This window comes from Sedimentitalea nanhaiensis DSM 24252, assembly GCF_000473225.1.
GTDB lineage: Bacteria > Pseudomonadota > Alphaproteobacteria > Rhodobacterales > Rhodobacteraceae > Sedimentitalea > Sedimentitalea nanhaiensis.
Genome location: NZ_KI421509.1, coordinates 728,458 through 785,813, shown reverse-complemented (window position 1 = coordinate 785,813; position 57,356 = coordinate 728,458). Strand labels below are relative to the sequence as shown.

Annotated in this window: 52 protein-coding genes, 1 tRNA gene and 5 pseudogenes (1 of these 58 running past the window's edge); 27 read left to right on the top strand and 31 right to left on the bottom strand. The window is 59.3% G+C overall.

From position 1 onward, the window contains the following. Positions 1–603: the 5' portion of a Crp/Fnr family transcriptional regulator gene (locus NANH_RS0105470; RefSeq protein ID WP_027261118.1), read on the bottom strand. 72 nt of this gene lie to the left of the window's left edge; 603 of the gene's 675 nt are visible here — the first part of the coding sequence; it begins with the start codon at positions 601–603; its stop codon lies beyond the left edge, outside the window. A gap of 1,138 nt (positions 604–1,741) precedes the next feature. On the opposite strand from NANH_RS0105470, the gene NANH_RS0105460 reads away from it, so the two are divergent. Then, positions 1,742–2,065, top strand: a complete 324-nt coding sequence (locus NANH_RS0105460; protein ID WP_027261117.1) for a 2Fe-2S iron-sulfur cluster-binding protein — start codon at positions 1,742–1,744, stop codon at positions 2,063–2,065. Positions 2,066–2,090: 25 nt separating this feature from the next. On the opposite strand, the gene NANH_RS0105455 is transcribed toward NANH_RS0105460, so the two are convergent. Beyond that, entirely contained in the window at positions 2,091–2,987 is an 897-nt protein-coding gene (locus NANH_RS0105455) for a bestrophin family protein (RefSeq protein ID WP_027261116.1), read from the bottom strand. A 1-nt stretch (position 2,988) separates the two neighbouring features. Further along, a complete protein-coding gene (purD, locus tag NANH_RS0105450) occupies positions 2,989–4,251 on the bottom strand; it encodes a phosphoribosylamine--glycine ligase (RefSeq protein WP_027261115.1) in 1,263 nt (420 codons plus the stop codon). A 109-nt stretch (positions 4,252–4,360) separates the two neighbouring features. Here purD and xseA point away from each other — a divergent pair, with 109 nt between their 5' ends. Then, positions 4,361–5,908 (top strand): exodeoxyribonuclease VII large subunit, encoded by a 1,548-nt coding sequence (gene xseA, locus NANH_RS0105445; protein ID WP_027261114.1) that lies wholly within the window; start codon positions 4,361–4,363, stop codon positions 5,906–5,908. A 27-nt stretch (positions 5,909–5,935) separates the two neighbouring features. Here the strand turns inward: xseA and NANH_RS0105440 are convergent, their stop codons facing one another. Together NANH_RS0105440 and NANH_RS0105435 are read right to left on the bottom strand one after the other, a co-directional pair. After that, a complete protein-coding gene (locus tag NANH_RS0105440) occupies positions 5,936–6,331 on the bottom strand; it encodes a hypothetical protein (RefSeq protein WP_027261113.1) in 396 nt (131 codons plus the stop codon). Between the two features lie 5 nt (positions 6,332–6,336). After that, positions 6,337–7,512, bottom strand: coding sequence for an alkane 1-monooxygenase (locus tag NANH_RS0105435; protein ID WP_322786782.1), 1,176 nt, complete (start codon positions 7,510–7,512; stop codon positions 6,337–6,339). A 178-nt stretch (positions 7,513–7,690) separates the two neighbouring features. Between NANH_RS0105435 and ftsY the strand changes: the two genes are divergently transcribed. The 3 genes from ftsY to NANH_RS0105420 all read left to right on the top strand — a co-directional run bounded on the left by ftsY (position 7,691) and on the right by NANH_RS0105420 (position 10,508). After that, positions 7,691–8,896: a signal recognition particle-docking protein FtsY gene (gene ftsY, locus NANH_RS0105430; protein ID WP_027261111.1), complete on the top strand. Its 1,206-nt coding sequence runs from the start codon at positions 7,691–7,693 to the stop codon at positions 8,894–8,896. Between the two features lie 74 nt (positions 8,897–8,970). Next, positions 8,971–9,873: an EamA family transporter gene (locus NANH_RS0105425; protein WP_027261110.1), complete on the top strand. Its 903-nt coding sequence runs from the start codon at positions 8,971–8,973 to the stop codon at positions 9,871–9,873. An 8-nt stretch (positions 9,874–9,881) separates the two neighbouring features. After that, positions 9,882–10,508: an inner membrane-spanning protein YciB gene (locus tag NANH_RS0105420; RefSeq protein ID WP_027261109.1), complete on the top strand. Its 627-nt coding sequence runs from the start codon at positions 9,882–9,884 to the stop codon at positions 10,506–10,508. 20 nt (positions 10,509–10,528) lie between these two features. Here NANH_RS0105420 and NANH_RS25565 read toward each other — a convergent pair whose 3' ends face one another. After that, positions 10,529–11,350, bottom strand: coding sequence for an alpha/beta hydrolase (locus NANH_RS25565; RefSeq protein WP_245601405.1), 822 nt, complete (start codon positions 11,348–11,350; stop codon positions 10,529–10,531). A gap of 448 nt (positions 11,351–11,798) precedes the next feature. Here NANH_RS25565 and NANH_RS28390 point away from each other — a divergent pair. The 3 genes and pseudogenes from NANH_RS28390 to NANH_RS0105400 form a co-directional block, all read left to right on the top strand. Further along, positions 11,799–11,951 (top strand): annotated as a pseudogene (locus NANH_RS28390) (IS3 family transposase); the annotation flags it as partial. A gap of 420 nt (positions 11,952–12,371) precedes the next feature. Beyond that, entirely contained in the window at positions 12,372–13,538 is a 1,167-nt protein-coding gene (locus tag NANH_RS0105405; RefSeq protein ID WP_027261108.1) for an RsmB/NOP family class I SAM-dependent RNA methyltransferase, read from the top strand. Positions 13,539–13,657: 119 nt separating this feature from the next. Beyond that, positions 13,658–15,949: an ATP-binding protein gene (locus NANH_RS0105400; protein ID WP_051372251.1), complete on the top strand. Its 2,292-nt coding sequence runs from the start codon at positions 13,658–13,660 to the stop codon at positions 15,947–15,949. Between the two features lie 96 nt (positions 15,950–16,045). On the opposite strand, the pseudogene NANH_RS27805 reads toward NANH_RS0105400, so the two are convergent. Both NANH_RS27805 and NANH_RS0105385 read right to left on the bottom strand, forming a co-directional pair. Further along, positions 16,046–16,812, bottom strand: a pseudogene (locus tag NANH_RS27805) (IS5 family transposase). Positions 16,813–16,900: 88 nt separating this feature from the next. Continuing rightward, a complete protein-coding gene (locus NANH_RS0105385; protein WP_027261104.1) occupies positions 16,901–17,494 on the bottom strand; it encodes a hypothetical protein in 594 nt (197 codons plus the stop codon). A 193-nt stretch (positions 17,495–17,687) separates the two neighbouring features. Between NANH_RS0105385 and recA the strand changes: the two genes are divergently transcribed. The 3 genes from recA to NANH_RS0105370 all read left to right on the top strand — a co-directional run bounded on the left by recA (position 17,688) and on the right by NANH_RS0105370 (position 21,887). Continuing rightward, a complete protein-coding gene (recA, locus tag NANH_RS0105380) occupies positions 17,688–18,761 on the top strand; it encodes a recombinase RecA (protein WP_027261103.1) in 1,074 nt (357 codons plus the stop codon). 177 nt (positions 18,762–18,938) lie between these two features. Continuing rightward, the gene (gene alaS, locus NANH_RS0105375) at positions 18,939–21,596 is read left to right on the top strand and encodes an alanine--tRNA ligase (protein WP_027261102.1); all 2,658 of its coding nucleotides are present in this window, start codon (positions 18,939–18,941) and stop codon (positions 21,594–21,596) included. A gap of 3 nt (positions 21,597–21,599) precedes the next feature. After that, a complete protein-coding gene (locus tag NANH_RS0105370; protein ID WP_027261101.1) occupies positions 21,600–21,887 on the top strand; it encodes a DUF1330 domain-containing protein in 288 nt (95 codons plus the stop codon). Positions 21,888–21,925: 38 nt separating this feature from the next. Here the strand turns inward: NANH_RS0105370 and typA are convergent, their stop codons facing one another. From typA to NANH_RS0105320, 9 genes and pseudogenes are all read right to left on the bottom strand, one after another. Next, complete coding sequence (typA, locus tag NANH_RS0105365) at positions 21,926–23,746, bottom strand: translational GTPase TypA (protein WP_027261100.1); 1,821 nt, start codon at positions 23,744–23,746, stop codon at positions 21,926–21,928. Positions 23,747–23,831: 85 nt separating this feature from the next. After that, complete coding sequence (locus NANH_RS0105360; protein WP_027261099.1) at positions 23,832–24,167, bottom strand: SMR family transporter; 336 nt, start codon at positions 24,165–24,167, stop codon at positions 23,832–23,834. A 187-nt stretch (positions 24,168–24,354) separates the two neighbouring features. Then, the gene (locus NANH_RS0105355) at positions 24,355–25,569 is read right to left on the bottom strand and encodes an NADP-dependent isocitrate dehydrogenase (protein WP_027261098.1); all 1,215 of its coding nucleotides are present in this window, start codon (positions 25,567–25,569) and stop codon (positions 24,355–24,357) included. A 152-nt stretch (positions 25,570–25,721) separates the two neighbouring features. After that, on the bottom strand, positions 25,722–27,932 hold the full coding sequence (locus NANH_RS0105350; RefSeq protein ID WP_027261097.1) for an NADP-dependent isocitrate dehydrogenase: 2,211 nt from the start codon (positions 27,930–27,932) through the stop codon (positions 25,722–25,724). A 368-nt stretch (positions 27,933–28,300) separates the two neighbouring features. Continuing rightward, positions 28,301–28,762, bottom strand: a complete 462-nt coding sequence (locus NANH_RS0105345) for a hypothetical protein (protein ID WP_027261096.1) — start codon at positions 28,760–28,762, stop codon at positions 28,301–28,303. A 92-nt stretch (positions 28,763–28,854) separates the two neighbouring features. Continuing rightward, a pseudogene (locus NANH_RS25555) lies at positions 28,855–30,246 on the bottom strand (IS3 family transposase). A gap of 138 nt (positions 30,247–30,384) precedes the next feature. Continuing rightward, positions 30,385–30,963: an HD domain-containing protein gene (locus NANH_RS0105330; protein WP_027261095.1), complete on the bottom strand. Its 579-nt coding sequence runs from the start codon at positions 30,961–30,963 to the stop codon at positions 30,385–30,387. Further along, the gene (locus NANH_RS0105325) at positions 30,960–31,199 is read right to left on the bottom strand and encodes a hypothetical protein (RefSeq protein WP_027261094.1); all 240 of its coding nucleotides are present in this window, start codon (positions 31,197–31,199) and stop codon (positions 30,960–30,962) included. The genes NANH_RS0105330 and NANH_RS0105325 overlap by 4 nt, the downstream gene beginning before the upstream one ends. Before the next feature lies 1 nt (position 31,200). Further along, positions 31,201–31,854 carry an alpha/beta hydrolase gene (locus NANH_RS0105320; protein ID WP_027261093.1) on the bottom strand — a complete coding sequence of 218 codons (654 nt, stop codon included), beginning with the start codon at positions 31,852–31,854 and terminating at the stop codon, positions 31,201–31,203. Positions 31,855–32,039: 185 nt separating this feature from the next. On the opposite strand from NANH_RS0105320, the gene iscR reads away from it, so the two are divergent. From iscR to NANH_RS25540, 13 genes and pseudogenes are all read left to right on the top strand, one after another. Then, a complete protein-coding gene (gene iscR / locus NANH_RS0105315) occupies positions 32,040–32,501 on the top strand; it encodes a Fe-S cluster assembly transcriptional regulator IscR (RefSeq protein ID WP_027261092.1) in 462 nt (153 codons plus the stop codon). After that, positions 32,498–33,541: a cysteine desulfurase family protein gene (locus NANH_RS0105310; protein ID WP_027261091.1), complete on the top strand. Its 1,044-nt coding sequence runs from the start codon at positions 32,498–32,500 to the stop codon at positions 33,539–33,541. Before iscR ends, NANH_RS0105310 begins: the two co-directional genes overlap by 4 nt. Positions 33,542–33,557: 16 nt before the next feature. Beyond that, a complete protein-coding gene (gene sufB / locus NANH_RS0105305) occupies positions 33,558–35,081 on the top strand; it encodes a Fe-S cluster assembly protein SufB (RefSeq protein ID WP_027261090.1) in 1,524 nt (507 codons plus the stop codon). After that, positions 35,074–35,280 (top strand): hypothetical protein, encoded by a 207-nt coding sequence (locus NANH_RS0105300; RefSeq protein ID WP_245601402.1) that lies wholly within the window; start codon positions 35,074–35,076, stop codon positions 35,278–35,280. The genes sufB and NANH_RS0105300 overlap by 8 nt, the downstream gene beginning before the upstream one ends. 4 nt (positions 35,281–35,284) lie before the next feature. Then, a complete protein-coding gene (locus NANH_RS0105295) occupies positions 35,285–35,599 on the top strand; it encodes a heavy metal-binding domain-containing protein (protein ID WP_027261088.1) in 315 nt (104 codons plus the stop codon). A 1-nt stretch (position 35,600) separates the two neighbouring features. Continuing rightward, positions 35,601–36,206 carry an O-methyltransferase gene (locus NANH_RS0105290; protein WP_027261087.1) on the top strand — a complete coding sequence of 202 codons (606 nt, stop codon included), beginning with the start codon at positions 35,601–35,603 and terminating at the stop codon, positions 36,204–36,206. Between the two features lie 27 nt (positions 36,207–36,233). Beyond that, a complete protein-coding gene (sufC, locus tag NANH_RS0105285) occupies positions 36,234–36,989 on the top strand; it encodes a Fe-S cluster assembly ATPase SufC (RefSeq protein ID WP_027261086.1) in 756 nt (251 codons plus the stop codon). Beyond that, the gene (sufD, locus tag NANH_RS0105280; protein ID WP_027261085.1) at positions 36,989–38,269 is read left to right on the top strand and encodes a Fe-S cluster assembly protein SufD; all 1,281 of its coding nucleotides are present in this window, start codon (positions 36,989–36,991) and stop codon (positions 38,267–38,269) included. The genes sufC and sufD overlap by 1 nt, the downstream gene beginning before the upstream one ends. Further along, positions 38,269–38,766: a YIP1 family protein gene (locus tag NANH_RS0105275; RefSeq protein ID WP_027261084.1), complete on the top strand. Its 498-nt coding sequence runs from the start codon at positions 38,269–38,271 to the stop codon at positions 38,764–38,766. Before sufD ends, NANH_RS0105275 begins: the two co-directional genes overlap by 1 nt. Next, the gene (locus NANH_RS0105270; RefSeq protein ID WP_027261083.1) at positions 38,763–39,353 is read left to right on the top strand and encodes a Yip1 family protein; all 591 of its coding nucleotides are present in this window, start codon (positions 38,763–38,765) and stop codon (positions 39,351–39,353) included. Before NANH_RS0105275 ends, NANH_RS0105270 begins: the two co-directional genes overlap by 4 nt. Next, entirely contained in the window at positions 39,346–40,566 is a 1,221-nt protein-coding gene (locus NANH_RS0105265) for a cysteine desulfurase (protein ID WP_027261082.1), read from the top strand. The genes NANH_RS0105270 and NANH_RS0105265 overlap by 8 nt, the downstream gene beginning before the upstream one ends. Positions 40,567–40,801: 235 nt before the next feature. Next, a tRNA-Arg gene (locus NANH_RS0105260) sits at positions 40,802–40,878 on the top strand. 376 nt (positions 40,879–41,254) lie between these two features. Then, positions 41,255–42,646 (top strand): annotated as a pseudogene (locus NANH_RS25540) (IS3 family transposase). 35 nt (positions 42,647–42,681) lie between these two features. Here the strand turns inward: NANH_RS25540 and NANH_RS0105245 are convergent. The 5 genes from NANH_RS0105245 to NANH_RS0105225 form a co-directional block, all read right to left on the bottom strand. Then, positions 42,682–42,891 (bottom strand): recombinase family protein, encoded by a 210-nt coding sequence (locus NANH_RS0105245; RefSeq protein ID WP_027261081.1) that lies wholly within the window; start codon positions 42,889–42,891, stop codon positions 42,682–42,684. A 15-nt stretch (positions 42,892–42,906) separates the two neighbouring features. Further along, entirely contained in the window at positions 42,907–43,200 is a 294-nt protein-coding gene (locus NANH_RS28905) for a hypothetical protein (protein ID WP_036049462.1), read from the bottom strand. 87 nt (positions 43,201–43,287) lie between these two features. Then, on the bottom strand, positions 43,288–43,596 hold the full coding sequence (locus NANH_RS0105235; RefSeq protein WP_027261080.1) for a HigA family addiction module antitoxin: 309 nt from the start codon (positions 43,594–43,596) through the stop codon (positions 43,288–43,290). A 9-nt stretch (positions 43,597–43,605) separates the two neighbouring features. After that, positions 43,606–43,902 (bottom strand): type II toxin-antitoxin system RelE/ParE family toxin, encoded by a 297-nt coding sequence (locus NANH_RS0105230; RefSeq protein ID WP_027261079.1) that lies wholly within the window; start codon positions 43,900–43,902, stop codon positions 43,606–43,608. Positions 43,903–44,088: 186 nt separating this feature from the next. Then, a complete protein-coding gene (locus NANH_RS0105225; RefSeq protein ID WP_027261078.1) occupies positions 44,089–45,027 on the bottom strand; it encodes a DMT family transporter in 939 nt (312 codons plus the stop codon). Positions 45,028–45,127: 100 nt separating this feature from the next. On the opposite strand from NANH_RS0105225, the gene NANH_RS0105220 reads away from it, so the two are divergent. Further along, complete coding sequence (locus tag NANH_RS0105220; protein WP_027261077.1) at positions 45,128–45,598, top strand: Lrp/AsnC family transcriptional regulator; 471 nt, start codon at positions 45,128–45,130, stop codon at positions 45,596–45,598. Positions 45,599–45,771: 173 nt separating this feature from the next. Here the strand turns inward: NANH_RS0105220 and NANH_RS29250 are convergent. The 3 genes and pseudogenes from NANH_RS29250 to NANH_RS0105205 all read right to left on the bottom strand — a co-directional run. Next, a pseudogene (locus NANH_RS29250) lies at positions 45,772–45,879 on the bottom strand (IS481 family transposase); the annotation flags it as partial. Positions 45,880–46,030: 151 nt separating this feature from the next. Continuing rightward, positions 46,031–47,425, bottom strand: coding sequence for a metal-dependent hydrolase family protein (locus NANH_RS25525; protein ID WP_081710428.1), 1,395 nt, complete (start codon positions 47,423–47,425; stop codon positions 46,031–46,033). A gap of 191 nt (positions 47,426–47,616) precedes the next feature. Beyond that, a complete protein-coding gene (locus NANH_RS0105205) occupies positions 47,617–48,414 on the bottom strand; it encodes a hypothetical protein (RefSeq protein WP_027261076.1) in 798 nt (265 codons plus the stop codon). 556 nt (positions 48,415–48,970) lie between these two features. Here NANH_RS0105205 and NANH_RS0105195 point away from each other — a divergent pair. Both NANH_RS0105195 and NANH_RS28380 read left to right on the top strand, forming a co-directional pair. Continuing rightward, positions 48,971–50,728, top strand: a complete 1,758-nt coding sequence (locus tag NANH_RS0105195) for a tetratricopeptide repeat protein (RefSeq protein WP_139236658.1) — start codon at positions 48,971–48,973, stop codon at positions 50,726–50,728. Between the two features lie 126 nt (positions 50,729–50,854). Then, complete coding sequence (locus NANH_RS28380) at positions 50,855–51,223, top strand: hypothetical protein (protein WP_139236660.1); 369 nt, start codon at positions 50,855–50,857, stop codon at positions 51,221–51,223. A gap of 1,011 nt (positions 51,224–52,234) precedes the next feature. Here NANH_RS28380 and NANH_RS27800 read toward each other — a convergent pair. From NANH_RS27800 to istB, 6 genes are all read right to left on the bottom strand, one after another. Beyond that, positions 52,235–52,549, bottom strand: a complete 315-nt coding sequence (locus NANH_RS27800) for a carboxymuconolactone decarboxylase family protein (RefSeq protein ID WP_074920822.1) — start codon at positions 52,547–52,549, stop codon at positions 52,235–52,237. Between the two features lie 21 nt (positions 52,550–52,570). After that, a complete protein-coding gene (gene moaA / locus NANH_RS0105185) occupies positions 52,571–53,581 on the bottom strand; it encodes a GTP 3',8-cyclase MoaA (protein WP_027261073.1) in 1,011 nt (336 codons plus the stop codon). Further along, positions 53,571–54,098, bottom strand: coding sequence for a DUF2478 domain-containing protein (locus NANH_RS0105180; RefSeq protein ID WP_051372249.1), 528 nt, complete (start codon positions 54,096–54,098; stop codon positions 53,571–53,573). Before NANH_RS0105180 ends, moaA begins: the two co-directional genes overlap by 11 nt. Next, positions 54,095–55,366: a molybdopterin molybdotransferase MoeA gene (locus tag NANH_RS0105175; protein WP_081710426.1), complete on the bottom strand. Its 1,272-nt coding sequence runs from the start codon at positions 55,364–55,366 to the stop codon at positions 54,095–54,097. Before NANH_RS0105175 ends, NANH_RS0105180 begins: the two co-directional genes overlap by 4 nt. A gap of 77 nt (positions 55,367–55,443) precedes the next feature. Then, a complete protein-coding gene (locus tag NANH_RS25520; protein ID WP_281171041.1) occupies positions 55,444–56,751 on the bottom strand; it encodes a molybdopterin dinucleotide binding domain-containing protein in 1,308 nt (435 codons plus the stop codon). A 17-nt stretch (positions 56,752–56,768) separates the two neighbouring features. After that, on the bottom strand, positions 56,769–57,356 hold a 588-nt coding region (gene istB / locus NANH_RS0105165), incomplete at its 5' end, for an IS21-like element helper ATPase IstB (RefSeq protein ID WP_027261070.1).

The following is a 57,356-nucleotide window of genomic DNA, read 5'->3' as shown; positions in this document are numbered from 1 at the left end:
TTGGATTACGCCGTCGCGTTTCCAACTGGACAGGATTTTGGACACGGCTTCGCGGGTAGCACCGACGAATTCGGCCAATTCGGCCTGTGAAAGCTCGAGTTTGCAAGGCGGTTGCGCACCGTCCGGTGCAAGATGTTGAACCTTGCGGGCCAGCCGTGTTGGGAGCGGCAAAAACACTTGCTCGTTCAACTGGCGCCCCATCCAGCGCATCCTTTGACCGGCCAGATGGATCATGTCGACCGCCAGGTCGGGACGTTGGCGAATCTGTGCCAGAACATCCGGGTGCCGCACCCGCCACAACAAGGTTGCCTCAGTTGCAGTGGCGGTGGCGGTGCGGCCGCCAGGCTCGAACAGGGTGATTTCTCCGAACAGCGCGCCGGGACGCATCACATCCAGCGTCAGCTTGCGCCCATCGAGCGCCAGTACGCTGAATTCGACCGCCCCGGTGATGATTGCGTAAAGCGCGTCGCCTTCGTCCCCCTGTTCAAACAGCACTTCGCCTGGGGCAAGCGAGATTTCTGTCGCAAGATTGGCCAGCATCTTCTTGAGGTCCGCCGAAGCATTGGACAAAAAGCCGCTCTCCGGCATCCGGTGCGCCGTCATCAGTGTCTCTCCCATTTTTCCCGTCACACGACAAGTTAGCAAATTTCCAGGAGGCCGCAAAAGAATCATTTCGACGGTTCGGGAGAAACGGCGCAGACAGGCATATTTAGCGCGTTTTTCTCGGCTGAGGCCTGAGATTTGACAGCGCTGTGCACGACCGCCAAGGGGGGTGCCCTGTGCGCCACAAACATTGCACTTTCTGTTGTGTAAGCAACTATATCGGAGTGACGCCTTTTAATCCGAAAGCGACCTTCGGTCCGCGGCCTATCCGGGACCGCCCGGGGTTCTGGATGCACTGCCGGATTATCTGCGGCTGCGTTTGGAGCGGTGCCACCGGGCGTGAATGACGGATTTCCTGACGTGGCGTTCCGGCGGAAAGTGGGTGGCGCAGTCCCTCGCATCCCGTACCGGTTCAGGTATTTGAGCACGGTCACATCCGTGATCCGCAACCGACGCGCGATATCGGCCATCCGCATAAGCGTGCCCGGCGGGGCAACAGGTGATCGGAGCGGGCAAGCTCGGCGGTCTTGTCCTTGCGAACCAGCGCCGCCACACGGGACCGGATTTTCGGGTGCCTTGGATGTACATTTCAGCACCGCCGAAACCCAGCAGAAATAGCACCGCCCCTTTCGTTGTTGCTTGTTTCGTCGAACCGGTCGCGCGGACCTTCATCGCTTTGTGCACCGTGATCACCTTGGGCGCACTCTCATGGCGCAGAAACCGCAGGCTGGAAATTTTCCAGCCCCGTTCCAGCCATTGGTTGAGCTTCTCCCCGCCCACGTTGCCCCGCGTGTCGTCCTGCCACATGGCGCGGAACGGCTCGATCTGACCGATAGTCGCGATGCCGGGCCGGGCACCATGACTGCGCCCTTTCGGCGTGATCGGGGCAAAGCCCGGGCTCAAGACCATAAAGACGATTGAGATTGAGTGTTTTCGCGTGTTTCACACCTCCCAGCTATGAGAGGAAGTCACATCATCAAAGCCTCTGTGGGGGGGCGGGTGAAGGCATCTGCGCCGGAACAAAGTTGGAACATTTTTGAGATTTTTTCGCTCCGCCTAACGCCAATGCAAAAGGGGCTGGCGCGGCCTGCATCGCTTGGCTACAGAGAGGACCGAGACAGGCAAGGAGCCGGAAAGCATGGCAAAGATCACCTATATCGAGCATGGCGGAACCCAACATGTCGTTGAGGTCGCCAACGGGCTGACCGTGATGGAAGGCGCGCGGGACAACAATATTCCGGGCATCGAGGCCGATTGTGGCGGGGCCTGCGCCTGTTCAACCTGCCATGTCTATGTCGATCCGGCCTGGATCGAGAAACTCCCGCCCAAGGACGACATGGAAGAGGACATGCTGGACTTTGCCTATGAACCGGACCCCGCGCGGTCTCGCCTGACCTGCCAGATAAAGGTGACCGATGCGATGGACGGGCTGGTCGTGCAGATGCCTGAAAAGCAGATCTGACAGCCGACCGGCGCGGTCTTGGGCTTTAACCGAGGTAGGACTTGACCGGCGTCAGCGGCGCCGGTGCTTCCATTCCTAGGTGCGGTGCAAGGCTGATTTCGACAGTGCGGCACATGGCGTCCAACGGCAGGCTGTTCATGGTTTGCATGAACGGCGACTCAAGTTCCTCTGTCACTTCGGCCAATCCAAAAAACATATAGGCGACCACCCCGGCCAGCAGGGGCGTCAGCCATCCGGTCGTTTCCACAAACCCCAGTGGCATCAGCAGGCAATACAGCACCGAGGTGCGGTAGATCAGCAGTGAATAGACAAATGGCAATGGCGTCGTGGCGATGCGTTCGCACCCGGCTTGGGCCAGCGCGACCGAGGCCATCCGTTCCGCCAACATCCGCGCCCCGTACCCGTCCAACAGATTTTTCTCGCGTGCGTCTGCCAAGACCGCAGCCATTCGGTCCAACGCCGCGCAGGGTGGGTGCGTGGCCGCGATCAGGTCGGCGTCCGCCCAGTTTCGGGCCGCCGCATCTGCGGGCACACCGCGCAGGTTCAGCCGGTGCAGGTGCAAAAATGCCATGTGCAGCCGCAAGACCCGCTCGCGAGCCGCAGGTTCGGTCAGGAATATCTCGGTCTCACGCGCCAGGGCCCGGCTGTCGGTGATCAGTTGCCCCCACAGCTTGCGCCCTTCCCACCAGCGATCATAGGCGGCGTTGTTCCTGAACCCGAGAAACAGAGACAATGCGATCCCGAATACCGCAAAGGCCGAGGTGCCGGTGTGGGTCAGGCGAATCACATGTTGGTCGATCCAGACCACCAGACATGTCCAAAGGACCATCACCGCGACCCATGGCGCGATGTGCGGCAGAACCGAACCGCGCAATGAGAACAAGAGTTCGAACGAACTTTTGCGGCGGCGGCCAACAATCATTCTACAGGGCCCGCCAGCCGATATCGCGTCGGCAGAACCCTTCCGGCCAATTGATTTCATCAATCAGGGCATAGGCCCGCGACTGCGCTTCGTGCAATGTCGCACCGCGCGCGGTAAGGTTCAGAACCCGACCGCCGGTTGCCACGAACTGTCCACTTTGCCGTGCCGTGCCTGCATGAAAGCACATTTCCGAACTGGTTTCGGGCAGGCTGTCCAGCCCGCCGATCACGCTGCCTTTCTCATAGGCCCCCGGATAGCCCCGCGCCGCCATGACCACCGTCATGGCATGATCATCGGCCCAGTTCACCTGCATCTCGTCCAGCCGCCCCTCGGCGGCTGCATGCATCAGGTCCATCGCCTGTGCGCCCAGGCGCATCATCAGCACCTGGCATTCGGGGTCGCCAAAGCGCACGTTGTATTCCACCAGACGCGGTTCGCCGTCCTGGATCATCAACCCGACGTACAGCACGCCCTGATAGGGCGTTCCACGGCGCACCATTTCCCGCATTGTCGGTCGCACGATCCGATCCAGCGCTTTCTGCGCGATGGCATCGGTCAGGACCGGCGCAGGCGAATAGGCCCCCATGCCGCCGGTGTTGGGGCCTGTGTCGCCTTCACCGACACGTTTATGGTCTTGTGCCGTGCCAATCGGCAGGACGGTTTCGCCGTCGCACATCACAAAGAACGAGGCTTCCTCGCCCTCCATGAACTCTTCGATCACCACCTCGGCACCGGCCCCTCCGAACGTGCCGCCAAACATGTCGTCAATGGCGGCCAGCGCCTGATCCGTGGTTTCGGCCACGATAACGCCTTTGCCTGCGGCCAGCCCGTCGGCCTTGACCACGATGGGCGCACCCTGGGCGCGGATATGCGCCCTGGCTGTATCCGCATCGGTGAAATGCCCGTAGGCCGCCGTGGGCGCGCCTGCGGCATCGCAGATTTCCTTGGTAAAGCTCTTTGACGCTTCCAGCCGGGCGGCCGCTGCCGAAGGGCCGAACACCAGAATTCCGGCCTCGCGCAATCGATCCGCCACTCCGGCAGCCAGTGGGGCCTCGGGGCCGATAATTGCGAAATCGATCGCATTCTCTTCGGCAAAGGCGACAACCGCGCCACCGTCCAGGATATTCAGCGCCGCGCAGGGGGCGATCTGGGCAATGCCGGCATTGCCTGGTGCAACGATCAGCTTGTCGCATTTCGGGTTCTGCAACACCGCCCAGGCCAGACTGTGTTCGCGTCCGCCGCCGCCGAGAATAAGGATGTTCATATGCGCTCCTGCCGTTGTTGCCGCTTACTAGGCCCTGTCGGAGCCGTGGACAAGGCGGTGTCGCGTGTCAGCGGTTGAACTGGGCGCGCGAACATGTCTATCTCGGTGCATGTCCGATCTGATCGATGACCCCTTGCCGGGGCAAAACCTGCCCGAGTTTTCCGTGTCCGAACTTTCGGGTGCGGTCAAACGTACGCTCGAGGATGAATTCGGCCGTATTCGCGTCCGCGGCGAAGTGGGTCGTGTGTTTAAGGCGCGGTCCGGGCATCTGTATTACGACATCAAGGACGATCGCTCGGTTCTGGCCTGCACCACCTGGAAGGGGCAGATCGCCGGGTTGTCGGTGGTGCCCGAAGAAGGGTTGGAGGTTGTGCTCACCGGGCGCATGACCGCCTTCGGCGGCCAATCCAAGTATAACATGAACGTCGACGAGGTTGCGGTCGCGGGGCAGGGTGCGCTCATGGCGCTGCTTGAAAAGCGCAAGAAACAGCTGGCCGCCGAAGGCCTTTTCGATCCGGCGCGCAAGCAACCCTTGCCCTATCTGCCAGACATCGTTGGCGTCATCACCTCGCCCAGTGGCGCAGTCATCCGTGATATCCTGCACCGGTTGCGCGACCGGTTTCCACGCAAGGTTCTGATCTGGCCCGTCGCGGTGCAGGGGGTGAATTGCGCGCCCGAAGTGGCCCGTGCAATCGAGGGGTTCAACCGGTTTACCCGAGGGGGCGCGCTGCCCCGGCCGGATCTTCTGATTGTGGCGCGCGGCGGCGGGTCGGTCGAGGATCTCTGGGGGTTCAACGAGGAAATCGTTGCCCGGGCCACAGCTGCCTCGCAAATTCCGCTTATTTCAGCGGTGGGACATGAAACCGACACCACGCTGATCGATTTTGTCTCCGATCAGCGCGCGCCGACGCCGACCGCCGCTGCCGAACTGGCGGTGCCGGTGCGGCTGGATCTGATGGCGCATGTAGACGGGCAAGCGGCGCGGATTTCGCGTGCGATCAGCAATGCGGTGGTCCAGCGTCGCCAGCGGCTGGCAGACCTGTCGCGTGCCCTGCCACGCCTGCAGACCCTGCTGGACAATCCGCGTCAGCGGCTGGATCAGGTGGCGGAGCAACTGCCCGCGGCCCTGACCCGTGGGGTGCAGGTGCGCAGGGTGGCGCTGGCCCAACGGTCTGGCAGCTTGCGTCCGGCGGCCCTGCGCCAGTTGGTGCGCAACGAGCGTCAGAATCTGTTCCGCACGGAACAGCGTCTGGCACTGGCATTGACACGTGTCTTGCGCCATCGGCGCGAGTCTTTGGATAGCCGGGCGGCCCGGTTGCGGACAGACCGGCTGGATATGCAACTTGCCCGCAAACAGACCGAACTGGCCGTCCTGTCGCGCCGCCTGTCGATAGCAGGAATCGCGCGGGTGAAAGATCTGCAAGGGCAGATCAATGCGGCGGGCCGCCTGCTGTCGTCGCTGGGATACGAGGCGACGCTGGAACGGGGGTACGCGGTGGTGCGCGATCAAGGTGACGTGGTCACGACCAAGGCTCGGGCGGAGGCCGCCAAGGCGCTGGATGTCCAGTTTGCCGATGGGACGCTGACACTGGCCAATAGCCCGGTTCGCAAACCCGCGAAACCGGCAAAGAAACCCGAACAGGGTAGTCTTTTCTGACATCCATCCACGGTTCGGTCGGTGCCGTCACACCCCGACGTCGGGTCCGTAACACAGCATAGCGTCGCCGATATCCTGCGCATCATAGATTTCGGTGGCTTCCGGGGTGTTTTCGAACCGCGCGATCAGACCGCCGCCGTCCTGCGAAAAGGTCCAGCATTGCGGATCCAGTCGATCTTCGTAGACGAAGCAGATATGACCGGCATCCTCGTACCAGACACCCTCCTTGCATTTGCCATCCAGAAACGACCAGATCACCCGCCGCCCGTCCAGATAACGTTCAACCCCATAGGCTTCGCCCTCGAACCCATAATACAGCGTCTTGCCGCGCGTGTAGCTGTCGAACTCGTCCGCAGACATGGTGCCTTGTGCCAGCGCAGGTGCTGCCAGCAGGCAGAGGGGAATCAGGTGTTGCAGCAACATCATTGTCACAATGGCAGATTGCGCGCGTCCGTTCTACGCCCAGGTGCCTGACTCGAGGGGGTATTCTCGATCTGCGCCTGCCACTTTAGAACATGCGGGTCCATCCGGCGGCGCCACAGGCCGGGAAAAAGGGCCAGTGTCGCCATCATCGGCATCGAATAGGGCCAGACCGGCATCGTCGTTGCATTCAGCCGCAGCGCGGGAAACTGTCGTGCCGGGTGTTGGTGGTGATCAGAATGTCGAGGGGCGTTCAGCATCATCGCCGAGGAATACCAGTGCGGGGCGTTCCACGAATGCTGTGGCCCTACCGGTTGCAGCCGCCCGTTGGCTAGCCGCGTGCGTCGCAAACCATAGTGCTGGATATAATCGGCCAGCAACAGCTGCATCTGGGCATAGCTCGCCAGCCCGAACAGCACCAGGCACCCCGTCCAGCCCGCCAGCGCAAAGGCCATCGCCAGTGTCAGCACCGCACCGCCACAATAGATCACATATGGATGCGACAAGGCAGCCGGACGTTGTGTCAGCCGAGCCCGTGCCTGGGTTTCCGCACGCAATCCCGCGCGAAATGATCCGATCCAGGCGCGCGGCCAGAACCGGTAGAACCCTTCGCCCCGTCGGGCCGAATTCGGATCGCCATCGCTGGCCACCAGAACGTGGTGAATACGCGGATGGGCCGAGGCATGATGGCCAAACAGCAACGAGATATAGACCGCCATGCCCAGACGCCGGGCCCACCGATCCGGTGCATGGATCAACACGTGGGCGTTGGAGTTCCCCACCTGGCCCAGGTACAGCCCCAAGGCCAGCGCGATCGCCAGCCGTTGAGCGAGCGCCAGCCCAGGCGCGTCTGCCACGGCCCAAACCCCCAGCGCCAGCAGGGGAAGGTGCAACAGGCCCAATACCAGGTTCAGCCGCAATGCCTGTCGTTGGCTGCTATCATCTTCGCGCACCGGCAGCGCGATATGCGTCCAGCGATCCATTGCTGTGACGAACACGGTGACATAGGCCAATGCCAGCCAGGGCAAAACCCCACCCCACAGGCAGGCGGCAGCCAAAATGGCAACCGGACTCAGGCTGGTAAGCGCAAACCAGATCATCGCGACATCGATACCTTGTCTCAGGGCGCGGCGTTGGACCCGCGAATTGCCGGCCACCATTGCGCCCAACTCGTCGCCTGTCAAATTCAGGCGCCCAGACCAAAGGGGCTTGGCCCTGGCGGCCGAGCCGCCCCCTGTGGTCGGGCTCGGCGAAACTGTGCCGCTGGATTGGCACCTGCAGGCGGGTAACGGGCGCGCGTCTGACCCTTCCAAACCGGCGCGATCCGCATTAGGTGAGAGAAAGATCGGCTCGGAGACCAGCATGGCATTTTTCAAGAAACTCAAGGACAAGCTGTTCAAATCCTCTTCGAAACTCGAAGAAGGGCTGGACGCGATTGTCGAGGATGGCGGCATAGCCGAGGTTGTCGCGGACCACCCCGACCCGGTTCGATCCAGTTCCACTCCTCAGGAAATTCCGCCACAGCCTGAGCCGTCCGCGCACCCCATTCCCGTGCCGGAGCCAATTCCCAATCCCGCCACGGTGCCGCCGTCCAAGCCGGACCGCGCACCTCTCGCGCCAGACCCGGCTTCATCTGTGCCTCCGCTCGAAGTGTCACCACCCGAACAGACTGGCCGCTCCGAGGGGCTGCTGGGGCGATTGTTGGGCAGGGGCGAAGGCCGCACCGTGGTGCGCCGGACGCTGGATGACGACATGCTGGAGCAGCTCGAAGAGTTGCTGATCAGTGCCGACATGGGTGTGGATACCGCCCTGCGGGTTACCGCCAATATGGCCGAGGGGCGGATTGGCAAGAAGCTGTCCACTGTCGAAATCAAATCCCTGCTGTCCAGCGAAATCGCCCGCATCATGGAGCCGGTCGCGCGTCCTATGCCGATCTATTCCAAGCGCCCGCAAGTGGTTCTGGTGGTCGGTGTGAACGGCTCGGGCAAGACCACCACCATCGGCAAGCTGGCCAGCCAGTTCAAGGCCGCCGGGAAATCGGTGGTCATAGCCGCCGGGGACACCTTTCGCGCCGCTGCGGTGGAACAGTTGCAGGTCTGGGGCGACCGTGCCGGAGTGCCGGTGCTGACCGCTCCCGAAGGCTCGGACCCGGCGAGCCTGGCGTTTGACGCCATGACCAAGGCGCAGGAAGACGGTGCCGATCTGCTGATGATCGACACCGCGGGACGGCTGCAGAACCGTGCCGACCTGATGGAGGAACTGGCGAAAATTGTACGTGTCATCCGCAAAAAGGACGAAACCGCGCCGCACAATACTCTTCTGGTGCTGGATGCCACCACCGGGCAGAACGCGCTGAGCCAGGTCGAGACCTTTCGCAAGATCTCGGATGTGTCCGGTCTGGTGATGACCAAGCTTGACGGCACCGCAAAAGGGGGCGTTCTGGTGGCGCTGGCAGACAAGTTCGGTTTGCCTATCCACGCTATCGGCGTGGGAGAGCAGATCGACGATTTGGCACCGTTCGACCCCGATGACTTTGCTGCCGCTCTGACCGGGCAGGAAACCCGCTAGATGCGCCACCCCTTTTTCCGGTTGAAGAAATCCTGCGGGGGTTCGGGTGTGAAACACCGTCGGCGGGGACCGCTGTGAGCGAGTGGCTGATTTCCCTGGAAGGCACCGAAGCCGGACACCGTCTGGCACTGTGGCTGGCGTTGTCCGCAGCATTCCTGCACGCGGTTTTCGGCGCGCTGCAAAAGGGGCGCCACGATCCGTGGCTGTCGCGGGGGGCGATAGATGCGTCCTATGGGCTGATGGCGGCGCCCTTTGCGCTGTTTGTGGTGCCTTGGCCCGAGCCGTATATGTGGCCCATCTTTGCCGGCGCTTTTGTCATCCACACAGTCTACAAGCTGTTGCAGGCGCAGGCCTATACCAAGGGTGCCTATACCGTCGTCTATCCGGTTGTACGCGGAACCGGGCCACTGTTCGCGGTGATCGGTGCCTATCTGATCTTTGGTGAGACGTTTACTCTGACCCAATGGCTGGGTGTGGGGGTCCTCCTCGCCGGGATTTTCGGTTTGGCGGTCTATAACATGATTTTCCTGCAGGCCGCGCGCGACACCTTGCACGTTGCACTGGCTCTGGCGGTGATCACTGGATTGTTCGTGGCGTTGTACACCACCTATGATGCATATGGCATCCGAGCTACGGCGGATCCTTTCACCTTTTTGGCGTGGTTTTTCATGATCGACGGGGCGGCGATGCCAGTCATTGCCGTGTTGCGCTGGCGCAAGATGACCTTGCGACCCGACCTGTCCCCGTTGATGCTGCGCGGTTGGATCGGCGGATTGGTTGCCTTTGCCAGCTTTGGGTCGGTGATGCTGGCGACGCGACTGGACAAGGTCGGCGAGGCGGCAGTCTTGCGCGAGACGTCCACGGTCTTTGCCGCATTGATCGGCTGGCTGGCCTTGAAAGAGACGGTCGGACCGCGCCGGATTGCACTTATGGCCTTGATCGCGGCGGGCGCGGTGATAGTTGAGATGGGCGCATAGGAGACGACATGGCCGAACCGAAAGAAATCAATATGGTGCTGAAACAGGTGCTTGAACTGGGCCCGACGGTGGCCTTTTTCCTGCTGTACCTGAAAATTCAGGACAAAACCTATAGTTTCGGTGGCACCGATTATTCCGGTTTCATCGTTGCGGCGGTGGTCTTTGTTCCGATCCTGCTGGTCTCCATGGCAATTCTCTGGCGGCTGACCGGACACCTGTCGCGGATGCAGATATTTACTGCCTTCATGGTGATCTTTTTTGGCGGCTTGACCGCCTGGTTCAACGACGAACGGTTCTTCAAGATGAAGACCAGCATTGTCTACGGTTGCTTTTCAGCCCTGTTGGGCATCGGTCTGGCACAGGGAAAATCCTATCTTGCCTGGGTGATGGGCGACTTGATCCCGATGGAAAACCAAGGCTGGATGATTCTGACCCGGCGCCTGTTTGTGTTTTTCATCGTGCTGGCGATTGGGAATGAACTGGTATGGCGCAACATGTCTGAAGCGGCTTGGGTTAAGATCGAAACCTTTGCCTTTCCCGCCGTGTTGTTCGGGTTCCTGTGGTGGCAGATCGTGGCCTTGCAGAAATTCATGATCGATCCCGAAGACAAGGCCGATCCGGACGTACGCGCCTGACGGCATGTCCGAGCCGGGGGTCACGACACCTTTGGCGCGAATGGCTGGGATCGGGCGACCAGGGGGCGGGCAAGCAGACGCGACCAGCGCGGGGCGGATTGCGCGGGCAGGCCGGCCCGCAGGCGGTGCAGCGAATAGGTATCGGGATGGCGTACCAGCTTGCAATAGAATTGCAGAACGCCGGGGCGCAAATACGAAGACCAGTGACAGATTCGCCGCGTGGGCGGCGAGATCGGAACGCCCATGTGCATCAGGTGCTCGAGAGTGGCCGGGCAGTCAAGTTGCAGGGTTACAGCGTTTTGCATCTCGAGACCCTGACCCAACGTGCGATCCGCACGCTCAGGCGATGCAATCAAACGTTCAAAGAGAAAATCGAATACATCGTTTTCGCGGCTGGTGATATTGACGAACGAGACTTTGCGCCCTGCCTGCGTGTCCAACGCTTCGGCAATTTGCGAGCGGTAGCTTGCGCCCGTCATGGACACAATCCGATCCACCGCACCGGCCGGAAGGCGGTGCAACGCTTCGGCTGCTACCTGTATTCCCATGGAATGGGCTGCGATATGAACCGGACGTTCGGGCAAGTGTCTGTGCAGCGTGTCAATCAAACCTGCCAGCGCGTGCCCGGCAGCCAGTGCGCTGCGTTGCGCGCGCCAGAGCGTGCCACGCGCAGACCAGCCAAAGGCGATTCCCAGGCCTTCGTCTGGTGTATTTCCGTCGAACCCAAAGCCCCGAGGCCAACTGGGTGCCACCCAGGGCTGCGTTTGTGGGGCAAGGCTGAGAATGTGACGATGCGGACAATGAACCCGATCTCCGGGTTGATAACTGTATCCATGTATCATGATGATGACCGGGCCTGGATTCGAGCCAAGGCGGCGCAGGAGGCGGGAATGGATTGAGCCGAGCCATGGAGGCGGCATGTTTCGCTCTCGGCGTTTACTCTGATGATTGGCATGGATTGGCCTCACACAAGATGCTGTAGTGCCCTGCTGACCCAACACTATGAACCTGGTATGAAGGTCGGGTAATGCCTGCGTGACGGTGTGTTTACCAATGCTTGAGCTACTCCCCCCCGAAATTCGGACACTGACATAAGCTGCGATTTGCAGTCTGCTGATCCTCGAAACGAAGGAGGTCAGAAATGTCGAAACGGAAGCAACATCACCCGGAGCTCAAGGCCAGGGCCGCGTTGGAAGCGCTGAAGGGCGAACAGACGTCAGCGAGTTGGCGGGCCGGTTTGGGGTGCATCCCACGATAATCCATCAGTGGAAGCGGGTTCGGACCGATAAGCTGGAACACTCAATGAGCCGCCGCGGAAACTACCGCAATAGCGCCGTTGCCGAGATCTTCTTCAATCTGCTCAAGACCGAGCGGATCGGACGACGAACCAATCGGACACGCAACGAAGCAAGGCGGGATGTGTTCGACTACATCGAGATGTCCTAAACCCCGAAGCGCAAGCACGTGCGGAACGGAATGCTGTTGTCCGGTTGCAGGCTCAGCGCGGAGAGCGCAGGCCGATATATCGGCCCCTCCGCGCACAAGAAGAACGCGAATCGCATTCTCGGAATGCTTTACCGTCACGCCCGAAGCCTTTGCGATCAAATGCCTGAGCGGCGCATGGCTTGTGCGCGTTCGTCGTGATAACGCAAAATCCGGACTGCCCGCGATCAATTTCCACGGTGGTGTAATGGTGACGTCCAGAACTGGCTGTCGGTCGCGGCAAAGCTTGCACCCGGCTTCAGGATCGGCCAAGCGTTGCGCCAATCATGAAAAGCGGTGTGCAGGGGGCGATGTGATCAGGAAAACGTATATGATGGCGTCTCGGTGCCGGGTCAGTTCACTCGAGCCCCGGTGCCAGGCATGACTCCGGCGGCGCGGGTTCAGGCGGCAATCGAGGTGCTGGATCAGGTCCGGTCCGGCAAATCAGCGGAACAGGCCCTGACGGGGTGGGGCAGGCGCAGCCGCTATGCCGGCTCAAAGGACCGTGCAGCCGTGCGTGACCACGTCTTTGACGCGCTGCGCTGTCGGCGGACGTATGCAGCGCTGGGTGGTGGCGAAACCGGGCGTGGCCTGATGTTGGGCGCGCTGCGTGCGTCAGGCGAGGATCCTGATGCACTGTTTGGGTCCACTCCGCATGCGCCATCGCCGCTGTCAGAGCAGGAACGCGGTGCGGGCCACAAGCCGCTGGAGGGACCGGAAGAGTTGGATATGCCGGACTGGTTGTGGCCATCCATCATCGACAGTCTTGGAGACCAGGCCACCGCCTATGCGCGATCCTTGAAAACGCGCGCGCCGGTCCATCTGCGGGTGAACCTGCGCAAGGTAACACGTGAAGCGGTTCAGGCCGAATTGGCCCGCGATAGTATCCTGACTCAGCCGCATCCGGCAGCAGATACCGCGCTGCAGATTATCGAAGGTGCGCGGCGGTTGCGTCAAAGTCGGGCCTATCTTGATGGACGTGTCGAGCTACAGGACGCGGCCAGCCAAGCGGTCGTTCAGGCGCTTCCGTTGAGGGACGGTATGCGTGTTCTGGACTATTGTGCAGGCGGAGGGGGCAAGGCGCTGGCCATGGCAGCGCGGGCGAGCGTCACTCTGTTCACGCATGATGCGGCGTCCCAACGTATGCGAGATCTTCCGGTGCGGGCCGAGCGGGCAGGGGTGCGTTTTCAGGCGTTGCAGACCGCCGATCTGGAGCGAAACGGCCCCTTTGATCTGGTTCTATGCGACGTCCCCTGTTCCGGCAGCGGCGCCTGGCGGCGCTCTCCAGAGGGCAAATGGTTGCTGAGCCCGTCCCGGTTGAGAGAGCTGTCCGCGGTTCAGAGTGAAATTCTGGCCCATGCCGCAGAATTGGTAACGGAAGAGGGCGTTTTGGCATATGCCACATGTTCGGTTCTATCTCAGGAAAACAGCGCGCAAATTGGTGAATTCTTGGTGCAAAACCGGCAATGGCGCGCGGTGTTTTCCCGCGCCTGGATGGTGCCGGACGGCAGCGATGGCTTTTTCTCGGCACACTTGACGCGAATTTAAAACGATGCCTAAACAACCTTAGGGAGAAAATTCGACTGTTAAGCAGGACTTAACCCCTGTGGCGCGAGAGTGGCGGCAGCGAATCCAGCCTTGGGAGCCGTGAAGTGATCAGCCGAGCCATGTCAATCAAGCCATATCTGCGCATACCCGAATCCTTCGGGGTACGATTTGCAGCGGCTATGGTCCTGGCTGCAGCGCTGTGCGTTGCGGGGTGGCTGTTTGCACCACATGGTCTGGCGGCTCAGGGCACCGTTGCGGTCGGGGCGACAATCGCACTTGTCGCGATTTTCATGGCAACGCACAGCCGGATCGGATTGGGCGCACGGCGTACAGCAATCGATGTATTGACGGGCTTCATTGAAAAAGACGCCTCACCCAGCTTTGTGACCAACGAAGAAGGAGACATTCTGGCCAGCAACGCCGCCGCTGGCATCCGGTTTTCCGACAGCAAAAGTGAAACGCTGGCCGGAACGTTGCGGATGCTCTTTGCTAACCCGTCCGCCATACTCTATCGCCTGCAATGCCGTGCCCGGCTGGAAGGTGCATCGCGCGAGGACCTGGTCACACGACGGGGGCACGTTCGGTTGGCTGTTCATTTGATCGGCGGGGACGAGTTCCTATGGCGAATCGAGGATATGCCCGAGCGCTCACAGTCCGGTCGCAGCGCGGAAACCTTGCCGGTCCCGATGATAACAACAGGCCGCTCCGGCGCGGTTCTGTTCATGAACGATGCCGCGCGCACGATGGTCGGTGAGCGGGTCAAATCGCTGGATCGTCTGTTCGTCGCGTTGCCGGTGCAGCCCGGCATGGTTAATACTCTCAGCACAAAAAACGGCCCGGTCGAGGTTATGGTCGCCGAAAACAACAGTTTTGCCGGACGCCGCGAGCTGTATTTTCTACCATCCGAACAAGGGACGACACCCGAGCAGGATGCGGCGTTCGAAACCCTGCCTGTGCCAATGATCAAGATTGCTGCCGACGGATCTATGCTGATGGCCAACCAACTGGCCTGCGCCCTTTTGGGAGTCGATAACAGTGACGGTGTGACAATGGGGCAGGTCATGGAAGGGCTGGGTCGTCCCATTTCGGACTGGCTGCAGGAAACCCTTTCAGGCAACTCGACAAAAAACTCGGAATTTTTGCGCCTGACCCGCAAGGACAAGGAAGTGTTTGTTCAAGTCACCCTTAGCAGGGTGACCGAGAAAGGCGAGAATCGCCTGATCGCAGTGTTGAATGACGCGACCGAGTTGAAAACCTTGGAAGCACAGTTTGTCCAAAGCCAGAAGATGCAGGCGATCGGGCAGCTGGCCGGGGGGGTTGCGCATGACTTCAACAACCTTTTGACGGCGATATCCGGTCATTGCGATTTGCTGCTGTTGCGTCATGACCAAGGGGATCAGGACTATGGCGATCTGGTACAAATCAACCAGAACGCCAACCGCGCCGCCGCCCTGGTCAGCCAGCTGCTAGCTTTTTCGCGCAAACAGACACTGCGCCCCGAGGTTCTGGATCTGCGTGACACGCTGTCGGATCTGACTCACCTCTTGAACCGGCTGGTTGGTGAAAGAGTGACGCTGACACTCAATCACGACCCTGTTCTCAAATCCATTCGGGCGGACAAACGTCAACTGGAACAGGTATTGATGAATTTGGTGGTCAATGCCCGCGATGCAATGCCGTCGGGTGGGGAAATTCGCATCGATACGGAGGTGACGACTCTGGCCGCGCCACTTACACGCGACCGTGCCTCGGTGCCCGCCGGAGAATACCTGTCCGTCACGGTCAGTGACGAGGGCGTGGGGATCGCGCCGGACAAGCTGCAAAAAGTCTTTGAACCTTTCTATACAACCAAACGCACAGGCGAGGGCACGGGGTTGGGCCTGTCCACCGCCTATGGTATTGTTAAGCAGACTGGCGGTTATATCTTCGTTGACAGCGTTCCGGGCAGCGGCACGGTCTTCACACTGCTTTTCCCCACCCATGAAGGCGACGAGGAAGCAGAACTTGCGGTGCGGACACCGGTCCAAGCCGTGGCCCCGAAACATGGCGAGGGTGTTGTGTTGCTGGTTGAGGACGAAGCCCCCGTGCGGGCCTTTGCATCCAGAGCGCTTCGTTTGCGCGGCTATACCGTGTTGGAAGCTGAATCTGCTGAAGATGCCCTGCGTACCCTGGAAGATCCGGGCCTGAATGTGGACGTTTTTGTTACCGATGTTGTCATGCCGGGAATGGATGGTCCAAGCTGGGTACGTCAGGCTTTGAAAGAACGCCCCGATGTGCGCGTGGTTTTTGTTTCGGGATATGCCGAGGGTGCCTTTGGCGACGCCCAACCCATGGTGCCGAATTCAGTATTCCTACCCAAGCCGTTTTCGCTGAATCAACTCACCGATACGGTGCATCAGCAACTTCATTGACGGACTTGCCTGCCGAGGTGCAATTGAAACATTTGGGTTCAGGGGGGGTGTTGCACAAATCATGGTCTGAGCGCAGCTCTCCTTTCCCGGTCGGAGTCATTCTACGGGCTGCGTGACTGGTATGCCAGGGGCGGTGTAGCGGTTGAGGACGGCGATGCGGACCTGCAGCTCCGCGACCTGGCGATCGAAATCCCCTGCCATCCGGGATTGGCCGCGTAGCTTGATACAGTTCATCTGACTCTCGACGCGGCTTCTGCGATGGTATCCTCCATTGTCGCCAGAGCGTGCGGCCCAAATACTTTGAGGCGCGCAGAGCTTCGTTTCGCGCCATGACCTCGACGGGCCGAACCTCCGGCGTTTGCCCGTCAATTCCGATGTGCACTTTCCGCCAGATACGCCGTTTCGCGCCGCCGTGTTTGCGCGGCGTTCCACTCACCTTCGCCCTCGGCCTTGATGCCGGTGCTGTCGATCAGAAGCTTCTGCGGGCCATTGGCACCGTGAAAAGGGATGATCACGTCCAGCCTTCGCGGGCGGCGGCACAAAGTGCTGAAATCTGGCACAGGCCAATCCAGCTTCATCAATTGGAGCAAGCTCTTTACGAAACCGCTCGTCTGCCGCAGCGGCATGCCGAACAGCAGTTTCATCGTCAGACAGGCCTGGATCGCCGCATCGCTGAAACTCGACCGGCGACCGCGCTGCCCGCTCGGCGGCGGTCTTCAGGTCATTTCAGGATCAAACCAACCTTTCACACATGCAAGCATGTGTTGACCGTCGGCGGATCGTCAACGATCCACGCCGCCTCAGTGCGTCATTGTAAGCCGCCAGTTCGTGGTCTTGTATGTCGTGGGCGCCCGACTGCTCATGATTTCCATCTATCATACTGGTTTCATGAAATGAATTCCCAGTCGGTTTGTGCAAGAAAGCCGTTCAGGGGCGTAAAAGTCCAAAAAATCATTGGATGCTTTCGTACAGGTCAAATTCCGCAGCGCGTTTTTTCCGGAGTTTGCGCTCGACATCCGACGATAATTCCAATTCGATAGCCAGCGAGACATTCTCGTGCGGCAATACGAAATCGACTTTCAACCGATCCATAAGAAATCGGTTCAGTTTGCCGAGTTCTTCGTATCTGAAAAGATGCGTCACCGCTGTTCCGTTTGGGCGTGGTTCAAGGAACTTAGCCTGGCTGCCAACATTGGCGAATTCGGGTGGGTTGCCCTTGACATGTCCCAACACGAATTCATCGAATGTGACCCCGTGTGTGGCATTCGGACTTCCGAGCAGAAATGGCCGTTGTCGGTATCTGTACCAACTGCCCAGCCAACTGATGGGCTCTCGCATAACAGCGACGGTCTCCATCTGAGCACCACCGACCCGGTCGAACATCGGACGAAAGAATCGGTTATAGCGGTAAAGCGGTGCGTGTTTCAGTTCGGGCGGATTACGAACAACCATGTCGGCCCGCTCGGAAAGCGCAGTTTGATATGCGGTTGTTCCGGTCTTGGGCACGGCCAGAAAAACCAAACGTTCTTGAAAGAATACCAGCATTTACAAAGTCATACCTCATAGAAGGCCATTGGACGTGGACGTAAACTACTCCTTAATACCTTTTCGAAACAGTGGGGATCGTGAAAATTCTAATTGAAATGTTCTCTTTTTGGTCCTACGAAGAACAAGAGGCGAACAAGGCAGGGATTGCCGCCCGTATGCGGGTGTGACAATAAGAAAGGCGAACGGGACAATGGCGGATCTTTTGAGTATGGGCAGCAAGAAAAGCGCGGATAAGCAAAAGGCGCTGGACAGCGCACTGGCGCAGATCGAACGGCAGTTTGGTAAAGGGTCGATTATGAAGCTGGGTGACGAAGGTGCCGTTCAGGCGATCGCCGCCAGTTCGACCGGCTCGCTCGGGCTTGATATCGCCCTCGGGATCGGTGGTCTGCCCATGGGGCGGATCATCGAGATCTACGGCCCGGAAAGTTCGGGCAAAACAACCCTGACGCTGCATTGCGTCGCCGAGCAGCAAAAACGGGGCGGTGTCTGTGCCTTTGTTGATGCGGAACATGCGTTGGACCCGCTTTACGCCCGCAAACTGGGTGTCGACGTGGATGAGTTGCTGATCAGCCAGCCCGACACAGGCGAACAGGCGTTGGAAATCACCGACACGTTGGTGCGGTCGGGCGCCGTCAACATGGTTGTTGTGGACTCGGTAGCCGCGCTGACTCCGAAATCGGAACTGGAGGGCGACATGGGCGACTCCAGCGTCGGCGTGCAGGCCCGCCTGATGAGCCAGGCAATGCGCAAGCTGACGGGGTCTATCTCACGCAGCAACTGTATGGTGATTTTTATCAACCAGATTCGGATGAAGATCGGCGTGATGTTTGGCAGCCCCGAAACAACCACCGGCGGCAACGCTTTGAAATTTTATTCATCGGTCCGCCTCGATATCCGCCGCATCGGCTCAGTCAAGGACAGGGACGAAGTTGTCGGCAATCAAACCCGCGTTAAAGTCGTCAAGAACAAGGTCGCACCGCCGTTCAAACAGGTTGAGTTTGACATCATGTACGGCGAAGGCATCTCAAAGATGGGTGAACTTCTGGATCTGGGCGTTAAGGCGGGTGTCGTCGACAAATCCGGTTCCTGGATGAGCTATGGTGACGAGCGCATAGGTCAGGGTCGTGAAAACGCCAAACAATATCTGCGTGACAACCCCCGCATCGCCTATGAAATCGAGGATAAGATCAGGGCCGCACATGGTTTGGAGTTCGATATGCCCGAACAGCCAGAGGCATCGGACACAGATATTGTGGAGGCCTGATAGGCAATACTTTCCAGGCTGACCTTGCAAGCAGTTTTTGACATCCGGGAATGACAACAGCAGGGCACATCAGGGGATGTGCCCTGTTTCCGTTCGGTGTCCGCTTTGCGCCTGTGGACAGCACCGGTGCTTGCGGCTATTTGGAAATCCTGAAATCAACCGCCCGAAAGCCAGACAATGCGTACCCTGAACGACATCCGATCCACGTTTCTGAGCTATTTTGAAAAGCAGGGGCACGAGGTTGTCGACAGCAGTCCCCTGGTGCCGCGAAATGATCCGACGCTTATGTTTACCAACTCCGGCATGGTTCAGTTCAAGAACCTGTTCACCGGTGTTGAACATCGCGACTATAAACGCGCGACGACTGCACAGAAATGTGTGCGGGCCGGTGGAAAACACAACGATCTGGACAACGTCGGCTATACTGCGCGCCATCATACGTTCTTTGAAATGCTGGGCAATTTCAGCTTTGGAGATTATTTCAAGGACAACGCTATCGATTTCGCCTGGAACCTGATCACCCGCGATCTGGGCATCGACAAATCGCGTCTGCTGGTGACAGTTTACCATACCGATGACGAGGCCGCCGAGATCTGGAAAAAAGTTGCAGGATTGTCGGACGACAGGATTATCCGCATCCCGACCAGTGACAATTTCTGGCAGATGGGTTCGACCGGTCCCTGTGGGCCCTGCACGGAAATCTTCTATGACCATGGCGAGCAGCACTGGGGCGGGCCTCCGGGCACGCCCGAAGAGGACGGCGATCGGTTTGTCGAGATCTGGAACCTCGTGTTCATGCAGTATGAGCAGTTCGAGGATGGCAGCCGCAAGGAATTGGCGGCGCAATCGATTGACACCGGCATGGGGATAGAGCGGGTTGCGGCGTTGTTGCAGGGGACCAACGACAACTATGCCACCGACCTGATGCGGAGCCTTATCGAAGCCAGTGCGGATGCGTCCAATACTGATCCCGACGGGCCGGGCAAGACGCACCACCGGGTGATCGCGGATCACTTGCGATCGACGTCTTTCCTGATGGCGGACGGGGTTATGCCGTCCAATGATGGGCGCGGATATGTTCTGCGCCGCATCATGCGCCGGGCCATGCGGCACGCGCACCTGTTGGGGGTCAAAGATCCTTTGATGTACCGATTGGTGCCCGCGCTGGTTCAGCAGATGGGTGCGGCCTATCCGGAATTGGGGCGGGCGCAGGCATTGATTCAAGAAACCCTGAAACTGGAAGAAACCCGGTTCAAACAGACGCTGGACCGTGGACTCAGGCTCTTGGACGATGAATTGTCGGGTCTGCCCGAAGATGCGGCCTTGCCCGGTGCGGCGGCGTTCAAGCTGTATGACACCTTTGGATTTCCGCTGGACCTGACCCAGGATGCGCTGCGCGAACAGGGACGGACGGTGGATGTCGATGGCTTTGATGCCGCGATGGCCGAACAGAAAGCCAAGGCGCGCGCGGCCTGGTCGGGCAGCGGCGAAGCGGCGGATGCGACCGTCTGGTTCGATGTGGCCGATGCCAGTGGTGCTACGGATTTTCTGGGATATGACACCGAAACCGCCGAGGGCCAGATTGTCGCCCTGGTGCAGGACGGAGCCTTGGTGAAGGAGGCCGGGCAGGGACAAACGGTCCATATCGCGCTGAACCAGACCCCATTTTATGCCGAGAGCGGCGGCCAGGTCGGCGACACGGGGATCATCCGAACCGAAACGGGTGTTGCGCGGGTCAACGATACACGCAAGACGGCAGGAGTTTTTGTGCATATGGCAACGGTAACCGAGGGCAAGATCCTGTCCGGGGCCGCAGCCGAGCTTAAGGTCGACCATAGTCGTCGCAGTGCGATCAGGGCCAACCATTCCGCGACGCACCTGCTGCACGAGGCCCTTCGGCGTGCGCTGGGGGATCATGTGGCACAGCGCGGCTCGCTGAATGCCGACGACCGGTTGCGTTTTGACTTCAGCCACACCCGCGCCCTGACACTGGATGAGCTTCGCAGCGTCGAGGACGAGGTGAATGCCTATATTCGGCAGAACGCACCGGTGGAAACCCGGATCATGACACCGGACGATGCGCGCGGTATCGGGGCGCAAGCGTTGTTTGGTGAGAAGTATGGCGATGAAGTGCGGGTTGTCTCGATGGGGGTTGACCCGAATTCGGGCAAGGGGGGCAACGGCGCGACCTATTCCCTCGAGCTCTGCGGCGGCACCCATGTCCGCCAGACGGGCGATATCGGCGTGTTTGTGACGTTGGGCGACTCCGCCAGCAGCGCCGGGGTGCGGCGGATCGAGGCGCTGACCGGGGCGGATGCGTTCCGTTATCTGAGCGCACAGGATCATTGCCTGGCCGAGGTCGCATCGACTTTGAAAGCGCAGGCCGCCGACGTACCAGACCGGGTGCGCGCACTGCTGGACGAACGCAAGGCGCTGTCAAACGAGGTGGCACAGCTGCGCCGCGAACTGGCGATGGCCGGTGGGGGGCAGGCCGAACCGCAGGCCCGCCAAGTTAACGGTGTGGCACTGGTGGCGCAGGTATTGAGCGGGGTGACGGGCAAGGATTTGCCTGCGCTGATCGACGAGCACAAGGCGCGGATCGGAAGCGGCGCGGTGTTGCTGATCGCAGATGCAGGCGGCAAGGCCGCCGTTGCCGCTGGTCTGACCTCGGATCTGACGGACAAATTCTCGGCGGTGGATCTGGTCAAGGCGGCGGTGATGGAACTGGGTGGCAAGGGCGGCGGCGGTCGGCCCGATATGGCTCAGGGCGGCGGTCGCGACGTTGAAAATGCAGATGCTGCCATTGCGGCTGCCGAAAAAGTGTTGGAGGGTTGATAGATGAGCGCACTGTGGATAGCACATGTGACGGTGACCGACGAGGACGCCTATGGCAAATATGCCGCGTTGGCAACAAAGGCGATCACCCAGCATGGCGGCACCTTTATCGCCAGAGGCGGGCGGTTTGTGCAACTGGAAGGCCAAGCGCGTCCGCGCAACGTAGTAGCGCGTTTTCCATCAGTTGAAGCAGCAGAAGAATGTTATAATTCAGATGTTTATCAGCGGGCGTTAAGCCATGCGCGCGACGCTTCCGAACGCGAACTTATGATCGTCGAGATCGACGAATAGGCGGCACCCGCCCAATCGGGCGGGCGCATGTTCCTTAGCTACGAAGCGGCCCTGGCTGCGCGCTTGCGCTCGTGCGGATCCAGATGGCGCTTGCGCAGGCGGATGGCGTTGGGGGTGACCTCGACCAGCTCGTCATCGTCGATATAGGCGATCGCCTCTTCCAGGGACATGGTGATCGGCGTGGTCAGGCGCACGGCTTCGTCGGTGCCGCTGGCCCGGACGTTGGTCAACTTCTTGCCCTTCAGCGGGTTCACTTCCAGATCGTTTTCGCGACTGTGTTCGCCAATAATCATGCCCTGATAGACGTCTGCCTGCGCACCGATGAACATGCGGCCACGCTCTTCCAGGTTCCACAGGGCATAGGCGACCGATTGGCCCTTTTCCATCGAGATCAGAACCCCGGCGCGGCGTCCGGGAATCGCGCCCTTGTGCGGTGCCCAGCCGTGAAACACCCGGTTCAGCACGCCGGTGCCACGGGTGTCTGTCAAAAATTCGCCGTGATACCCGATCAGGCCGCGTGACGGTACATGGGCAATGATGCGGGTCTTGCCGGCCCCTGCGGGTTTCATCTCGACCAGTTCGCCCTTGCGCACGCCGGTGATCTTTTCGATTACGGCACCGGAGTATTCGTCATCGACGTCAATGGTGGCTTCTTCGATCGGCTCCATCCGCTCGCCGTCCATGTCCTGAAACAGCACTTGCGGTCGCGAGATCGACAATTCGAACCCTTCGCGGCGCATGTTTTCGATCAGAACGCCCATCTGCAGTTCGCCCCTCCCGGCGACTTCAAAGGCTTCGCCGCCAGGTGTGTCGCTGATCTTGATGGCGACGTTGCTTTCGGCTTCTTTCATCAGGCGGTCGCGAATCACGCGGGACTGCACCTTTTTGCCGTCACGCCCGGCCAGCGGACTGTCGTTGATACCAAAGGTCACGGTAATTGTAGGCGGATCAATTGGCTGGGCGGGCAGGGCGTCATTGACCGACGGGGCCACGATGCTGTCCGCCACAGTGGCCTTGGACATGCCCGCAAGGCTGACGATATCGCCTGCTTCGGCCAGATCGATGGCCTGTTGCGACAGCCCGCGAAAGGCCAGGATCTTGGTGCAGCGGAAATTCTCGATCAGGGTGCCGTCGCGGGACAGGGCCTTGACGGTATCGCCCGCCTTCAGGGTGCCGCTTTCAACACGCCCGGTCAGGATGCGCCCGATGAACGGATCGCTGCCCAATGTCGTGGCCAGCATGGTGAACGGTTCGTCCATGCGCGTGATCTGCGCCGGGGCGGGCACGTGCTTCACGATCAGATCGAACAGCGCGGTCAGATCCTTGCGCGGCCCGTCCAATTCCATGTCGGCCCAACCCGAGCGTCCGGACGCATACATTGACGGAAAGTCCAGCTGATCGTCATCGGCACCCAGGTTGGCGAACAGGTCGAAACATTCATCCAGCGCCCGGTCGGGTTCGGCGTCCGGCTTGTCGACCTTGTTCAGCACCACGATGGGGCGCAGGCCCAGGGCCAGCGCCTTGGACGTCACGAACTTGGTCTGCGGCATCGGGCCTTCGGCGGCGTCCACCAGCAGGACAACGCCATCGACCATCGACAGGATACGCTCGACTTCACCACCGAAATCGGCGTGCCCCGGAGTGTCCACGATGTTGATGCGGGTACCATTCCACTCGACGCTGGTCGCTTTGGCCAGAATCGTGATACCGCGCTCGCGCTCCAGGTCATTGCTGTCCATGGCCCGTTCGGTGGTAGCTTGGTTTTCGCGGTAGGTTCCGGATTGTTTCAGCAGTTCGTCCACGAGGGTGGTCTTGCCGTGGTCCACGTGTGCGATAATTGCGATGTTGCGCAGGTCCATGAGGTCAGCCTTTGTGCGGGAGTTGCCGCGCGCATACCGCGCTGCGATGCAGAAGGCCAGAGAAAAGACACATCGCGCCAGCGCGTCAGTGTCCCGATGTGGCGGAAAACACGTGAATGATCAGAATTCCGAATATTATGAGCGCCAATCCTATCACCGCCGGCAGGTCCAGTTTCTGACCAAAAACGGTGAACCCGATAATGGCAATGAAAATGATGCCGAGACCCGACCAGATCGCATAGGCAATGCCGACGGGCATGAAGCGCAACGTCACGGCCAGAAGATAGAAGGCAATCCCGTAGGCCACAATAACCAGGAAACTGGGCCAAAAGCGGCTGAATTGCTGACTGGCCTGTAGTGCCGTCGTGCCGATGGTTTCAGCGATGACGGCCAAGACCAGATAGACATAGTGAAGGGGCATTGGACGACCTGCATGGTGGGAATGTGAACCTGACGGGACAGATCCGCTTTCCGGCCCGCCAAAGCAAGCCGTAACCCGACAGGCATCCCGCTTTTTTGCGCCGCGCCCAAAAGGCATGGGCTCGACTGCAAAGGATCCGATAACGGCGTTCTGGATCGCACCTGGCTTGCCTTGTGGGCGCGGGCGATCAGCCCGCCAGCGCCTTGTTCAGGTTTTCGTCGACCTGTTCCAGAAAGCCCATGGTGGTCAGCCATCTTTGGTTCGGACCGACCAGCAGCGCCAGATCCTTGGTCATGTCGCCGCTTTCAACCGTATCGACGACGACCTTTTCCAGCGTGGTGGCAAAACGCATCAACGCGGCGTTTTCATCCAGCTTGGCGCGATGCTTGAGCCCCCCGGTCCAGGCATAGATCGACGCGATCGAGTTGGTGCTGGTCTCTTCGCCCTTCTGATGCTGGCGATAATGACGCGTGACAGTGCCGTGGGCGGCCTCGGCCTCGACGGTCTTGCCGTCGGGGGTCATCAGCACCGAGGTCATCAGCCCCAGGCTGCCAAAGCCTTGCGCCACGGTGTCGGACTGAACGTCGCCATCGTAATTCTTGCAGGCCCAGACGTAACCGCCGTTCCATTTCATCGCACAGGCCACCATATCGTCGATCAGGCGGTGCTCATAGGTGATGCCGGCCTTTTTGAACTGGTCCTCGAACTCTTCTTCATAGATCTTCTGAAACAATTCCAGGAAACGACCATCGTATTGTTTCAGAATGGTGTTCTTGGTGGACAGGTACACCGGCCAGCCCATATTCAGACCATAATTCATGCTGGCGCGGGCAAAGTCGATAATCGATGCATCCAGATTGTACATCGCCATAGTCACGCCAGCGGATGGCGCATCGAACACCTCGTGCTCGATTTCTGTGCCGTCGTCACCGACAAATTTGATCGTCAGTTTGCCCTTGCCTGGAAATTTGAAATCGGTGGCGCGGTACTGATCGCCAAAGGCGTGACGGCCCACCACGATCGGCTTGGTCCAGCCCGGCACCAGACGCGGCACGTTGCGGCAGATGATCGGCTGGCGAAAGATCACCCCGCCCAGGATGTTGCGGATTGTGCCGTTGGGGCTGCGCCACATCTTTTTAAGGCCAAATTCCTCGACCCTGGCTTCGTCCGGCGTGATGGTGGCACATTTGACGCCAACACCGTATTTCTGGATCGCATGGGCCGAGTCGACAGTGATCTGATCGTCGGTCTCGTCGCGCGTCTGGATGCTCAGATCGTAATATTTAAGATCGATGTCCAGATAGGGCAGGATCAGTTTCTTCTTGATGAAATCCCAGATGATCCGGGTCATTTCATCGCCGTCCAGTTCGACAACCGGATTGTCTACCTTGATCTTGGTCATGAGGTCTCAGGTCTCCTTGGCAAAGCGCAGCTTACCGCACCATGGGCTGCAGGGCAGTGCAAGAGCAAAGCCATGTGTGGGGCCGGGCAAATGGAGTGCGCGCAGTTGCGGGGCCTCGGACCGCGCAGTCGTCCGAGGCCCATCATGGGTCTTTAGCCGATGATGCCGTTCAAGGTGGCGCTGGGGCGCATGACCGCGGTCAACTTGGCGGGGTCCGCCTTGTAGTAGCCGCCGATATCGGCTGGTTTGCCCTGCACAGCGGCCAGTTCGGCAATGATCGCGGCTTCTGCATCTGCCAGAGCTTTTGCCACCGGGGCGAAGGTTGCGGCCAGTTCGGCGTCTTGGCTCTGGGCGGCCAGGGCTTCGGCCCAGTAGCGGGCGAACCAATAGTGGCTGTCGCGGTTGTCGGGCTCGCCGACCTTGCGGCTGGGGCTGCGGTCATGGTCCAGAATGCCCTGTGTCGCCTGATCGACGGCGCGGCCCAACACACCGGCTTTGGCGTTACCCTTGGCGTCGGCAAGGAAAGACAGGCTTTCGCCCAGGGCGCAGAATTCTCCCAGGCTGTCCCACCGCAGGTGGTTTTCCTGAACCAGCTGTTGCACGTGTTTTGGGGCCGAGCCGCCAGCGCCGGTTTCAAACAGTCCGCCGCCCTGCATCAGCTTGACGATCGACAGCATCTTCGCCGAGGTGCCCAGTTCAAGGATCGGGAACAGGTCGGTCAGATAGTCCCGCAGCACGTTGCCGGTGATGGCAATCGAGTCTTCGCCCTTGCGGATGGTTTCCAGGGTCAGGCGCGTGGCTTCGCGCGGCGCCATGATCTGGAACTTGTCCGCCACACCGGCGGCGTCCAGAATCGGTTTGACCATCGAGATCAACTGCGCATCGTGAGCGCGGTTTTCATCCAGCCAGAATATCGCCTGCATACCCGTCGCGGCCTGACGGTCGATGGCCAGCTTGACCCAGTCTTCGATCGGCGCTTTCTTGGCCGTGGACGAGCGCCAGATATCGCCTGCGGCAACCGCGTGCTCGTGCAGGATATCACCGTTTGCCGCGATCATGCGCACCGTACCGTCAGCGGGTATTTCAAACGTTGTCGGATGCGAGCCGTATTCCTCGGCCTTTTGCGCCATCAGCCCGACGTTCTGCACCGTGCCCGATTTGGTCACGTCCAGCGCGCCGGTTTGCTTGAAATATTTTATCGTCTCGTCATAGACCGGCGCATAGCAATTGTCAGGGATCACACATTTGGTGTCGGCCTCATTGCCATCCGGGCCCCAACCTTTGCCGCCCGCGCGGATGACGGCAGGCATGGACGCGTCGATGATGACGTCCGACGGAACGTGCAGGTTGGTGATGCCCTTGTCGGAATTCACCATGTACATCGGCGGGCGGGCAGCCAGCGCTGCCGAAAGATCGGCCACCAGTTCGGGATTGCCGGCGATGCGGGCCTGGATGTCACCGATGCCCGAGTTGGGATTCACGCCCAATGCGTCCAGGGCGGCACCATGCTTGGCAAAGAAGTCTTCGAGATAGACTGACACGGCATGGCCAAAGATGATCGGGTCCGAAACCTTCATCATCGTGGCTTTCATGTGCAGCGAAAACAGCACGCCCGGTTCCATGCTGGCGATTTCGTCCCGCAGAAAGCTGCGCAGGGCTGCGGCGGACAGGAAGGTCGCATCCACCACGGTGCCCGCGTCCAGAGCGACACTGTCCTTTAGAATGGTTTCGCCGCCGTCCGCACCGATCAGGACGATCTTGGAAGGGCCTGCCTGGGCATCCGTCACCGTGACCGAGCGTTCGTTGGCATAAAAATCGTTACCGGGCATCGAGGCGACATGGGTCTTGCTGTCGCTGCTCCAGGTTCCCATTCGGTGTGGATTGGCCTTGGCATAATTCTTGACGGCTTTGGCGGCACGACGATCCGAATTGCCTTCGCGCAGGACCGGGTTGACGGCCGACCCCTTGATCCCATCGTAACGTGCGCGGATCTCGCGCTCTTCATCGGTGGTGGGCTCTTCGGGATAGTCGGGCAGCGCATAGCCCTTTTGCTGCAATTCCGTGACGGCGGCGACCAACTGCGGCACCGACGCTGAAATGTTTGGCAACTTGATCACGTTGGCTTCGGGTTTCTTGACCCATTCCCCCAATGCGGCAAGGTCATCGGACTGCCGCTGCGCGTCAGTCAGGCGGTCCGGAAAGGTTGCGATGATGCGGCCGGCAAGAGAGATGTCGCGTGTCTCAACCGAGATACCGGCAGCATCCGAGAAAAACCGGACAATCGGCAACAGCGAGGCACTGGCCAGCTCCGGCGCTTCGTCAACGGTGGTATAGACAATATCGGTGTTTGACAGGTTTGCCATAGGTTCGGCCTTTCGCGCCTTGGGTCAAATTTCTCGCGTTATATAGCCGATCGCAGCGGTGGCCGAAACCCCTGTATGCCATTGTATACCGTTTTGTCGCAGAGACCCCTGGAGGAGGGACGGCGTGCGCCTGCTTGTAGCGGGTGTAGCGGGACACTTATTGTAGCGGGACACTTATTTCTGCAAACTTTGACAGAGATATCTGCAGCAAACGGTTTTTACAGGCTACGTCAATAGATGATGACAGTAGCGGCGGGAAACATGAGCCGTTCTCACGCAGGGCTTAAAGGGCGCTTAAACGGTCTGACAATGCGGCACTGGCCCGGCTGCGCGGACATACACAGAATCCCAGCGTCGAGGTGCCGACGTTAGCTGACCTGCCACGGCCCTTTATCGACGTTTACAGGCAAAGTATAAACACCAGCCGAACCTCGAAGGTTGCCGTGTATGTCCAGGAATGCCACCGGACCTTCGCTCGTGCTGGCCGACCCGAGCATAGGGGACGCGCCGGTGGGTTTGCAGTCCACATAAGGCGTTTTTGGTGCCCAGTCTGTCAGGAGGGGTGCAGAAGATCCCATATCCGCTTCGAGCAAGTACTCATGTGCAGCCGACCATGTTTCGCCCGAGGTGTTCGTGATAGTCACACCTGTCGCGTCATAGGACACTTGTATGGCCAGATTGTACAGGTAGCTGGCGTCACCCGCCTCATAGTAGACCCGGCCATTTGACTCATTGACGAGCATCGCCTGCCCCTGAGTGCCGGAGAAGTGCGATTGCTGCTGCGGTCCACCCTGGTTGTCGACATACAGTCGGCCATACGGGATGAACATGGTTCCGCCATCTGGCACTGTCCGTCGTCAGAGGTTTTGGGCCAGTTGGCGGCCTGAGCTAAGAGAGGTTCTGGCTCATCTTTTTGTTGCGATTATGCGGCGGATTTGCGGTGAAGCAAGCGTCGCGTTTCGATGGTCTTCCGTTTGATCCTTTCTCGTTGTTTCAGAATGGTCTGGCCGCGCCCGAAATAGACATCGGCCGGGGTGAGGTTTTGCAGGCTCTCGTGATAGCGCCGGTGGTTGTAATGATCGACAAAGGCATCGATCTGATGCCTGAGATCACCGGGCAGGTAGTAGTTTTCCAGCAAGATGCGGTTCTTCAAAGTCTGGTGCCATCGCTCGATCTTGCCCTGAGTTTGCGGGTGATACGGAGCGCCTCGAACATGATCCATCTGCCGGTCCTTCAGCCCGTCGGCCAACTCGCTGGAGATGTAACTGGACCCGTTGTCGCTGAGCAGCCGTGGCTTGTGCAGGACCGTCGCCCGATCACAACCCGAAGCCTGCAACGCGAGATCCAGCGTGTCGGTCACATCGCCCGACTTCTCGTCGTGCAGAGCTTCCAGGCGATGATGTAGCGGCTGTAATCATCGAGGATGGTCGACAGATAGAACCAGCCCCAGCCGATGACCTTCAGGTAAGTGAAGTCGGTCTGCCAGAGTTGGTTCGGCCGAGTGGTCTTGTCGTGGAACTCGTCTGCGGCTGACAGAACCACATAGGCGGGGCTGGTGATTAAGTCATAAGACTTGAGGATGCGATAGGCTGAAGCCTCTGACACAAAGTACTTTTCCGTGTCGGTGAAGCGCACAGCCAACTCGCGTGGCGACAAATCGCTTTCCTTCAGGGCCAGGTCCTTGATCTTCTCTCGAACCGGCTCGGGAATGCGGTTCCAGACCCGTGACGGCTTGGGACTGCGATCCTCAAGCGCCTCGGGACCACCGGACAGATACCGGTCATACCAGCGATAGAAGGTGGTCCTGGGAATGCCCAGCTTGCCTAGCGTTCGTGTGGTCGGGAGATGCGACCCTTCGACGAGGCGAATGATCTCCAGCTTTTCGGATGCGGGATACCTCATTCGTCGTCGCCCCCATCTATTACCCGGCAGGCGAATGCAAAGCATTCTGCCGAGAGGGCGCGATTATGCTTTTTTTGAGCAACCGAAGTTCAAGGGCCTGTTCGGAAACCACTTCCTTCAGATCGCGTGCCTCACGGCGCAGGTCTTTGAGCTCGGTCGATGTCGCTGCGCGCGCCGTGTCGCCCGCCAGACGTTTCTTCCCAGCTTCGAGGAACTCCTTGGACCAGCTGTAATACAAGCTCTGCGCTATGCCCTCTCGCCGACACAGCTCTGCAATGCTGTCCTCGCCCTTCAGGCCGTCCAGCACGATCCTGATCTTCTCTTCCGCTGAATACTGCTTGCGGGTGGCTCGGCGGATGTCTTTGACGACTTTCTCGCCGTGGCTCTTACGTGTTCCGGGTTTCTGTCTCATCTCCACTCCTTGGTGGTTACGATGTGCCAGAAACCCTCTCTTATCAAATCACCCTAAACTGTCCCAATGGCGCTGACCTCAGACAGTGCGTTTGATACATAAGGTCGGAAATGTGTGCGGCAGGTCGGCACGGACCGGTCAGATGCGCGCAAAAAACTTTTGCAATTGTGGGCGCAGCCATTGCCATAGTCCCGGCGCGCCACGGCTTACGGGCTGGCCTACACGTTGGTCCATCTGCTCCAGCGTCACCGCATAGCCGCGCCACGTGCCGCCACCGGTGGCAAGATTGGCAATCGGGGGCTGGAACCGGTCGATTGCCTTGGCAAACTGCGCATCCGGGCTGGCAGCGGACTCAAATTCATCCCACAGGGCGCGGTACGCATCGCACTGATCCTGCGGTAGCAATCCGAACAACCGGTCGGCTGCGGCGGCCTCTTTGATGGCCATGGCGGCATGATCGACGTTGCCATGTATCGGAGAGTCGCCAGCGTCGATTTCGACCAGATCGTGCAGAAGCAGCATCTTTAACACGCGATCGATATTTATGTCAGGACCGGCCTGATCCGCGAGAACCAGAGCATACAGCATGATGTGCCAACTGTGTTCCGCAGAGTTCTCGTGCCGTGAATCGTCGATCAGACGCGACGCGCGCAGCACCGTTTTCAACCTGTCCGCCTCGCGCAGAAAGGCCAGCTGCGCCTCAAGCCGCTCGGTCACGTTGACCTTTGGGCGCCCGCCTCGCGTGCCGCCGCAATTTTGGCGTCAAGAAACCGGCGCGCCGCACGCTCTGCCAAACGCACCCTGACCTCGGTCAGATAGGCTTCTTCCAGAGACTGGGACGATGCCGCCAGCATGTCGCCGATCTGGACAAACAGCCGATCTTCGCCGGTTTCTTCCATTGCCACCATGGTGTCTTCGGCCAGCTTGCTGGCCAATGTCTCCAGGGTGCTCATGTCAGCGCGAGGTTTCAGTCAGACGACGTTTCACATAGTCACTGACGTTGCCGATCATCGTGTCCATGTGAGGTTCCTGAAAGAAATGGTCGGCGCCCTCGAGTTCCTGATGGGAGATCGTGATGCCCTTTTGTTCGTGCAGCTTGTTGACCAGCGACACGGTATCCGCCGGCGGCGCTACCCGGTCCGCCAGTCCGTTAATGATCAATCCCGAGGACGGGCAGGGTGCAAGGAACGAGAAATCGTACATGTTCGCAGGCGGTGACACGCTGATGAATCCGGTGATTTCGGGGCGGCGCATCAACAGCTGCATCCCGATCCAGGCCCCGAACGAAAACCCAGCCACCCAGCAGTGTTTGGAGTTGTTGTTCATCGACTGCAGATAGTCCAGCGCGCTGGCCGCATCGGACAGCTCTCCGATCCCCTGATCGTATTCGCCCTGGCTGCGCCCGACGCCGCGGAAATTGAACCGCAACACGGTAAAGCCCATGTTGTAAAAGGCATAATGCAGGTTATACACGACCTTGTTATTCATCGTTCCGCCGAATTGCGGGTGCGGATGCAGGACGATGGCAATGGGGGCGTCTTTTTCCTTTTGCGGGTGATAGCGGCCTTCAAGGCGGCCTTCGGGTCCGGGAAAGATGACCTCGGGCATATGGTCTTGCGTCCTGTTCTGTTCCGCGTTCGATGCGGCGATATTCTTGACGAATTCGCTTGGGCACCTTAGAACGGTTCTAATTGATGGCGCGGGCTTCGCGCCGTGGTGCTGGGCACATACGCATTGAACGTGGAAACGTCAATGTTTTCGGACAACTGTCAGCCCGGTTGGGAGGAGAAATCATGAAGCTTTCGACCAAAGGCCGATACGCCATGGTGGCATTGGCAGACATCGCGCTGCAGCCGGACAGCCAATTGGTGACCTTGGGCGACATATCGCAGCGTCAGAATATTTCGCTGCCATATCTGGAACAGCTATTCGTCAAACTGCGCCGCGCCGAGCTGGTGGCGTCTGTGCGGGGGCCAGGCGGCGGGTATCGATTGGCGCGGCCGACCTCCGAGATACGGGTTGTGGACGTGTTGTCGGCGGTGGATGAAACCGTTGACGCGATGCACAAAGGGGCAGGGGCCTCGGGCGGATCATCCGGCAGTCGCGCGCAATCGTTGACCAATCGCCTTTGGGAGGGGCTGAGCGCTCATGTCTATGTTTTCCTGCATCAAACGAGCCTGTCGGATATCGTCGAAAACGAACTGGCACCCTGTCCGGCGGTTCCCAGCCTGTTTGACGTCGTGGATGCGGAATGAACCGGATCTATCTCGATCATAACGCCACCACACCGCTGCGCCCCGAAGCGCGGGCGGCGATGATTGCCGCCATGGATGTGGTTGGCAACCCGTCCAGCGTGCACGCCGAGGGCCGCGCCGCCAAGGCCCTGGTGGAACGTGCCCGTTACCAGGTGGCCGAGGCATGTGGCGCCGAAGGGGCCGATGTGATCTTCACCTCCAGCGCCACCGAGGCTGCGGCCCTGGCCTGCCGAGGAAAGGATCTGCAGGGTTCCGATATCGAACACGACGCCGTGATCGCATGGATCAAGGCAGACCTGCCCGTTGATACCTACGGGCGCGTTTCGGTGACAGATCCGGTCAGGTCGGTGTTGCAAGTGGCCAATTCTGAAACCGGGGTACTTCAGGATCTGCCGGATAACTTGGCCATGACCGACGCGACCCAGGCCTTTGGAAAGGTGCCATTCGCCTTCGACACCTGCGGCGCGCGGATGGCGCTGGTTTCCGCGCACAAACTGGGTGGCCCAAAGGGAATCGGCGCGTTAGTGGTACGGCGCGGCACTGAGATTGCGGCGCAAATTCGCGGCGGCGGACAGGAAATGGGCCGCCGTTCCGGCACTGAAAACGTCATCGCGATCGCCGGGTTCGGCGCGGCGGCACAGGCGGCGGCCCGGGATGTGGCAAGCGGTGCGTGGGAATCGGTTGCACATTTTAGAAATATTCTAGAAACCGCCCTTGCGGGCGGTTCAAACAATACTATTTTTGTCGGAATAGAGAATCAACGCCTGCCGAACACCTTGTGTTGCGCCACCCCGGGTTGGAAAGGGGAGACTCAGGTGATGCAGATGGATCTGGCCGGGTTCGCCATAAGCGCCGGGTCTGCCTGTTCCAGCGGCAAGGTGCGTGCCAGCAGGGTGCTGCGCGCCATGGGATATGACGAGGCTACAGCCGCAAGCGCGATCCGCGTTTCGCTGGGCCTTGAGACAACGGAAACGGACGTGCTGCGCTTTGCCGATGCGTGGCTGACCAAAGAAAAGAAACACCGCGCCCGCGCGGCGTGATCGCAGGAGAAACCAAATGGCCGCATTGGATACGACACAGGTAAAAGAGGGCGTCGATCAGGACACTGTAGATGCGGTTCGCGAAGTAGGCGGTGCCTATAAATACGGCTGGGAAACCGAAATCGATATGGAATACGCCCCAAAGGGGCTGACGCCGGACATCGTGCGCCTGATTTCGGAGAAAAACGAAGAACCCGAATGGATGACCGAGTGGCGGCTCGCGGCCTACGACCGCTGGCTGCAAAAGGAAGAGCCCACCTGGGCGATGGTCGATTATCCGGAAATCGATTTTCAGGATCAGTATTACTATGCCCGCCCCAAGAGCATGGAGGTCAAGCCCAAATCTCTGGACGAGGTCGACCCCAAACTGCTGGCGACATACGAAAAACTGGGCATACCGCTCAAGGAACAGATAATCTTGGCCGGTGTCGAAGGGGCGGAAAGCGTACCCGCAGAGGGGCGCAAGGTGGCCGTCGACGCGGTGTTTGATTCCGTGTCGGTCGGCACGACGTTTCAGGCCGAACTGAAACGGGCCGGTGTGATCTTTTGCTCGATTTCCGAGGCCATCCGCGAGCATCCCGAACTGGTCCGTAAATATCTCGGTTCGGTGGTTCCGGTCAGCGACAATTTCTATGCCACTCTGAACAGCGCGGTGTTTTCGGACGGCTCGTTCGTCTATGTGCCGCCGGGCGTACGCTGCCCGATGGAACTGAGTACCTATTTCCGCATCAACGCGGAAAACACCGGCCAGTTCGAACGCACGCTGATCATTGCCGACAAGGGCAGCTATGTCTCGTATCTGGAAGGCTGCACAGCGCCGGCGCGCGACATCGCGCAGCTGCACGCAGCGGTGGTCGAGATCATCATCGAAGAAGATGCCGAGGTGAAATATTCCACGGTGCAGAACTGGTATCCGGGCGACGAGAACGGCAAAGGCGGAATCTATAACTTTGTCACCAAACGCGCCGATTGCCGGGGCGATCGGGCCAAGGTGATGTGGACCCAGGTCGAAACCGGATCTGCCGTGACCTGGAAATACCCATCCTGCATCCTGCGCGGCGACGATAGCCAGGGCGAATTCTATTCCATCGCCATCGCCAACAACTATCAGCAGGCCGATACCGGCACCAAGATGATTCATCTGGGCAAGAACACCAAGTCGCGGATCGTGTCCAAAGGCATCAGCGCGGGCCATGCCCAGAACACCTATCGCGGGCTGGTGTCGATGCATCCAAAGGCCAGGAACGGGCGCAATTATACACAGTGCGACAGCCTGCTGATCGGTGGAAACTGCGGGGCGCATACGGTGCCCTATATCGAGGTGCGCAACAATTCGGCGCGGGTTGAACACGAGGCAACCACCTCGAAAGTCGATGACGATCAACTGTTTTACTGTCGCAGCCGTGGCATGGACGAAGAAGAAGCCGTGGCGCTGGTGGTCAACGGATTCTGCAAGGACGTGCTTCAGGCCCTGCCGATGGAATTCGCCATGGAAGCGCAACAGCTGGTGGCGATTTCGCTGGAGGGATCAGTTGGCTGACCAACCCACCCCTGCGATGCAACGGATTATCGGTGTACTGCCCTATGTGCTGACCGTTTTGGGCGGGCTGATCGGAATTGCATGGGTGAACCTGACGCCCAACGCCTCGCCGGTTTTGGGCATTGCCGCCGGTGCCGTGGCGGGGCGACTGCTGGCTGCGGTTCTGGTTCGGCTGCTGGTTGGAAAGACGAGGATCTGACCCCATGATCATCACCACCACCCCTTCCGTCGAGGGTCATGAAATTCGCTCGTACAAAGGTATCGTTGTGGGCGAGGCGATCATGGGCGCCAACGTCGTGCGCGACGTCTTTGCGTCGATCACCGATATCGTGGGCGGACGCTCTGGTGCCTACGAAAGTAAATTGCAGGACGCCCGCGATACCGCATTGCGGGACCTGGAACAGCGCGCTGTGGACATGGGTGCCAATGCCGTTGTCGGAGTCGATCTGGATTACGAAGTGGTCGGACAGTCGATGCTGATGGTCTCTGCCTCGGGCACCGCCGTGGTGATCGCCTGAGATGACTGTTCAGCCCAAACATGCGCTGCGGCCCCAGTTGACCATGCCGCCCGATGCGGCCGAGCTGGTCGCGCGGGTCTATGGGCAGGCCGAGACGATCCTGGAATACGGTTCGGGCGGGTCGACCGTGCTGGCTGCGGAATTGCCGGACAAACACATTACGACCGTTGAAAGCGACCGCTCTTGGGTGCGTCGCATGCGGCGATGGTTTCAGAACTGCCCGCCTGCCCAAGGCACAACGGTTGACGTGATCTGGGCCAATATCGGTGAAACCACCGACTGGGGCCACCCGGCGGATGACAGCGCGTGGCGGCGCTTTGCCAACTATCCCCTGGCCGTTTGGCAGCGCGACGATTTCCGCCATCCCGACGCGGTTCTGGTCGACGGTCGTTTTCGCATCGGTTGTGCGTTGGCCACGGCTTTCTCCATAACCCGCCCGGTGACCCTGCTGTTTGACGATTATACCCGCCACAAGGGTTTTCGTCAGGTCGAGGAGTTCATCGGCAAACCGACACTGACCGGGCGTATGGCCGAGTTTTGCGTAAACCCCGTGGCAATCCCTGCCAACCGTCTTCTGCACATCACAAAATTCATGTTCCGCGCTTAGGCGCAGACACCGATAAGAGGTAAGAAAATGCTGGAAATCAAGAACCTGCACGTCAAACTTGAAGAAGAAGAAAAGCAGATCCTGAAAGGGGTCGATCTGATGATCGAGGCCGGTAAGGTCCACGCGATCATGGGGCCGAACGGCTCGGGGAAATCGACGCTGTCCTATGTCCTGTCCGGTCGCGGCGGATATGAGGTCACCGAGGGCAGCGCCACGATGGAGGGCGTCGACCTGCTGGAACTGGAACCCGAAGAGCGCGCCGCAGCCGGGTTGTTTCTGGCGTTCCAGTATCCTGTCGAAATTCCCGGTGTCGGCAATATGACCTTTCTGCGGACGGCCGTGAATGCCCAACGCAAGGCTCGCGGGCAGGAAGAGATGAGCGCGGCAGAGTTTCTGAAGGTGGTCCGTGAGCGGGCAAAATCGCTCAAGATCGATGCCGATATGCTCAAGCGGCCAGTGAATGTCGGATTTTCGGGCGGAGAGAAAAAGCGTAACGAAATTCTTCAGATGGCCATGCTGGAACCCAAGATGTGCATCCTGGACGAAACCGATTCCGGTCTGGATGTAGACGCGATGAAACTGGTGGCTGACGGGGTCAATGCCCTGCGCGACATCGGGCGCGGGTTCCTGGTTATCACCCACTATCAGCGGCTGTTGGATCACATTCAACCGGATGTGGTGCACATCATGGCCGATGGCCGCATCGTCAAATCGGGCGGACCGGAATTGGCGCTCGAGGTCGAACATAACGGCTATGCCGACATCCTGTCCGAGGTGGCATGATGGCAAAACCGGAATTGAAACACTCTGCCACCCAGGCCCGGCTGGCGGGCCTGACCTTGCCAGCCGGTGGCTGGAGCGAGCCCGCGCGCCGCGATGCTTTGTCCCGCCTGATCGCGATGGGTTTGCCTCAGCGCCGGGATGAATACTGGAAATACACCCGCCCGGACGCGCTGGTCGATCCGGCCACGCCCTTTGCGGCGGTACTGACCTCTGACGAGATTCCGTTGTTTGATCACGTGGACCGGCTGCAGATCGTATTTGTCGATGGTGTTTTTGATGCCGACGCCTCTGACGATCTGGCACTGCAAGGTGTGGTGATCGAGCGTCTGGCCGAAACTGCAAAGTCCGAAATTCATTGGGCCAAGGCGGTGTATGGCACTTTGGAAGCGCGTGGCCAGAAACCCGTCGAACGGCCATTTGCTGCGATGAACACCGCCTTTGCGACCGATGGGGTGGTGATCCATGTCACCGGCAAGCCAAGCAAGCCTATCAATCTGATCTATCGCCACCGGTCTGAAAGCTCGGATGCCATCTTGCATCATGTGATCCGTGTGGACACGGGGGCCGAAGCCACGATCCTGGAAAACGGCCCCGCTGCCGCCCGGTTCAACAAATGCACCGAAATCGATGTTGCCGATGGCGGCGTGCTGCACCACGTACGGGCGCAGGGCCGTGATCACGAGCGCAGGGCGGTGACCCATATGTTCGCCCGGCTGGGCGAGGAATCTGTGTTCAAATCGTTTACGTTGACCGTCAACGGTATGTTGACACGCAATGAGTGCGTGATCGAACTGACCGGCGACAATGCCGTGACCCATGTCGCCGGTGCCTGCGTCGGGGATGGCGATTTTCACCACGATGATACCGTTTTCATAACCCATGACGCGGTAAATTGCGAAAGCCGCCAGGTTTTCAAGAAGGTGCTGCGCAATGGCGCGACAGGGGTGTTTCAGGGCAAGATCCTGGTGCAGCCCGGCGCGCAGAAAACCGACGGGTATCAGATCAGCCAGTCGTTGTTGCTGGATGAGGACAGCCAGTTTCTGGCCAAGCCCGAATTGGAGATCTATGCTGACGATGTGGCCTGTTCGCACGGCTCCACCAGCGGTGCGATCGACGAGGACGCGATGTTCTACCTGCGCTCGCGCGGGGTGCCGGAATCCACGGCAACCGACCTGCTGACACTGGCATTTCTGGCCGAATCGGTGGACGAGATCGAGAACAAGGCGCTGGCCGATGACATTTTGGCGCGGCTGCAAGGCTGGTTGGCGCGCCGCCGCTGATGCCGGTCACAACCGACATTACCGCGACTTATCGTGGACCGGGAAAGGTCATGCGGCGGCTGCTGAGCATGGGCCCGCGCGAAGATCGCGCACTGGCCTTTGTCATGGTGGCCTGCGTGATCGTCTTTGTGTCGCAGATGCCCAGGCTGGCCCGGATCGCCCACCTCACCGGTCAGGAACTGGACATGCTGCTGGGCGGAGCCCTGTTCGGCTGGGTCTTTCTGGCGCCGCTGATATTGTATCTGCTGGCCGCCCTGTCGCATCTGATTGCGCGGATCCTGGGCGGGCAGGGGGATTGGTTCGGCGCGCGGCTGGCGTTGTTCTGGGCGCTGCTGGCCTCCAGTCCACTTGTGCTGCTGCATGGTCTGGTGGCCGGAATGATAGGCCCGGGTCCGGGACTTCAGGCGGTTGGGCTGTTGTGGCTTGCGATCTTTGGCTGGTTCTGGTTTGCCTGCCTCAAACAGGCCGAACGGCCACCTGAGAGGCCGAACCCATGACCGCACCCGAACTGCGCCAATTGACTGTGCTGTCCGTCAAGGATCCCGCAAATGCGGCCCGCGTGGTGCTGACGTTGCCGATGTCCCGCGACGCGTTGTGGGCCGCTCTGGGGCTGATCGCTGTGCTGAATGCGTTGTTGTTTTCGCTGTCCAACCTTTTGGTTCCGGGGCCGTCGCCGCTGCCCGGACTGTTCAACGTGCCGCTGGTCTATTGCGCCATTGTGGCTGGAGGATTGATCCTGACGGTCTATTCCCTGTTCTGGACCGGTCGTTTTCTGGGCGGACGCGGCACGGTCGACGGCGTCATGCGGGTCGTGCTTTGGTTACAGGCGCTGCGTTTGCTGGTTCAGGGCGTCGCCCTGGTGTTGCTCATGACGGTGCCGCTTCTGTCGGCGTTGCTGGTCTTTGCCGCCTCGATCTATGGTATCTACATGTTGCTGCATTTTATCAAACAGGCCCATGAATTGCCGACGATGGGCCGGGCCGCCGGGGTGCTGATTGCGGCGATGCTGGCCATGCTGCTTGGCCTTACCCTGCTGATTTCCCTGTTCGGGGGACCGATTGTTGGATCATTCGCCTATGTATGACGTAGAGAAAATTCGCCGGGATTTCCCGATTCTTGCGCGCGAGGTCAATGGCAAGCCGCTGACCTATCTGGACAATGGCGCCTCTGCCCAAAAACCGCAGGTGGTGATCGACGCAATCTCTCAGGCGTATTCGATGGAATACGCCAATGTTCACCGCGGTTTGCACTTTCTTTCCAACCTTGCGACCGACAAATACGAAGCCGTGCGTGGCAAGATCGCGCGCTTTCTGAATGCACCGTCCGAGAACGAGATCGTTCTGAACTCGGGAACCACCGAAGGCATCAACATGGTCGCCTACGGCTGGGCCATGCCCCGGATGCAGGCGGGCGACGAGATTGTGCTGTCAGTGATGGAGCATCATGCCAACATCGTGCCTTGGCACTTTCTGCGCGAACGTCAGGGCGTTGTGCTGAAATGGGTCGATGTGGACGCAACCGGGGCGCTGGACCCAGAGGCGGTGATCGATGCAATCACGCCACGCACCAAGCTGGTGGCTGTGACCCATACGTCCAACGTTCTGGGCTCCAACGTGGACGTCAAGGCGATCACCGCAGGTGCACATGCCAAAGGCGTGCCGGTTCTGGTGGATGGCAGCCAGGCCGCAGTGCACATGCCGGTCGATGTCACCGACATCGGGTGCGACTTTTACGCCATCACCGGGCACAAGCTGTATGGCCCGTCGGGTTCGGGTGCGATCTATTGCACATCCGACCGGATGGCCGAAATGCGCCCGTTTATCGGTGGCGGGGACATGATCAAGGAAGTTCACAAAGACGCCATTCTGTACAACGATCCGCCGATGAAATTCGAGGCCGGGACTCCGGGTATCGTCCAGACCATTGGGCTGGGTGTGGCGCTGGACTATATGATGGATCTGGGGATGGACAACATCGCCGCCTACGAAAATACCCTGCGCGATTATACGGTAGAGCGGCTAAGCGGCCTGAACTGGCTTCAGATTCAAGGCACCACAACAGATAAGGCCGCGATTTTCTCCTTCACGCTGGACGGGGCGGCCCATGCGCACGACGTTTCGACAATCCTGGACAAACGCGGCGTGGCCGTGCGGGCCGGGCACCATTGCGCGGGACCGCTGATGGACCACCTCGGTGTAACGGCGACCTGTCGCGCGTCGTTCGGCCTGTACAATACCCGTCAAGAGGTCGACGTACTGGTCGACGCGCTGGAACTGGCACATGACCTTTTTGCCTGAAGCTTGGATGAATTTGCGATTGCGGGCCGCTTGTGACACGGCTATAGACGCAGCAGGCACCTGTAGCTCATCTGGATAGAGCGCTGCCCTCCGAAGGCAGAAATCAAGGCTGGTGATGCTTGGTTGTGTTGGAAGAAAGAAGTGACTAAACAACGGTTTGAGCGAATGTCGGGTTTGCTCTTCATGCCGACGAAATTCTCGCGTAAGCATGGCGTAAGCATCTCGCGAACGGTATGCACCCGTAGCTCAGCTGGATAGAGCGCTGCCCTCCGAAGGCAGAGGTCACAGGTTCGAATCCTGTCGGGTGCGCCATCTCACATTTTCCACTACAGAATTCACCTAACACCTTGAATGGGAAGGTTAAATTAGGTGTTCGAAGTCCCTGATTCCGGCAGTACGGTACAGGCTCCGAAAATGCCAGTCTGAGCACCGTTTTTTTGAGTGCTAAATCGGCATTTTTCCAAATAATACAAGGGTTTGAGAGGAATCGCATCGCGTATTCGAACGACTCCTCTAAGGTCATGCGTGGTTTAACTCCATTTGCCAGTTTTTCGGCAAACAATGCCTTTTCACGCTCCAGTTTCGCGATCCGCTTCTCGTAGGTGTCTGAGGTCAGCGCCATTGGGACAGTTTAGGGTGATTTGATAAGAGAGGGTTTCTGGCACATCGTAACCACCAAGGAGTGGAGATGAGACAGAAACCCGGAACACGTAAGAGCCACGGCGAGAAAGTCGTCAAAGACATCCGCCGAGCCACCCGCAAGCAGTATTCAGCGGAAGAGAAGATCAGGATCGTGCTGGACGGCCTGAAGGGCGAGGACAGCATTGCAGAGCTGTGTCGGCGAGAGGGCATAGCGCAGAGCTTGTATTACAGCTGGTCCAAGGAGTTCCTCGAAGCTGGGAAGAAACGTCTGGCGGGCGACACGGCGCGCGCAGCGACATCGACCGAGCTCAAAGACCTGCGCCGTGAGGCACGCGATCTGAAGGAAGTGGTTTCCGAACAGGCCCTTGAACTTCGGTTGCTCAAAAAAAGCATAATCGCGCCCTCTCGGCAGAATGCTTTGCATTCGCCTGCCGGGTAATAGATGGGGGCGACGACGAATGAGGTATCCCGCATCCGAAAAGCTGGAGATCATTCGCCTCGTCGAAGGGTCGCATCTCCCGACCACACGAACGCTAGGCAAGCTGGGCATTCCCAGGACCACCTTCTATCGCTGGTATGACCGGTATCTGTCCGGTGGTCCCGAGGCGCTTGAGGATCGCAGTCCCAAGCCGTCACGGGTCTGGAACCGCATTCCCGAGCCGGTTCGAGAGAAGATCAAGGACCTGGCCCTGAAGGAAAGCGATTTGTCGCCACGCGAGTTGGCTGTGCGCTTCACCGACACGGAAAAGTACTTTGTGTCAGAGGCTTCAGCCTATCGCATCCTCAAGTCTTATGACTTAATCACCAGCCCCGCCTATGTGGTTCTGTCAGCCGCAGACGAGTTCCACGACAAGACCACTCGGCCGAACCAACTCTGGCAGACCGACTTCACTTACCTGAAGGTCATCGGCTGGGGCTGGTTCTATCTGTCGACCATCCTCGATGATTACAGCCGCTACATCATCGCCTGGAAGCTCTGCACGACGAGAAGTCGGGCGATGTGACCGACACGCTGGATCTCGCGTTGCAGGCTTCGGGTTGTGATCGGGCGACGGTCCTGCACAAGCCACGGCTGCTCAGCGACAACGGGTCCAGTTACATCTCCAGCGAGTTGGCCGACGGGCTGAAGGACCGGCAGATGGATCATGTTCGAGGCGCTCCGTATCACCCGCAAACTCAGGGCAAGATCGAGCGATGGCACCAGACTTTGAAGAACCGCATCTTGCTGGAAAACTACTACCTGCCCGGTGATCTCAGGCATCAGATCGATGCCTTTGTCGATCATTACAACCACCGGCGCTATCACGAGAGCCTGCAAAACCTCACCCCGGCCGATGTCTATTTCGGGCGCGGCCAGACCATTCTGAAACAACGAGAAAGGATCAAACGGAAGACCATCGAAACGCGACGCTTGCTTCACCGCAAATCCGCCGCATAATCGCAACAAAAAGATGAGCCAGAACCTCTCTTAGCTCAGGCCGCCAACTGGCCCAAAACCTCTGACGACGGACACACGATCTGCCAGCCCTTGGTCTCGCAGTAGCGCTCGGCCTGCCGGCGCTGGTCGGGGATGGAAAGGTCATGCTCCGCCTGCCGGTTCGTCGAGACGCGCAGATAGAGCGCGGCGCGCGTGGTGGGGCCATCAGGCGCAGCCTCCAGTGAGCGAGAGGCTGCGTCAGTCATGGCATGATCCTCGAATTAAGGAAGCGGTCCGAACAGTTCGTCGAGAACATCGCCGAAATAGGCTTCGACGATTCGAACCTCGGCCTCGGTGATCGGCACAATCTCCGGCCAGTCGTCGGTGATACGGATGCGTTGTGGTGCGCTCCTGCGTTCGCGCGTATTTCGCGATCCGGCCGCCGGAACATAGTCGTAGAGATCGAGCGGAGCGGCCCCCATGGCCGGCGACGTTCGATCGGTTTGCCACTGTGCTGCCGGGACTGCGCCATGCCGCCATGATCGGCGCCGGGTGCGTGCGGCGGAACCGGCCATCCGTGCGCCAGGATGCGATGCGCAGTCTGGCGCATGAAGACAGGAACTCGGCAGGCGCAGGTTGCGATGGCGCGCCCACGGCGGTCATCACGCCGCCTTCTTCAAGGGCTTCGCCCGGTCAATCCGCTTGCGTTTGGCGGGATCGTGCATCGCCTCCCACAGATCGTTGCGGCGCTGGAGATTGAGCCAGAAATCGGGGCTGTTGCCGAACACCCGCGCCAGGATCAGCGCCGTGGCGGCGGTGATGTTGCGGCGGTCGTTGCACAGCTCGTTCACATGCTTGCGCTGCACGCCCATCGCCTCGGCGAGCGCCGCCTGGGTCAGTTCCATCGGTTTCATGAACTCCTCGATCAGGATTTCCGAAACGGGGGCCGGTTTGCGCTTGGTCATCAACATCAGGTCACCTCATCGGTAGCTATGGTCGTCGAGATAGAGGCCGCTGGCTTCGCCCTTGCCACCATCCCAGGCGAAGATCAGCCGCCACTGCTTGTTCACGCGGATCGAATGCAGGCCCGCAAGATTGCCGCGCAGCTTCTCGAAATGGTTGCTCGGCGGCACCCGCAAATCCTGATCGGTCATCGCGTCGTCGATCATCTGCAGCTTGCGGAACAATCGGCTTTCGAGATCGGCCGGAATGCTCCGCGAGCGCACGTCATCGACGAAGAAGGCCCGCAGCCAATCGTCCCGAAAGCTTACGATCATTGACTAACTCCACGAGATAATATACCACTCACTGGGCCATGACACAAGGCTGCAGTGCGGCCCGTCATCCCGACATTCGCTGCGATCGCAAAATGTGCAGTTGTTCGAACTCACAGTCTGCGGGACTTAGCCGCCGTCCGTCGACCCCGTTCGAATGGCCGGGTTCACGCACCCGCATGTTCGCTGTCATGTGTGTACAACACTTCGATCACTGCTTTTCGCTCCGCCATAGGCCGCGAGAATCGCGCCAGTGAAGTAGATGATCAGGCCGGTCATCGTCGCAGGTGCGTAGTCTACGCGACCTTCAAGGATCTGGAACAGAAAGACGAATAGCGGGCCGAGAGCGGTAATCGCGGCGAGGGTCAAGGTAGACATCAGCGAGATTGCCTTCTGCATCGCAAAGACCGGGAACGCCATGATGACAAATCCGATCAGAACCACGATCATCAAACCGCCCGGATCGACGGGGCCTTTCTCATCGAAACCGAGCGAGGCCCCTGCGAGTGCGACCGCCACATAGAGTGGGAACCGCAGTCCATATTGCGCGATGGGAGAGACACCCAGACGGTTGAGCCGCTGACTATAAATCATCATGGCCGCGAGGCTTGCCCCTGAGATACAGGTCAGCAGCAATCCAGTCAGTGCAACTGTCCAGTCCCCTCTCACAAAGCCAGACCTGCCGAGGATGGTGATCGCCGCGAGATAACCGACACCGATCACAATGATGAGCAAGCCCGCGCCTTCAGTGCGGTTGCGTAGCGGCGATGCTTCCGGGACGCCAAGGGCCCAGGCGACCAGAATAGCGACCGGGATCAGCCCCGAGAAGATCGTGAACACAACTGCCGGTTCGATCATCTGAAGCGCGAAGAAATAGGCGATCCATACAAAGGCAGTCGACAGGTTCAGGCCAAAGAGAGCAGCGCCGTTACCCCATGCGGTACGCAGTTCATCTGCGGCACGGATACCTGTCCATGTAAGAGCGCCCAAGGCGGTAAAGCCGAAGACGGCTGCTCCGATCAGAAAGGAGTCATAGTCCTGGAATACACGCCCGAAGAAGACGGCCTGGCCCGCTTCCAGAATGACAAAGGAGAAGGCACAGATCAGGCCGAGGGTTCCGTTACTCATGTCAAGGTTCCATCGCTTTTTCGTAGACCTACGACGAAAGCAATGGAAAGTGTGGTCAAAATCTTCGATATTTTGGAGTTATGGACCACGGGAGGCGGACATGACCATGGATGCTCTGGATCTTCGGATCGTCGCTGCTCTTCAAGCGGACGGCTCCCTGACGAAGGCAGAACTGGCGGAGGCGGTCGGGTCCACACCATCGACCTGTCTGCGGCGCGTCGCCGAGCTACGCCGCTCCGGGGTGCTCATAAACTGTGTCTATCTGGCCGATCCTGCCAAACTCGGGCGGGGTATCCGAGCGATCATAACAGTCACAACCCGGAACCACACAAAAGACCTGCGCACCTCTTTCTCATCCCGCATCTCAGAAGAACCAGCAATCACGCAAGCCTATGGCGTGACAGGTGAGCTTGATGCGGTTCTGATCGGCCATTTCACCGATATGGAAGAGTATCAGGGACTTTGTGATCGGCTCTTCGATAGCGACCAGGACGTGGTGCGCTACACGACACTGTTTGCGGTTGAGACCTATAAGGAAACCACTGCCGTTGAACCGGCCGTCATCGGGTAAGCGGCCATTCAAACATCTTGCAGCGTTCAGCACTTTGGGCTCGGAGCCTACCTCAGATGCGTGACCAACCTTGGCTTCGGCTGGCGACACGAGCGGCCCTTACCAGCCATTCATATTGTCAGACCGCGCCGCAGTGCAGCTTCACCGAACCGGCCATTCGCCGCGCCCGCGAGATCGATGCCCAGCTCCTTGCTCAGCTGCGCGAGCGAAGCTTGCGATCGCTGTATTGCAGCTCTGACGGCGTGCGTCGTCGTGGCGCTGCCGTGACGAACTTGTCCCATAGTACTTCCTTCCATTCCTGAGAAAGGATCGCACCATCAAACCATGGGATCAAACACCTAATGATTGAACTCCGGGAGAAAATCCGCCGTTCCTCCGCCTGCGACTGGCAGGCAGTGTCGCCTACCAGCCACCATATTCAGAACAGGTACATTATTCGATCTCGTATTTGTAAATCACACCATCTTTCATGATCATGTGAAAGTTTTCCTTGGGATCACTGATTAGCTGCAAATCCTCCAGCGGGTTGCCGTTGACGAGGATCATGTCGGCATAGGCGCCTTCCTCGATCACGCCGAGTGGGCCAAGCGGGTAGGGCGTGAGCGGGCCTGAGAGCTTCAGCAATTCGGCATTCCCACAGGTGGCCATCTTTAGCGTCTCATAAGGTGTGAACCACTTTTCCAGTTTGGTCAGCACTGCCCCCTGACGCTTTGCGAGATCCGCGCTGAACAACGTGTCGGTGCCAAATGCGATCTTCAGCCCAAGTTCCTTGGCCGTGCGATAGACAAAATCAGTTCCGTCAGTGACGAATTTGTATTTCTCTTTCTGAAAATCATTCAGCGCAGGCGCATCGTCGTCGTCGAGAAAGGGTTGCATGCTGAGCCAGACATCCGCGTCTTTCATCATTTGCAGTGTTTCGCGCGTTGCCATATGGCCATGTTCAACACTTTTTGCACCGTTCTCGACCGAATGGATAACGGCCTCGTTGTTAATGGCGTGGGTCGTTACGTAGGTGCCCCAGGCTTCCGTGGCTTCAACGGCGGCCTGGAATTCATCATCCGTGAATTGGATCGTATGGATCGGGTCATAGGCGGAGGTGACGCCACCGCCAGCCATCAGTTTGATTTGGGTGGCTCCCTGCATCAGGTTTTCGCGCACGCGTTTGAGCACGTCAGGCACACCATCGGTGATGTAGAACATGTTGTTGGTTTCGAAGGAGTGGAGGCTGCCCGCCGCTTGTGGCACTTCTCTCGTTAACCGGAAATCTTGGTGACCTGCCGTAATCGACAAGGCCGGACCGGACGGAAAGACCCGTGGTCCATCGATGATCCCTTGATCCGTGGCTTTGGCAATATCGAACATCGGCCCGGCCACGTCGCGGACGGTTGTGAAACCGCGATAAAGCGCGTTGTTCTGCGCTTTGGCGGCCAAGAGATTCCAGTACCCTTCGCCCGTCAATGCAAGCTGGCCAATTGTTGCCTCTGCAAAGACACCGTGCCAATGTGCATCAATCAGCCCCGGCATCAGCGTTTGACCTTCCGCGTTTATCTCGAACGCACCCTCCGGCGCTTCGAGATCCGGTCCGATCTGCGCAATCAATTGACCAGAAACCAGCACGTCTGCATCTATGAGCGTCTCATCGCAGCCATTGAATATTTGCGCGCCGCGGATCACCACATTCTCAAATTTCATCTTGATGCTGGTAGTTTCAATCTCTCCAACCACTCCCTCCGGTAAGACTGCGTGATTGTCTTCATGCGCAGACGTTACAACGGGCGACACGGCAAGCGTTGTGCAGAGAAGACAGCTCAGCGTTCTGTTTGTCATGATGGTTTATCCTTATTCAAGTGATGAGAGAAATTCGATTTTGACCGCGCGTGCCGTTTCATTGTAACGCGCCATAACGCGCCCGACCGTGTCAAGACTAACCCGCAAGCCCTGGTTGCGACCAAACAGGATATTGCATTGGATGGTGTACATGGTCTGGAACAGGGCGTTAGAGGGGATGAGAACCGGGATCAGAAATTAAGCACCTTGTAGCCAACCTGAATGGACCATTCCGCGGGCCGGTCGCCGCCGAAAAGAATCCCGGGTTTGATGTAGATTTGACTGTCGCCGCCGAATGCCCTGCCGGTCAGCATGCCTGCCGTCACCTGAAGGCTGCCGAAGGTCGCGTCATTTTCCCAGTCGTGAATGATTGCAGGGTCGAAGGTCAGGTAGAACCGTGGGTTCTTCAGCTTCGGCACATAGTAGAAATCGACTGTCGTCGTGTTCACGTTGACACCCTGATCGTTGCCGCCTTCCAGTCCGAACGTTTGAACCCAAGCTGGCGCAAAGATCGCACCGTTGTTCAGGAACCAGGCATAGAAAACCGAAGTTTCGCCTGCGAACTGCCCATACCCAGCAGCTTCGGTTTCAGCAGTGTCCAGAAACAGTTCGAACGTAAAGGCCGCACCGTTCTTTTCGGTCAAGTGAAACACGTCGATGTAGGTAACGCTTACGTCGCCAAGGGTGAATTCAACATCCGGTACACCGCCATAGATTGGGTTTGCATTGAACGGGCTGTCCGAGCCAGGCACCGTGAACCTGAACGCGCGTCTCCCGCCCGCGCCAAACGGCCGAGTGTAAAAGGCTTCAAACAGGCCCGTGTTCAAGTTCGAATTGATCTCGTTGAATTGATACTGGATGCCGAACTGCGTCGTCAGCAGGGTAGGATTGGTGCCATTGTTGATCTCCGCCAGGTCCTGTTGGGCGCTGACGGGGGCCGCCAACGCAACCAGAAGTGGCAATGCAGCAGCATAGGTGGTGTTCCGCATCTGTCGGTTGCGGGAACCTTTGGTACAAGGGGTCCGTCCTGTTCGCGGTCTCGCTATTTCACTCATCTCAGCGTCTCTTTCCCGTTGCTCTTGTTTTCGCGCCAGTTGCAGAGTGCGCGCGGCACCCTCGGTATCGGACTCCTCCGGGCTATTCTTTCCGTGCTTCCCGTGCTTCGTGACAGGTGCCTCCAGAATTCGTGGTGGAGGTCCTGCTAGATGTTCTCATATTCACGCGCGCGTGCCGACAGATTTTTCCAGCGCCTCCCTGCGTTCTCGGCCATCTGGATTTCTTCGCAGACCGACATAAATCCGCATTTTCGCCTGCGAGTCAGATGATTTCCTGCCCCTTTTCAGGATGTCGTTCCAGCAACTTGCGCAGAAAGGATTCCATGACCGCGCACTCCTGAGTTGACTACAGCACGGCGGGCGACCTGTTTCCTACGTTGCTACATGTAGCCTACATAGATAAACGGCCATTCTCCCGGCAGTTACAGTGCTACCTTGACTGTGATAAGCTTCTGTCATCATTGCTGATTCACGGGAAAGGTCACACATATTGCCACACCGCCAGGAAATGACGAGTCTGCCCGCCCCGACGGATGACATCCGTCGGCAGCTTGACCGGATATTCGATTACGGCGGGCTTCAGGCGAGTGTTCGGCGCCGCGAAATGCTGAAGTATGTTATCGAGGAAACCTTGGCTGGCCGCGAAGCGGAGCTGAAGGCCACGACTATCGCCATTTCGGTTTTTGGCCGCGGCCCGGACTTTAACCAGCAGTCGGATCCAATTGTGAGGCTCGAAGCACGCAAATTACGCCGCGACCTCGACAACTATTATGCAGGGGCGGGACGGGATGATCCAATACGTATCAGCATCCCGAAGGGTCGCTACATTCCTAAATTCGTCACGCAAGAGGCCGCGGATCCGGTTGCGCCCCTTCCATCGGCTGATCCCGGAAACGCCAGCAAGCGAACCCCGAAGCCGCATGCGGCGTTCGGCTCGGGCTACACCCTGATGGCAATCGGCTTTGGCGTCATTGTGGCCGCAGCCTTGTTCTGGATCATATGGCCGGAAGTGCAGGCGCCTTTTACCCCCACAGTTTCAACCGAAAAGGTAGCAATTCTTGTTGAAGACTTTGACGTTCGTACAGGCGACGATCTTGTTTCGCTTGTTGCGTCCGGACTGACTAACGAGATCGCTGCAGCTTTGATCAGGTTTCCGGATATTGCAGCGCATCTAGCGCCACATCAGACAGTAGGCAGCCCAGAACGCACTGTGCCACCAGGCAAGTTGCCCAGAACCGATTTCGCCGTGACTGGAGACCTGTGGCAAGAGGGCGGCAAAGTACTCATCCGCGCTGAACTCATCCGGCGAGCGGACCAAAAAGTCCCATGGAGCGCACGCTTTACCGCGGGCGCGAATGGCCAGAGCATCACCGGCATTCAGGACACTATTTCTTCGGAGATCGCTTCTGCAGTCGGTCAGCAATACGGCTATGCGCTTCGTGATGTCCGTGACAAGCAGCTTGCAAACCCTAACGACCCGAGCCTTCGCGGCTTTGCCTGTGTCGCAAGCGCGCAACTCTACCGGCGCACATATCATCGCGACGAGTACCAGGCGGTTCGGGATTGCCTCGAGGCCACCGTCCGTGATGACCCCGATTATGCCCGGGCCTGGGCCATGCTTGCCTATCTGCGCAACGATGCGGCCCGTTTCGGCCATGAGAAGGAACTTTCACGGGACGAGGCTTTTGACCTGGCACGAGAAGCCGCGCTGCGTGCAATCGACCTCGACCCTCGGGATACGGATGCGCTGCAGGCAATGTCGCATGTCGAGCAATATGCAGGGCACATTGAGCGATCGATCGAATATGCGCGTCTGGCTGTGGAGGGGAACCCAAACGACCCCGCCGCCCTCGCCAATCTCGCAATCCGGTATGCAGTAGCCGGGCGCTTTTCCGATGCTGTGCCCGTCATGCACAGCGCTATCGACCAATCCGTGGCACCGCCCCCATTTTATTATCACGTGCTTGCTGCAAACCATCTCATCGAGAAAGAGTGGTCGGCCATGCTGGCCGCGGCAGAACGGGCTTCTGCCGATGGCTGGTCTTTCGGGCAGGCAATGCTCGCCATTGCTCACAATCAACTTTCAAATGATCGGGCCGCTCGAGAAGCCCTCAAGAAATTGGCCGCGCTCGATCCGCTCCTATCTGAGGACCCAAGAACCTGGCTTGAAGGCCATAGCATGCATGCAGTCGTTGTCGAAGCCGTCGTCGAGGGGCTTTCTGAAGCACGCGCAGCTGTCGCCAAATAACCGATGGAAACATGCGCCTCAGATCAAGGTATCGGGTTTCCAATGAGTTTCTGATGCGGCTTTGGTCTGAGAGCAGACTCTATTACAACCATGGCAAACCGGTGATCTTCGGCGGTAAGAAACCTAATGAGGGAAAGCTCGGGTGGCGGGGCACCCTGGTGTGACGAATTCGCCGAACTGCTACGGTTCGACATTGCCTTTTCACTGGCAGACGAAATCACCGTGCTATTACCCGAAAGCCTTGGGGTGAAGGAAAAAGACAATGCAATCACAAACCTTGTCCGCATAGCCTGTGATCGCGGCTGCGCAGTTACCTTCGACCATATCGGCTTTTTCCGACGCGGGTTTGCGCGACGCTGCGCCGCAGAGTCTGATTTCCTGTGGGCAAATATAAGGACCAACCCGCCATGTATGTTCACGACGCAATCACCCATAGCAGGCTATCGTAACTGCGCTGGTTCAGGCGTGGCTGGCGCAAAAATCAAAGACAGATGAAAGGCGGTTTCGGGAAAAGCAGGAAGCATACGTTGGGCTACTTGAAGCGTATCGCCGTGCCGCCATTGAAGGCACAGACGAAGCAGGAAAGCACTTTGCATACTGGCAGATGCGATGTGACCTTGTTGCGCTGGAAAATGTTCGTCGCGCAATTGAACGTATCATAGAGACTAACGACGACCGCTATGGTTCCGAGCGGGCGAAAGCCCACGACGGTCTAAAGGTTGCGATGCGCGCTGACCCTAAGATCACAAAATAGACCGCGGTCACGACTTCGTGAGCGTAAATCCGTCATATATCCGTATGAAGCCAATTTCGAAGCATGGGTTCGAACATGGGTTGATTTGTCTCTTTGCGATAATACGAAATGAAATCAATGGGAAATGGCGGAGAGACAGGGATTCGAACCCTGGGAACCCTTGCAGGCTCAACGGTTTTCGAGACCGTTTTCCACCTCAAACAGAAACCCTGAGGGCCTTGTTTTATTGACTGCGCGTCGGAAAAATACGCGCTTTTGGCGGTCTGAGCGGGGCAGGACGGCATAGTGGGACGGCATAGCGCTCGCACGTCCCCGCCCCCGAGGGGAGGCCGGGCCTCTCGGTGGAGATTGCCCAACGGCTGAGATTCTTGCTTGCCCTCGTGCGAGGCGGCGAAGGCCGATTTTGGGAAGGGATAGGCTGCAGGATTTCATGCTGCGTGGCCGTGTGCAGCGAGCCATGGATCGTCGCGACCGGCCCAAAGGAGACATCTACCGACCAGCCAATTGCTGCGCCGCAACTTTCGCGTTGCTGCCATTCATGATGAGCGCAGCATTTTCCACGATCGTATGCCTGCTGAGCGGACGAACTGTGAATTCGCTGCGACTGTCCTTAACGGCAGCTACCTGCACTTTGTGACGTCACAGAACACGAGCGCTGACGCAAAGATTCCATGTGACGCGTGAGCCGACGAGATTGATGCGAGCACCAAACGAATTCCGAGCATCGACGCACTTATTGGTGCTATCGATCATTACGGTTCTGTTACGTCAGTTATCCAAGTCCAGCTTGCGACTGCGCGTGGAAAGCCAAGTGATCCGATGGCCAAAAAAGCCGTCTGGTTCAAATCTGCGGTTGGAATGTTTTCATCCAAAGCTCGGCGCGCGTGAGAATGAACAGCTCCTTCGGACCCGGCTCCAATTGCCAGCGCGAGCTTGACCAGACGTTTCTCGCGGTCGCTAAGACCGCCGGACTCCGCAGCGGCAGCCCCCAAAGCGGAGTAGGCGGACCAGATATCGGGGTGTTGCCGGGCAAGATCGCCAGCGGCGCCGGGAAGGTCATCTTTCACGGGTTTTCCTTTCAGGTCTTATTACCCACCTAACGCCGACATGAACCGTCGGATCGAAAGGTGCGAGATGTTGTGGGCTCCGAAATCGTGCCCCTGAGGTTTAGCGGAAACTGCCCGCCGCAGTAAAGCATCCAACACGTCTTCATCTTGCTCGAGTGCGGGGCGAAGGTCGACCGATCCTTCCTGCCCCATACAGGTAAAAAGCCGCCCCGCGGCGCTGAGCCGCACACGATTACACAGCGCGCAGAAATTGCAGGACATCGGAGAGATGAAGCCGAGCCGCCCGCCGGTTTCGGCGACGCTCAGATAACGCGCCGGGCCGCCGGTGGCGTGGGCGAGGGGCGCTAATGTCCAGCGCCGCGCAAGGCCGGCCCTCAACTCATCGAGAGGAAGGAAGGTCTCCGCGCGATTCTGTCCGGTCGCGCCCATCGGCATCTCTTCGATCAGGGTCAGGTCCATGCTGCGGCCATGGGCAAAGTGGATCAGGGAGTCGAGCTCAGACTCGAACGCGCCACGGCTGGCGATGGCGTTGAGCTTGACCTTGAGACCGGCGGTTTGCGCAGCGTCGAGTCCATTCAGCACCTTTTCCAGGTCGCCGCGCCGGGTGATCTTGCGATAGTGCGCGGGGTCAAGCGTATCAAGCGACACATTAACTCGACGCACGCCGTATTTGGCAAGATCATCCGCGTATCGCGCCAGTTGGGTGCCGTTGGTGGTCAGCGTGAGCTCCTCCAGTGCGCCTGTCTCCAAGTGGCGGGAAAGCTCTGCGATGAGATCCATGACCCCTTTGCGCACCAGCGGTTCACCGCCTGTCAGCCGGAGTTTACGCACGCCGCGGCGGATAAAGACATCAGACAAGCGGGCAAGCTCTGCGATACTCAGCAGATTTCGTTTCGGCATGAAAACCATGTTTTCGGCCATGCAATAAGTGCAGCGCAGATCGCAGCGGTCGGTGAGGGACAGGCGCAGATACGTCACAGAGCGACCGAAACTGTCGGACAGTGGACGGAGGCGAGCGACATCAAGCGGCATGGCGGCTCCTTTCGAGGCGATTGACCCACCCCAGCACTGCATCGGTCTGCATTGGAAGATCGCAGGCTATGTCGCCGCCGAAATGGGCCCAGCTGTCGGCATATGTCGGGCGGACCGCAGTCAGCACCGGCACCTCCAGCGCAATCGCAGCGCCGATCAGATCACGAAATCCGCGCCCTTCGCTTTCGCCGCGCCCAAAGCGGTTGAGGATCAGCAAGTCGGCTCCGGCGTGTAATTCGCTTGCGATGAACGAAGAACAGATCGCGAGCGCTCCGGGGTCCAGGCGGCAGCCGCGCGAGCCGTTGCCCAGCGGCTGCGAGATGCGAAAGGTCTTGTTCGAGTACAGTGTGGTCAGATCCATGTCGGCACAACGGCATTCGCCGCCCACCGCGCCGCGGCTTTGAACCGCGCCGCGCACACGCATGCCCGAGGCGGCAAGGCTATTGGCAATTCCGGCGAGAAACCCGTCGATATCACCATGATCGAACCGTATGGCGGCAAGGGGAGTGAAGGTCATGTCAATGCTCCGATGGTGCAGAAGGGGTGCCAGTGCAGAATGTCGCCCATCGACACCGCAGAGGTTTCGGCCGCGACGATCGCCACGCCATCGGCCTCGGCCAGCGGCACCAGCGTGGCGGAAACGCTTGCACCAAGGCGTTGCAGGACGGGCAGGCCATTGGCGTCGTAGCCTTTCAGGCGCACCGGAAAGACTTCGGCCCGCCCGGCTTTGCGCTGCCATTCAAATCCGGCGCTTGCCGGGGTCGCGGCAAAGGGCGCGGGTTGCGCGCCGCTCATACGGGCAAGCTGCGCAAGGACGAACATGTGAAAGCCGACATAGGCGGCAAAGGGATTGCCCGGCAGGCCGGTAAAAACCGCATCGCCAAGCGTGCCGAACAGAACGGGCTTGCCGGGCTTGATTGCCACGCGCCAGCCTTGGATATCACCGCCTGCAGCGATCAGCGCATCGCGGATGTGATCCTTGCCACCCATCGACACTGCGCCAGAGGTCATGATCAGATCGAACTGGCCGCCCAAATCGGCAAACGCCGCGGCGGTGGCATCGGGGTCATCAGGCAGGATGCCCAGATCGCTGACCTCTGCTGCGTGCTCTGCCAGCAGCGCGCAGAGCAGGGGGCGGTTTGCATCTGGGATTTGACCCGGCGCACAGGGGCCGGCGGTCACCTCGTTCCCGGTGGAAAAGACGGCAACGCGAGGCCGGCGGACAACTGCGATGTCGTGCAGGCCATTTGCGGCCAACAAGCCGATATGGCGCGGCGCAATGCGGGTGCCTTTGCGCAGCAGCAGTTGCCCTGCATCCTGATCGCTGCCTGCCCGGCGGATGTTGCTGCCCCGCGTGGGCGCGGTCGAGAAATGTACTTTGGTCACCTTGTCGATGCACGTCTCGATCATCGCGACGGTATCTGCGCCCTCTGGCAGCGGCGCCCCGGTGTAGATGCGCATGGCCGCGCCCGTGGGCAGCTCGCACGGCGCATCGCCGGCGGCAACGGTTCCGGCGACGGGCAGGCAGCAGCGCCCCTCGAGATCGGCCAGGCGCAGCGCAAAGCCGTCCATGGCGGAGTTGTTGAAATAGGGCATCGCGCGGGGCGCGAAAATATCAGCGGCGGCAGTCCAGCCAAGCGCCTGCGCCAAAGGAAGCGTCTGTTGCTGAAGGATGGGGCGCACATTGGCCAGGGCCAAAGCGCGCGCCTCGCTGCAACTCAGTAGTTGTTGCGATCCGGCAAGGCCATCACAGCCACATCCGGTCGAGACATTTGCGCCGTCCATGATACCTCCTGCAACCGACCGGAAATCCGGTAAAGGAAAACGGATGCGGCCGGTGTGCCCGGCCGCATCCTTCTGGCTTATTTCGCGGCGTCCGCGGCGTTCGTCATCAGGTAGTCCATGACAAGCTCTGCTTCCTGCTCATCAAGACCGGCCCGCGGGAACATCGACGGGGTGATGCCCTTCCACTGCTGCTGCGTGAAGTGGGTCACCTCGCGCGGCGCGTGGCAGACGGTGCACCGCTCGAAGTAGATTTTCTCGCCCGGGCTCATGTCGGCATAAAGCTTCTCGGTCAGTTCATAAAGACGATCCAGACCCAGCTTGTCCTCATCGATTTCGGCAATTTCCATGTCCTCGATGATCGCGGGCTTCTCGTAAGCCATGTTCGGACCTTCGGGGTCTTCACATTTGCGCATGGAGCACAGCACTGTGTTGGCGGTGGTCGCCTGTGCCAGACCGGAGGATGGCTGGGTCGACGTCAGGAAGTTCACCAGACCGGAGTTGCACCGGCCCTTGCTGTCAAGCGACGGCCAGGCCCCCTCGTAGATCGAAACCACGCCCGGCATGATGTCATCGCTGACAACAGCCCCGGCGATGACCGTGCCGCGATCATTGTACAGCTCGACCAGGTCACCATCCTCGATGCCACGATCTGCGGCGTCCTTTGTGTTGATCCGGACCGGCTCGCGGCCCTGCACCTTGTAAAGCGCGCGCAGGTTTTCCGACTGGTCCATCTGGCTGTGCAGGCGAAACCACGGGTGCGGAGACACGACGTGCAACTGACCTTCCTTCGCGTTGCCGAGGTATTCGTGCTTTTCCATCCACATCGGCATGCCGGGCATGTCGTCGATCCCAAGCTTGGCAAAATCCTCGCAGAACATTTCGATCTTGCCGGATGCCGTGTGCAGCGGGCTGCCCTCGGGGTCGTTGAAAAACTCGCTGTGGCGGGTCCATTTGCGGGCCTCTTCAGGCACCTCCTGGCGGGCATAGCCCTTTTCCCAAAACTCCTCGAACGGCGTGTGCTTGGCCGCGGATGACTTCTCGTAGGCGAGCTTGATGTGATACATCTTGTCTTCGCCGTCGGTGAACTGCATCCACAGGCCCAGTTTGTCGGCCAGACCTTCGAAGATCTCGTAATCGGGCAGACTTTCACCCACAGGCTCGATCACCTTCTTCATCGCGTAGACCTTGTCGTTGGAATAGGTGCCACCAGACGAGATGTCGTCCTGTTCCAGGGTCGAGGCCGCAGGCAGGACGATGTCGCACCAGCGGGTTGCGGCGGTCCACCAGACGTCGACACTGATGACGGTTTCCACGGATTCAAGCGCACGGTGTTGATTGTCGCTGAGAACTGACCCGGCATTGTCACCGAGACTTGACCCACCCAGCTGTTATGTTCTTTGCGTCATGATGGCGTCAATGCTGCTGTCTCCTTTCGTTTCTTTTTCGCTGTCTCCGAGCTGGCCTTGAACCGATAGCTGTCATTGCCGGTCTCCAGGATGTGGCAGCGGTGGGTAAGGCGGTCGAGTAGCGCGGTGGTCATTTTCGCATCGCCGAACACGCTGGCCCATTCGCTGAAGCTCAAGTTCGTGGTGATGACGACGCTGGTGCGCTCGTAGAGTTTACTGAGAAGGTGGAACAACAACGCGCCTCCCGAAGCGCTGAACGGCAGATATCCCAACTCATCCAGGATCACCAAGTCGGTTTTCACCAGCGCCTCAGCGATCTTCCCCGCCTTGTTTTGGGCCTTTTCCTGCTCCAGCGCATTGACCAACTCAACCGTCGAGAAGAAGCGGACGCGTTTACGGTGATGTTCGATCGCTTGGATGCCAAGAGCGGTGGCGACATGCGATTTCCCAGTTCCTGGGCCTCCGATCAGCACCACGTTTTCGGTCCCCATCATGAACTCGCAGCGATGCAACTGGCGGACCAAGGCTTCACGGATTTCGCTGGCGGCAAAGTCGAAGCCAGAGAGATCCTTGTATGCCGGGAA

Coding starts and splice junctions, on each gene's coding strand:
- NANH_RS0105405 (WP_027261108.1), top strand. CDS start 12,372: ATGACTCCGGCGGCGCGGGTTCAGGCGGCAATCGAGGTGCTGGATCAG.
- moaA (WP_027261073.1), bottom strand. CDS start 53,581: ATGCCGCTTGATGTCGCTCGCCTCCGTCCACTGTCCGACAGTTTCGGT.
- alaS (WP_027261102.1), top strand. CDS start 18,939: ATGCGTACCCTGAACGACATCCGATCCACGTTTCTGAGCTATTTTGAA.
- NANH_RS0105460 (WP_027261117.1), top strand. CDS start 1,742: ATGGCAAAGATCACCTATATCGAGCATGGCGGAACCCAACATGTCGTT.
- NANH_RS0105225 (WP_027261078.1), bottom strand. CDS start 45,027: ATGAGTAACGGAACCCTCGGCCTGATCTGTGCCTTCTCCTTTGTCATT.
- NANH_RS0105455 (WP_027261116.1), bottom strand. CDS start 2,987: ATGATTGTTGGCCGCCGCCGCAAAAGTTCGTTCGAACTCTTGTTCTCA.
- NANH_RS0105245 (WP_027261081.1), bottom strand. CDS start 42,891: ATGACTGACGCAGCCTCTCGCTCACTGGAGGCTGCGCCTGATGGCCCC.
- NANH_RS0105310 (WP_027261091.1), top strand. CDS start 32,498: ATGAACCGGATCTATCTCGATCATAACGCCACCACACCGCTGCGCCCC.
- NANH_RS0105420 (WP_027261109.1), top strand. CDS start 9,882: ATGGCCGAACCGAAAGAAATCAATATGGTGCTGAAACAGGTGCTTGAA.
- NANH_RS28380 (WP_139236660.1), top strand. CDS start 50,855: ATGAGGGAAAGCTCGGGTGGCGGGGCACCCTGGTGTGACGAATTCGCC.
- NANH_RS0105180 (WP_051372249.1), bottom strand. CDS start 54,098: ATGACCTTCACTCCCCTTGCCGCCATACGGTTCGATCATGGTGATATC.
- NANH_RS0105345 (WP_027261096.1), bottom strand. CDS start 28,762: ATGTTCATCCCGTATGGCCGACTGTATGTCGACAACCAGGGTGGACCG.
- NANH_RS0105220 (WP_027261077.1), top strand. CDS start 45,128: ATGACCATGGATGCTCTGGATCTTCGGATCGTCGCTGCTCTTCAAGCG.
- NANH_RS0105235 (WP_027261080.1), bottom strand. CDS start 43,596: ATGTTGATGACCAAGCGCAAACCGGCCCCCGTTTCGGAAATCCTGATC.
- sufC (WP_027261086.1), top strand. CDS start 36,234: ATGCTGGAAATCAAGAACCTGCACGTCAAACTTGAAGAAGAAGAAAAG.
- NANH_RS0105275 (WP_027261084.1), top strand. CDS start 38,269: ATGCCGGTCACAACCGACATTACCGCGACTTATCGTGGACCGGGAAAG.
- NANH_RS0105350 (WP_027261097.1), bottom strand. CDS start 27,932: ATGGCAAACCTGTCAAACACCGATATTGTCTATACCACCGTTGACGAA.
- NANH_RS0105295 (WP_027261088.1), top strand. CDS start 35,285: ATGATCATCACCACCACCCCTTCCGTCGAGGGTCATGAAATTCGCTCG.
- NANH_RS0105205 (WP_027261076.1), bottom strand. CDS start 48,414: ATGCGGAACACCACCTATGCTGCTGCATTGCCACTTCTGGTTGCGTTG.
- NANH_RS25565 (WP_245601405.1), bottom strand. CDS start 11,350: ATGATACATGGATACAGTTATCAACCCGGAGATCGGGTTCATTGTCCG.
- NANH_RS0105440 (WP_027261113.1), bottom strand. CDS start 6,331: ATGTTGCTGCAACACCTGATTCCCCTCTGCCTGCTGGCAGCACCTGCG.
- NANH_RS0105355 (WP_027261098.1), bottom strand. CDS start 25,569: ATGACCAAGATCAAGGTAGACAATCCGGTTGTCGAACTGGACGGCGAT.
- sufD (WP_027261085.1), top strand. CDS start 36,989: ATGGCAAAACCGGAATTGAAACACTCTGCCACCCAGGCCCGGCTGGCG.
- sufB (WP_027261090.1), top strand. CDS start 33,558: ATGGCCGCATTGGATACGACACAGGTAAAAGAGGGCGTCGATCAGGAC.
- NANH_RS0105320 (WP_027261093.1), bottom strand. CDS start 31,854: ATGCCCGAGGTCATCTTTCCCGGACCCGAAGGCCGCCTTGAAGGCCGC.
- NANH_RS0105230 (WP_027261079.1), bottom strand. CDS start 43,902: ATGATCGTAAGCTTTCGGGACGATTGGCTGCGGGCCTTCTTCGTCGAT.
- typA (WP_027261100.1), bottom strand. CDS start 23,746: ATGGACCTGCGCAACATCGCAATTATCGCACACGTGGACCACGGCAAG.
- NANH_RS0105400 (WP_051372251.1), top strand. CDS start 13,658: ATGTCAATCAAGCCATATCTGCGCATACCCGAATCCTTCGGGGTACGA.
- NANH_RS0105325 (WP_027261094.1), bottom strand. CDS start 31,199: ATGAGCACCCTGGAGACATTGGCCAGCAAGCTGGCCGAAGACACCATG.
- NANH_RS0105265 (WP_027261082.1), top strand. CDS start 39,346: ATGTATGACGTAGAGAAAATTCGCCGGGATTTCCCGATTCTTGCGCGC.
- iscR (WP_027261092.1), top strand. CDS start 32,040: ATGAAGCTTTCGACCAAAGGCCGATACGCCATGGTGGCATTGGCAGAC.
- NANH_RS0105175 (WP_081710426.1), bottom strand. CDS start 55,366: ATGGACGGCGCAAATGTCTCGACCGGATGTGGCTGTGATGGCCTTGCC.
- recA (WP_027261103.1), top strand. CDS start 17,688: ATGGCGGATCTTTTGAGTATGGGCAGCAAGAAAAGCGCGGATAAGCAA.
- ftsY (WP_027261111.1), top strand. CDS start 7,691: ATGGCATTTTTCAAGAAACTCAAGGACAAGCTGTTCAAATCCTCTTCG.
- NANH_RS28905 (WP_036049462.1), bottom strand. CDS start 43,200: ATGGCCGGTTCCGCCGCACGCACCCGGCGCCGATCATGGCGGCATGGC.
- NANH_RS0105385 (WP_027261104.1), bottom strand. CDS start 17,494: ATGCTGGTATTCTTTCAAGAACGTTTGGTTTTTCTGGCCGTGCCCAAG.
- NANH_RS0105290 (WP_027261087.1), top strand. CDS start 35,601: ATGACTGTTCAGCCCAAACATGCGCTGCGGCCCCAGTTGACCATGCCG.
- NANH_RS0105370 (WP_027261101.1), top strand. CDS start 21,600: ATGAGCGCACTGTGGATAGCACATGTGACGGTGACCGACGAGGACGCC.
- xseA (WP_027261114.1), top strand. CDS start 4,361: ATGTCCGATCTGATCGATGACCCCTTGCCGGGGCAAAACCTGCCCGAG.
- purD (WP_027261115.1), bottom strand. CDS start 4,251: ATGAACATCCTTATTCTCGGCGGCGGCGGACGCGAACACAGTCTGGCC.
- NANH_RS25525 (WP_081710428.1), bottom strand. CDS start 47,425: ATGACAAACAGAACGCTGAGCTGTCTTCTCTGCACAACGCTTGCCGTG.
- NANH_RS0105360 (WP_027261099.1), bottom strand. CDS start 24,167: ATGCCCCTTCACTATGTCTATCTGGTCTTGGCCGTCATCGCTGAAACC.
- NANH_RS0105270 (WP_027261083.1), top strand. CDS start 38,763: ATGACCGCACCCGAACTGCGCCAATTGACTGTGCTGTCCGTCAAGGAT.